A 57,671-nucleotide genomic window follows, 5' to 3' on the forward strand; every position below is an offset into this window, starting at 1 on the left:
ACAAACAAAAGCAAATAATACGCGACAGCCGTATTGTTATCACACAACAAATTAGTGCTGCTATTCAAGTATGTAGTACTCCCCCACATACGTTTATATCAGGCAGTGCTGTGGGCTTTTATGGTCGACAAAAGTGTACCCTTATCGATGAAAATTTTGACAATCCACACCCAGAATTCAGTCATCAACTTTGTAAAGATTGGGAAGAAGCCGCACTGCTGGCACAATCAGAACTCACGAGGGTCTGTTTATTACGCACTGGTATCGTACTAGCTAAAGATGGCGGTGCATTAAGCAAAATGTTACCCGCTTTTAAGCTGTGTTTGGGTGGTCCAATTGGAAGCGGCGATCAAGGTATGTCTTGGATACATATTGACGATATGACTCAGCTGATACTTTTTATTATCAGCCATCCTGAACTATCAGGTCCGATAAACGCCACTGCTCCTAATCCAGTCAGTAATTCTGAATTTAGTAAAAGCTTAGGTGATGCGTTATCGCGACCCGCGTTCATCCCTATGCCAAGCATTGCGTTGAAGTTACTAATGGGTGAAATGTCAGATTTGCTAACAACAGGACAATTTGTTGTCCCTCATAAGACACTCGCGAATGACTATCGTTTTCACTATCCCGATATCAAATCAGCTTTAGAGAGTTTGGTTTAGCTGGCATAAAACACTTAAAAACTGATGATATGGGTGAATAATTATTTTGCCCATATGAGCGTTTAACCCGTGAATTTAATTCGGTAAACCTTAAATCTTTGTCGGGAGTGCCAAAGTAAATTTAGATCCTCCGTACTCACTATCCGTCACGGACACTTGTGCATTGTGTAAAATCATAATTTCGTTAACAATAGCCAATCCTAGGCCAAAACCTAAGCTCTTGTCTTTATTAGTAAGCTGATGAAAAGGCTGAAAAATACTAGAACGATATTCAATATCAATACCTTCACCATTATCTTCAACACAAAATAAAAGTGTATTTTTAGCTACACTCGCCGAGAGATAAATTTTAGTTCCCCCATACTTGTCTGCATTTTTCACAAGATTTGTGATGCAGCGTTCAATCAAAGTATTATCTATCAATGCATTAAATGTTGGAGCAGTGTTATGAGTCAACTTCAAGTGATGTTTACATTCAATTAAAAGTTTCTCATGCAGTCCCTGCAAATACGCTCCAATCGGAGTTTCTTCTAATTGTAATTTAAGCTCCGCACGCTCCATTTTCGCGTAACTTAATAGCTCATCAACTAAATCCTCTAAAGCAAATATTTCATCTTCTAATGCCTTTATATGTACCGTATTATTTTCGCTTTTAGCGGTTAACAGCATCTCTAAAATCATTTGCATACGAAAAAGTGGTGAACGGAACTCGTGTGCTATAACATGAGTTAACTGCTTATGGCTGCCTAGAATTTTTTGCATTTGATCTGCCATTTCATTTAAACAAGTATTAACACGCCCAACCTGAAAGCGCTTTTTGGTTGGCGCCCTTGCTGACAAATCGCCCTGACTAATATTAACTAATGTAGACTCTATTTTTTTTAATTTTTGGTGTAAACCAAACAGCCAAGTAAAACAGCTAAAGGCTATTAAACTGACTAAGGTCAATAAAGTAATATCACTAACCTTTTCATCAATTTGCAATAACGTGTGATTAATGTTTTCTTTTACTTGAAAATAGCGCACAGGTGTAAACGCCTTAAAGTAATCAAACTCTTCATCATCAAACCAAGCTTGCTGACTTTGAAGCGCCAATTGAATATGTTCTGGGATAGTATCTAACTCAACGGCAGTGATAATACTTTGATTATATTCTGCAATCTTATCTAATAAGATTTGACGCCTTTGCGGTGTTATATGTGCATCTAACTCTTCAAGTAGCGCAACTTCCGAGATGAAATTTTCGGCTCTGATAATGTTTTCAACATCAACATAAAGATACGTATTAATTAAATGCGCGATAATAAAAAATACAAAAATTGCGCTTAAAAGACCTAAATATAAAGAAACAAATAATCGTGTCATGTAATCTAATTTCCTGAAATATAAATGAGAGCGTAACCTAAATCAGAAATGTGTAATGTACGCGATTTTATAGATACAACTTACCAAAAATCAGGAACAAACATATAACCCTTACCCCGCACGGTAATTAAACCTTGTGGTCGGTTAGCATCGTCTTTTAGCTTTTTTCGTATTTGAGCTATTTTATTATCTATGGATCTATCTAAACCATCGTATTCAACACTTCTAAGCGATTTCAACAACTCTTCTCTGCTTAAGACTTGCTCTGCATGCTGCGCAAGTTGCCAAAGCAGCGAAAACTCAGAAGGCGTTAAAGGCACCAGCTCATCCGCTAACTTACAACGTTGCAACGAATTATTTAGCCATAACGCACCAAAAACTTTCTCTTTGCTTGTGCTTTGAGTAGTTTCAATCTGTTTAGGGTTCTCAATGCTTTGACTCCTTCGTAACAGATTCTTAATTCTAGCGAGTAACACTCTAGGTTGAATCGGTTTTTGAACAAAGTCATCTGCTCCTATTTCCAATGCTGCCACTTGGTCCATATCATCACCGCTGGCAGTTAACATTAAAATCTGTCCTGAATATTGACTTCTTACCTCACGACACACAGCTAAACCGTCAATACCCGGTAACATTAAATCAAGAATAACCAAGGTTGGTGATGTGTGTAATATTTTTTCAACAGCACTTAATCCCGAATTAACGACGTAAACATCAAAATTAAAATTTGAAAGGTAATCTTGTAATAAAGATGCGAGCTTTTCGTCATCTTCGACCAACAGAATACTCTGATTATTTAACATTTTATAAAGATAGGTTATTCAAGTAAAACATAAGCATCAATATAACAGACAAATGAAAAAGAGACATTATTAGGGGGATTACCAGGGCATGTTTATCTTTGTGGATTGAAATTTGTAGCCGTATCGTTCTTTCCTATACATAGTCGATACCATACAAAAAGCTAAACATACGCTGCTAAGTAAGTTTTAGGGGCGCTTAGTCTAATTAGATAAAGCCGCCCCGAGACAATACTGAAAAATTAATACATTCAGATGCCTCTTTGCTTACTTAGATTTATGGTTGTAGCAAGTATTTATCTAACTCCGCTTTTGTCATTTCGTGTGCGCCATCAAACGGTGCTGCTTCAATAGTAAAAAAGTAAAATTCAGGTCCTAACTCAGCGCCTAACATTTCACGAAAATACGTTAATTGCGCTCCGTGACCAGCATGATCTCGACCTAACTTATCGGCCGTTACGCCATTAACACAACACCACGAATGAACGCCTACTTTAGCACCTTCGGTGTATACGCGTTTTGCACCTGATGCGAATAAATCAACTCCACCTGAATATATTGCAGAGTCACTTTCTACCATAGTGGTTAATTGCGCATTACGGACTAATCGGCCTGTATGCATATTAATTTCGTCATTAACCGAACCGCTGATCTGCTGTAATATTAATGTATCAACCGCTGGGTTGTTATTAATCAAATCACTCATTTGTATATAGGTGTTAGTTCCTAAATCACCATTCACGGTGGCCTTTGTTCCTGTAACTTCAATAGTGCTGCTACCGCCATTAACAAGGGATTCATTGAACACTAAGCGAACATTAAATATTCCTTTGGTTTGACGATCAGTCACTGTACCACTGTAAATGATATTATCGCTGTCCTCTTGAATATCAATAGAGGTACTATCTAATGCACGAGCAGGGTTTGCGACTGCTTGCTCAAAAGGTAGATCACTTTCCAGTACGGTTAGTGAGCTGACTGGCTCTTCTTTATCAAAGTTAAACCCTATCATCAAATAGCCATTTTTATACTTAGCCGCAATTATGTTGTCCCCGGTATAAATTTCTACAAGACTAATGTCAAACTTAACACCTTCAATTTGTAATTCTAACTCTGCTTGATTTTGCTTAAATGTTTCGACATATTTAGACACATCTTCTGGTTGGATCAAGTGTACAGCCGCAGGCGAAGTCGGATTGGTAGGAGTCGTTGTTTTTACTGGTGCCACAGGGGTTATGACTTTTTTTGAGTTACTTCCGCACCCTTGCAATACAAGTGTTGTCGCGACGGTTAATGCCATAATAGTTAATTTATTCATAATACTGCCCGTTTATCTTTAAGTGGGGCCAGTATAAATATAAGGTTACACATACAATAGTGAGAGTTTGTCGTGCGAATGTATGTAAAATCATTACAAACAGAGTTATAGCGATTAGTTTAAGGGTTGTTGACCTTTTTGGATTAAAACTTGTTCAATCTAAGGGGCGATTTAATCGCGACGTGAAGTTTGTAACTTAGTGGGCTCGGTAACTGCTCCTGCGTTACTTTAATGACTTACATCCTTGTAAGAATAAATCAAAACCGAACAAAGCTTCCATGTTTTGCTCGGTTTTACTTATGTAAATCAGGCTATTTTACAATCCATGGTGTTACTTTTAAAACCTGCGATATATCACCAAGCACTGCGTTATCATCTTCCCAGCTATTTTCAACTGCAAAGTAACACACTGACTTTTCGCACGTAATGTTCTTATCATCAAATTGTACTGGGCTTTTAAATGTAACAGCAACGCCCTTTTGCTCCGGTAGTAAAAACCACATTAACTTACTGACAAAAAAGCCGGACAAATCAGTTAACAGCTCATCAAGTTCTTCGTTAATGATATACAGCGATTGCTTTGAAAACGCTAAACCCTCTAGTTCGTTTGCTTCTATTTGTAGCTTTAATTGGCAATCATGAGAAGGGTTCTGTGGCTCCACTACAATCACGGCTTTATCGCTATCAAGCTGCTTATCAAACGGTAATAATAGCTGGGCTTTATCGGTAAAGTTAAGCGGATACTCGTTTTTTTCGGTTAAAATAGTGCCGCTTTTTATTGCACACGACTCGTTTGTGCCAATGTCACTAATATAAAAATTTACGCGCGCATATTGAAAATCGCCTTTATTAACGACCTTTAATCTGTCGTAAAAACCGTCGTACGACATTACAAACTCTCTCGCATTGGCGTTAAATACAGTCGCACTGAGCAACAACAACGAGAAAAAATTCGCGCAAGTTAGAATACGTTTATTCATCAAAGTAAGCTCTATTTTGGTTGATCATGGTGTTCAATTCTTCAATGTACGCTTCACCACGTTCTGAATACGACATTAAACCCTGCGTTAGTTTTGTAGCCTTGATCTGCTTTTTTTCAAGGCGTAGGTTCTCGCGAATAACGCGTAAATCTTTATATGCCGAATGCGTGTTTATATTTTTAAAATAAGAATTTATAGCCGCTCTTACCGATTTAAACGCAGCCACTTCATGCGCTGCACCGCTATTACGGCGTCTTGGCACCATTCCACAGCCTTTTGAATAGCACCACTGGCCAAAAAAGTTAAGCCCTATGCGTGCAAAACGCGATGTGCCCCATGCAGATTCGTTAGCCGCTTGCATCAACGCTAATTCTTTAGGAATAACATCAACACGACGTAAAGCATGCGCTAGCGTTAATGTATCAAGTGTTGTTGGCAGACCGTACGTTTTTAAAATTTTAACAATATCTTTGCTTTGCTTTTGTTCTAATGACAAATCATTTTGCAGCATCATTCTAGCTATTTCGAGCTTAGCTCGCTGCTGCAGTATTTTTTTATTTTCGGCTTCTACATGTGGGCGAATAAAATCAAAGAAGGCTCGTTTTTTTTCTTTTACATCACTAAACTCAGAAAACTTTGGTAATTTTACATTGTGCAGTGGTTTTTCTTTTTTCTTAATTTTTTTAGGTTGTTCAGTCGTTTTTTGATCCGATACAACACCGTCACTTTGTATAAATGGATACGCAAGCGCCCATATAAAAAAGACGGTTAACAAAAACTGAAAAATAATTTTTAGCATGTACTCTCTCTTTCAAACAACTAATTATGCATGGTTAATACACAAGCATACGAAACACTATTATACCTAAGCCACTTTATAAACGCGAATAACTAATGTTGTGTGTTAATTCGCAATTTATAAGTGCATGGGTATACTGCTAGCGTTACTAATTATTTTTGAGCGAGCAGTATGGATAAACAATGGCAAAGCCGAATAATAGATCAATACAAACACCGTCCTAACGATAATCGCTCACCGTGGCAGGTTGACCGTTCTCGTATTATTCACGCAGCAGCATTTCGGCGTCTACAAGCCAAGACCCAGATTATGGGCATTGGTTTAAACGACTTTTACCGTACTCGCCTTACCCACTCTTTAGAAGTATCACAAATTGGTACCGGCATACTGCGTCATTTAAAAGCGCAACATAGCGACTTTACGCACTTTCCATCAAGCGGACTACTAGAAACACTCTGTTTAGCGCACGATATTGGCCATCCACCTTTTGGTCATGGTGGAGAAATAGCCTTAAATTATATGATGCGTAACCACGGTGGCTTTGAAGGCAATGCACAAACATTACGAATTGTCGCCAAACTTGAGCCCTACAGTAATGGGCACGGTATGAACCTAACTCGCCGCACGTTATTGGGCTTTATAAAATACCCTGCCTTTATTGATACGCTTTGGCACACAATTCCTGATTCAACAATGCCTCGAGCGTTTATAAAAGCCGATGACTGGCGACCAGCAAAAGGAGTGTACAACGACGACAGTGCCATATTCAATTGGATAGTAGAGCCGCTAAGTGAAAACGATAAAGCACTGCTCGGTAACCACGCTACAAGTGATAAGTATCGCGCTAAAACAACGTATAAATCACTCGACAGCGCTATCATGGAACATGCCGACGACATCGCTTATGCCGTGCACGACCTTGAAGATGCAATTGCAACTCATGTACTCACTTTAGATGACTGGCAAACGCATGCATTGCCTCAATTAAAGACACTTAACTTTGAGTGGTTAAATAATATGCTGGATTCGCTCACTAAGCGTTTATTTTCAAAACATGACTATGAGCGTAAAGATGCTATTGGTGAGCTAGTTAATACCTTTATTATTCATATACATTTGGATATTCAAAACGATGACTTTGAATGCCCTATTTTAAAGTACACCGCTAAATTGGATGTGCAATACGACAGTGTATTACAAATACTTAAGCATTTTGTATTTCAACGTTTAATACGTGATCCTGAAATGCAGCAAATCGAGTTTAAAGGACAAAACTTACTGATAGAGTTATTTACTGCGTTTGCCAGCGATCCGCTGCGTTTATTGCCTGAAACAACACAAGCGCAATACATAGAGGCTGAAAAACAAAATCAAGGCATGCGCATAATTTGTGATTACTTAAGTGGAATGAGCGACGAATACGCCTATAAAACATATCAACGATTGTTTTCACCTATCCAATAGCTAACACTAAAAAGGCTGAGTAAATTAAACTTACTCAGCCTTTTTCATTTTTTAAAGTGTTTTTATAATGGCTTTACACCCATGTTGTATAACGTAAAGCCATACATATCAGCGTATAAATCAATTATTTTACTCGTCGGTGTACCTGCACCATGCCATGCATTCGTTTCTATACGAATAAGCGTAGGATTACTGCCCGTTTGTTTTGCTTGAAGCTCAGCTGCGAACTTAAACGAATGAGAAGGAACTACACGGTCATCGTGATCGCCGGTGGTGATCATGGTTGCAGGGTACTCAACGCCTGCTTTTACATTGTGAAGCGGTGAGTAACCTTTAATGTATTCAAACATTTCTTTGCTTTGATCACTGGTACCATAGTCGAACGCCCAACCGGCGCCAGCAGTAAATGTATGGTAGCGCAGCATATCAAGTACACCTACTGCAGGTAATGCAACTTGAAATAAACCAGGACGCTGCGTCATAACTGCACCAACGAGTAATCCACCATTAGAGCCACCACGAAGCGCTAAGCGATTTTTCGACGTGTACTTTTTATCTTGTAAATACTCAGCTGCCGCAATAAAGTCGTCAAACACATTTTGCTTTTGCAACTTAGTCCCTGCGTTATGCCAGTCTTTACCGTATTCACTACCGCCGCGAATATTAGCTACAGCATATATTCCACCTTGCTCAAGCCATACTGCGGTAGTTGAACTAAAACTTGGCGTTAAACTAATATTAAACCCACCATAACCATATAAAATGGTTGGATTTGAGCCATCAAGCTTAATACCTGTTTTATAGGTAATAATCATTGGCACTTTCGTACCATCTTTTGATGTGTAAAAACTTGTTCTGAGGTGTAATCATCGCTATTAAAGTCTATTGCTGATTTGCGATATAGCCCCGACTCACCAGTAGTTACATCAAACGTGTAGGTAGTCCCTGGAGTTTTATAATTCGTGAATGAATAATATAGCGTTGTTTGAGCTCTTTTACCGCCAAAACCACGTGCAGTCCCCACGCCTGGTAAGGTAATATCGCGAATTAACTCGCCTTTTATTGTTGTACTGTTTTACCTGCGAAATAGCATCAACCATTGTAGTTGGCAAAAAAGGTATCGCCACCTTTTGTAAGGTTTAGCACGTTTTTCGTCTCTGGGAAAATAACTGAATTTACTTGCTTCATTAGTGCTTGTACTTCTTTTTTGGCTGCTCAGCACTTTTGTCTATTTAGATGCGGTCAATGCCATTTATCGTTGTAAACAAATGTAAATTTAGGCTTTAATAGCCCATGATCCTCATTAAAATAATAAACGAGCTATATATGGAAAATCCACACCCTAAGTTCAAAAACTTTAACGCTTTTTATCCTTATTATTTAAAAGAACACCGTAATGTTATTTGCCGCCGTTTGCACTTTATTGGCAGTACATTGGTAATTGTCGTAATAGCAATCGCCTTAATAAAATCACAATATACTTTATTATGGTTATTACCTTTAATCGGCTATGGATTTGCTTGGGTAGGACACTTCTTTTTTGAAAAAAATCGCCCTGCTACTTTTAAACACCCTTTTTACAGTTTGTGGGGAGATTGGGTTATGTTTAAAGACATACTGATTGGTAGAATTAAATTTTAGCCATATTGTTATACTGATTTACTTATAAGAAATGCACTGTTTCACTGTTTAAAATACAAACTAAAAGTATTCAATTATTTGTAGCATCACCATTAAATATTAATTAACTTAACACTTAATGGTTTTAGATCTTTGAGTTCATTTATAATTTTTTTTACAATTACCTACCGACTCAAAACAAGCAGCTTCTATTGTTTCCTTAGTAGTTTCCCCTCCATTATTTGTTAACTAAAGATTGCTTAAATATAGTTATAAAAGCACCTAGATTAATTGAATGCGATTGACACACTTTGTTAATCAAGTATATGTTCAAAGTAACAAAGAGGTTTACTCGCTTTCTTGTAAACAATTAGAATAATTTAATGGATTTTCAAATAAGGGAAATAAAACATGAATAAAAAGCCATTATTTAACTTGCAACAATCTGCGCCACGGATACTACTTGCAATGAGCGCATCTGCAGCACTACTAGGCTCGCTTAATGTAAGCGCCGCTGAGCAAAATATTAAAGCAGAGGAAAACATTGAGCAAATAAGTGTGATAGGTTCAAGGCGATTAGGTCGTACAGTCGAAGATAGCGCCGTGCCTATTGATATCATAGGAGCTGATGCACTTAATCGTTCAGGTCAAACAGAAACAAATGCCCTGCTAAGCAGCTTATTACCAAGCTTTAACTTTCCGCAAGCATCCCTTACTGATGGTAGCGACCATGTACGTCCAGCGCAACTACGTGGTTTAGCCCCCGATCATACATTAGTGCTTGTGAATGGCAAACGTAGACACAGCAACGCGTTGCTGAACTTAAATGGTTCAACAGGCCGTGGGTCATCATCCGTTGATTTAAATGCGATACCGGCAAATGCAATTGCCCGAATTGAAGTCTTACGTGATGGCGCAGCAGCACAATACGGCTCTGATGCAATAGCTGGTGTTATTAATATTGTGCTTAAAAGTGCCAGCAGCGGTGGCTCGTTTTCAGCAAACTACGGCGCTAACGTTACTGAAATGGATGGTGTACCACAGCTAAAATCAGTATCTGAAGGCAGTGATGGTGATTTAGCCTTTACCGAGGGTAGCGATCGCTCGTTAACCGACGGTCAAACATTAACCCTACAAGGTAATATGGGTTTTGAACTAGGCGAAAACGGCTTTTTAAATATCTCAACAGAATACCGAGACCGCCATTCAACTAATCGCTCAGACTACGACCAACGTGAAAACTACGCACGATTAGATGATGGTTCAGACAATGGTGTGCTCGACCGACGCGAATTTACCGTCAATCGCTACAACCATAATTTTGGTAATGGTGATGTTGAAGATTTTTCTGTTTTTTATAACGCAGGTTACCAGTTAACAAACGATGCCGATTTATATTCATTTGGCTCTTACAGTAAACGAGAAGGCGAAGGCAGTGGTTTTTATCGCCGTGCAATTGATAGCCGTAACGTAAAAGAAATTTACCCCGATGGTTTTTTACCGGTTATTACCTCCGATATAAATGACTTTTCATTAGCTCTGGGTGTTAAAGGCTTCGTAAGCGAATGGAATTACGATGTATCGGCCGTATATGGTCAAGATGCATTTGAATTTGGTGTTACCAACAGCTTAAATACTTCATACGGCCCTACTAGCCAAACCACATTTGACGCAGGTACACTTACGTACGATCAACTCACTTTCAACGTTGATTTTAGTCGTGAAGTAAACATAAGCTTTTTAGAAAACTCTGTAAACGTAGCCATAGGTGCTGAGTATCGCCGAGAAGGTTACCAAATAGATGCCGGCGAAGAAGCCTCATATGCACAAGGCCCATTTGGGGCTGCGGGTTCACAAGTATTTCCTGGTTTTACACCAGAATCAGAAGGGGACAACAGCCGTCACAATGTGAGCTTATATGTGGATCTCGAAACTTACCTTACTGATGATTGGAACATAACCGTTGCCGCTCGTTTTGAGGATTACTCAGACTTTGGCGATACTATTAATGGTAAAATTGCTACTCGTTATTCGTTAACTGAGGATTTTGCACTGCGGGCTTCTGTTTCTACTGGCTTTAGAGCGCCTTCTTTGCAGCAGCAATACTTTACCTCAGTAGCCACTGTATTTGTTGATGGCGAACCAACCGAAACTGGCACGTTTGCACCAAGCAGTAATGTAGCAAAAGCACTTGGCTCCCCAGGTCTTGATGCTGAAGAAGCAACCAACTATGGCGCTGGTTTTACGTGGTCTACCGACTTTAACTTCAGCTTATCGGTTGATTACTACCAAATATTAATTGATGATCGAATCGTGCTATCAAACAACTTATCAGGTACTGCTATAGAGCAACTACTTGAAGGCACAGGCGCTAACCAAGGTCGTTTTTTCTTAAACGCAATTGACAGTAAAACACGCGGTGTTGATGTTGTAGCATCGTACAACCTAGCAACCGACGGTTATGGTGATGTTGCTTTTAACTTAGGTTACAACTACGGCAAAAATGAAGTAACAAACATTATCGACCCACCAGCAGAGCTACAAGGTGCAGGATTCGATCAAGACAACTTATTCTCTGGTAACGAACTACGTCGTTTTGAAGTAAGCACACCGCGTAATAAGTACAATTTAAGTGCTACATGGAATATGGAACAGTGGCGCACCACGCTTAGAACAACGCGTTATGGCGAAACACAAGACCCTTCAGATAACCCTGAACGTAATGAAGTACTCAAGCCTAAATGGATAACTGACTTAGATGTCGCCTATTCGCTTACTGAGAACGTATCGCTTAGCTTAGGTGCTAATAACATTCTTGATGTTTACCCAGATGCAACCCGTGAAAATGTTGACGATTTAACAACCTTCTCACGATTATTTGCATACTCTAGCTTCTCAGCGTATGGATTTAACGGACGCTACGTGTACGGAAAAATAGAAATGAAGTTCTAAGCGCCAAACACGGAGCTTAAAGTAGTTAAAAATACAAAAGCCACCGATTAGGTGGCTTTTTAATGCAAGTTGCTATTAAATCTATAATTAGATTTTAGTTAACCAGCCGTGCTTGTCTTCACTTTTACCCCATTGAATATCGTTCAATGCTTGGCGAAGACGCGCAGTCGTTGGGCCTGGCTCGCCAGTGCCTACTTTGTATTCTTTATCGTTATGAATAAACGTCCCCACAGCAGTTAGTACAGCTGCAGTGCCCGAAAGCGCCGCTTCAGTACCCGGTTTGGCAGCACGCTCTAGTAGCTCAGTTACGCTAAAGTTACGCTCACTTACCGTCATACCTAAATCTTTAGCAATCGTTAAAATACTATTACGCGTAACACCATGTAAAAACGTGCTATCCAGCGCTTTAGTAATAATTTCGTTGCCATCAATTAAAATAAAGTTAGCCGCGCCGGTTTCCTGCACGTCGCCACCTGGACAAAACAAAATTTGGTCAGCTTGATACTTAGTACGCGCAGCGCTAATGGGTGCTAGTGCACTGGCGTAGTTACCACCACTTTTTACCATGCCCATGTGCGGGGCACAGCGCATACCATCTTCTTCAAGCAGTACGCGAAGTGCAGTTGCACCACCTGAAAAGTAATCTCCTACTGGCGAAAGCAATGTATATAAAAGTGAGCTCATCGATGGCGCTGCCGCTTTACCAATGGCAGCTTCAGTACCAATGTGTGTTGGGCGAATATACATAGAGCCCGGTGGTAATGGCGTTTCATCAGCGTATTGACGAACAATATCAATAATCATGGTTTTTAGCATATCGCTATCAAAACTCGGTAAGCTTAAAAGCGCTGAGCTTTGTTGCATACGCGCAATGTTTGCATCCATTCTAAAAAGATAAACAGAACCATCTTCATGGCGAAAAGCTTTTAATCCCTCAAAACATGTACTTGAATAATGAAGAACGTGCGCACCAGCATGAAGTTCAAGTTTATCGCAAGGGACAATTGAGCTTTCGCTCCATTTATTATCAGAAAAACGAGCTTGAATCATCTGCGGCATAAACACAGTACCAAATGCGGCCATTTTAATCTCTCTTGTGTGGTCTATTTTTCTCCATTGTATGACATTCATGCATCATTTAACCATAGCTAAAGTAAGGCTTTTTTAATTAACCAGAAAAATTTTTTGCATACGCTGTTCACAAATCAACCATATTCGGCACTATAAACAAAAATCCAATGCACAATTGCGCATTGGATTATTTTATTTGCTAAATTTATTTAAACGAGTATTTAATAATACGTTTTAATACCGAGGTATACTGCCTAAAAAAACCACCCGTATGGTAATCAATACCGTGTTTTTGCAAAACAGCTTGTACTTGCGGTGCAACTTCTTGATAGCGCGAAGACGGCATATCTGGAAATAAGTGATGCTCTATTTGGCAGCTCAAATGCCCTGTTAAAACATGAAACCAATGCGACCCTTTAATATTAGACGAGCCCAGTACTTGGCGGTAATACCACTGCCCTTGGGTTTCGTTTACGCAGTCTTCTTGTTTAAAAGTTTGCGTTTCTTCAGTAAAGTGACCACAAAATATTATGGTCGACGTCCATAAATTACGGATTAAGTTTGCCACTAAATTCCCCGCCAATACCCATAAAAATAAAGGCCCTGCAAGTAACGGAAATATCACATAATCTTTAATTAACTGGCGAGCGCCTTTACTAAAAAAGCGTTGTTTTAATGTAGAGTGTGAAACAAGCCCTTCGCGGTTTTCTTTCTTTTTACCAATAAAAACACGCTCTGCAGCTAACTCGTGATACGACACGCCCCACTGAAATAACACACTTAAATTAATATACGTAAAAAACTGCCATACATTTTTAAAACGCCATTTAAAATCATCGCTCAGGCGTAATAATCCATAACCAAAGTCTCTGTCTTTACCAATAATATTAGTATACGTGTGGTGCTCAAAGTTATGAACGCGGTGCCAACTTTGTCCATCGCACGCAATGTCCCACTCATAATGTTGTGAATTAAGTTGCTTGTCGTTCATCCAATCGTATTGACCATGCATTACATTGTGGCCAATTTCCATATTGTCTAAAATTTTAGCCAGCGCTAGTAATAACACGCCTGCAACCCACAATAATGGCTGAATAAAACCAAGCATTAGCAAAATTCGCCCGCTCCATTCACACACTCGCTGTTTGCGCACAACAGAGCGAATATAGTCAGCATCTTGTTGGCCTACTTTGCCAAGGGTGTCAATTTTAATGGCATCTAGCTCGCTTGCGAGCATGTCATAGTTAATGTTTTTCATAATTGTAACTCCAAATCACTAACAGGTTGGCTTACGCAAAGTTGGATTAACTGCTCGCCGTTGTCACTCAATTCACCTGTTTTTAAATTACGTACCACGCCTGATTTTTTAATACATTGGCATTGATGGCAAATACCAATACCGCAACCGCGTTTAACGGGTAGCTTTTTTTCTTCAAACTGAGGTAGTAAAACATCATTGCCCGATACAACATGGGCACTTGCGTTAATTTTTACATTAAATTGGCTGTCGCCGTTTAAGCTAGGCAGCGCCAAACCAAAGGCTTCTTGGTAGTAATTTAGCTTATGCGTTTTAGCAAAATCGCTCACCGTTTGCATAAATGCAGCAGGGCCACAGCAGTAAATGTCTGGGTTTTTCCACGGCTTAATATTGCTGGTTATATCGCTTGATTGCTCACGCGTTAATAATAAAAACGAAAAATGCTCAAAACGCGCTGCCAACTCACTTAGCTCATCAACACATTGATGCTCAGTGGCTTTTGCGTAATACACCAACGACACTTTTTGCGTTGTTTGGTTTAAGTAATCATCAAGCATGGCCAGCATAGGTGTTATACCCGACCCACCGGCAACAAAAGTAGCCGGTGTATGTGTATTTTTAAATACAAAGTCGCCGCTTGGCGCAGAAATATTGCACCATAAATCCGCTTTTAATGCGCTACTGAGTAAACCTGTAAAGCGCCCTTGCGCATTTATTTTGATTAGTAAGCGCACCAAACCTGTATTTTTAAATTGCTGAGCGCTTGAAGCCACGGTAAAAACGCGTGTTAATAATCGCCCATTAATTTCAAGCGTTAAACTTATATGCTGCCCTGACGTATGTGCCTGCCATTGTTTGCTTGGCTTAAGCTGCACACTTAAAAAACCGCCATCAAGCACAACTGTATTAACTACTTGCGCTCTAAACTGCCCTGCACGCCACGCAGGTTTAAACACCTGCATTATTGGCTCTATATAGCCTGCAAAACTTTGATGGTGTAAAAACCATTTTGAAAATTGGTTTAATACTTTAATTATCATCACTATTAATCTCTTGGATCGTAAAATACTTAACGTTTTAACTTACACGTGTACGCTCAAACTTCAGCGCACAAGTGTACGCTGAAATTTTTAGTTTTCAACCCCAATAGAGTAATTATTCAATTTTTTATTAGCGCTAATTACTAAAACAATTTTCTGTTTAAAGGTCATCGTATAAAAATATAAGTGTGTGTTTTTCATTCAACTCAACGCTTAACAAATTTATTTATGCCATGTTAAGGTTATGTAAGATTGGATTAATTTTGGAAGCCATAATGATAAATTTAATGTCACATAACACACTCCCTAAAATAATAAGTGCAGGCTTAACCGTTGCTATGTTTGCTATTAATGCACCCGCGCATGCAAAAAGCGATTACGTAAAAAACTATAAACAGCTCGATACTTTATCGCTTAACGTTAACGCAGTAACAGCGGCAGATGGTGTGGTTATACCTTGGGCTATTGAGCCTTTAGCTAATGGTGATTTACTAATATCTGAGCGCAGTGGAACGTTATTTTTATTACCTAAAAATACAACTAAATTAACTAAGGTCTCTGGGCTGCCCAACATTGACGCTAATGGCCAAGGTGGGTTGCTTGATTTATCACTACACACCGATAGTAAGCAAAACCAATGGCTGTACTTTAGTTACTCAAGTAGTGAGGGAAAAGGAAGCGGAAGTAACACCGCCTTAATGCGCGCTAAGCTAAATAGCGATTATACGCAGTTGTCTGATCAGCAATTGCTATACAAAGGGGAGCATAATAGTACCAAAGGCCAGCACTACGGCAGCCGTACTGTGTTTGATGATGAAGGTTATGTTTATTTTTCAATTGGCGATCGCGGCGCACGCACTATAAACCCGCAAGATCTCACCCGTGATGGCGGTAAAATTTATCGCTTACACGAAGATGGCCGTATCCCAAGCGACAATCCGTTTGTTAAACTAAAAGATGCAAAACATGCGGTATGGTCTTATGGGCACCGTAATCCACAAGGCATGTGGTTTGATAATCAAAACAATATTTTATGGTCTCACGAGCACGGACCACGCGGCGGCGATGAACTTAATATTATAAAAAAAGGCGCTAACTACGGATGGCCTTTAGTAAGTTATGGCGTTAACTACAGCGGTACCAAGTTTACAGACCTTAAAGAAAAAGACGGCATGCAATCGCCCGTATTACATTGGACCCCTTCAATTGCCCCTTCCGATATGTTGTATGTAACGAGTGATAAATACCCAAAGCTTAAAGGTAAGCTATTATTAGCATCAATGAAATTTGCATTTATTAGCGCACTGGAACTCTCAAAGGGTAAGGTTGTTAAGCAATATAAAATACTCGATGGAATAGGCAGAGTACGCAGCCTAGCCCAAGGCAGTGATGGTTTTATTTATTTAGGTATTGATGGTCAAGGTATTAAACGCCTAGAGCCAGAAACGTAAGCACTAGCACTAGCACACAGTACGTTAATAATTACACCGTGTTTACTGTGCGCTTTAAAAGCGCAAAGTAAACATTTTCACCAAACAAAGAACTATTAAGCCCATTAATGCGTACACTAACTAAATATAATTTAATAAATTAAGAGAATAATAATGTTTTCATTTTTAAAGCCTGACCCAATAAAAAAACTGCGTAAAGAATACGACGTAAAACTAGAGCAAGGCATGCAGGCACAAAGAAAAGGCGACATTAAAAGCTTCGCTATGTTAAGTGCAGAAGCCGAAAAAATCTGGAGTGAAATAGAAACTCTAGAAGCTAAAAAAGCCAAATAATACCAATCGTGTTAAGTTATTAGACATTTATAGCGACGGATAAATAGAGTGATAACAAGGCATAAATTTCGACATATAGTTGTTCTACATGAGAAATTTATAACGCCGTTAACGCTTTATTTAGCACGCTAGAAAGGCTAAATATTTAAGTCGATTGGTATAAGTACATCGTGTCTGCCCTGTTTTAAAATAGGTAGATGCGTTTAGTAAATAATTCATAACCTCGTTTTTTACAGCTTCCACCATCCGTAAACCACCTTTTATAATATGCTTACACAAACAAGTGTGCTTAAAGCGGTTACTTACGTTATCGCTGCTACTTTTTAAATGACCGTTAAATGATTTACAAGGTTGGCATTTTACGATTTATTGGTCTATCAGCGTCGGAAACAGCAATTCTTACAACAGAGCGAACGAGTTAGCGGGCGACCCTGCTGAATATAATCAATGAGTTAACCTGCTTAATTGCTCAGGCTAGTAGCGACTGTGCGTGGTGAAAATATCGTTGCTTAACAGTTAAATATTAGGTTTAATAGGGACATAATAAACGCTGAGTAACGCAGGGATAGCTTAGATACGATATACACGTCAATGAAATTGGCTAGATATCGGTTAGGCCATAAAAAGCAAATTCCCATAGCATAAACAATACCAACGCGAACACACCGAGCAGGTAGCGCCTCAGTCCAACAAGCGATTATGCAACACAAACTGCGTGTTGCATAAATACTAAAGTGTTAAGTGCCAATATAGGCTGGTTGCTATGGATACATATCTGACTAAATTCTTAGTGGAACCTAGAAAGTCCTCTTCTATATATATTACAGCAGAAAAAATTACTGCAATAGGCTGGTTAAAGTCAATTGAATCCAAGGAAATATTGCCTATTGCACAATTTGAAATTGAAAAAGATGGCTGGAAAGTGCTCGAATTACTTATGCCACCAACAAAGGTGACTGAAGAGAACTTTGTTGACAAGGATATAGGGGCTGAACAATTTCAAAAAGCACAAAAATTTGGAAGAGCATTTATATATATAGCGGTTGATGACAGGGTATCTGAAGTTACAGTGGAAGAGCTAACAGATAGAGATGAAGTTGATATAGGTTCATTTCATTCTTCTCGCAATAGTTTAGCTAAAAGAGGAAAATGTTTCCACTTTAATTCTGGTTCAGAATGTGACTCTGTGATAAATGCGCACTCTGTTCAAAAAGGGCAATCATTGACAGTTATTGCCCAAGATAACCATGTATACGCTCTAGCTGATAAAGTGGAAAAAGATGGTAGGATTTTAATTAAGAAAAAGAGTATACATAAATTTTCAACTTTTAAAGGTTTTTGTAAATATCATGATAATTTGGTTTTTGAACCAATTGATAATTACCCGTTAGAACCTAACCCAAAACAAGCAACACTTTATGCCTATAGATCAATATGCAGGGAAGTATACGTAAAAGAAAACTCTCTTAGACTTTTATCTAAACAACTTTCTATGTTTACGGAAGAAAACAGAACGAAAGAATTTATTTCAGACCTAAAGAAAGGTACTGAAAATGGCTTGATTCCTTTGCTGAAGAAAAAAAAGGCGTTTGATTCTGTATTGAGAAATGAAGAATACCAAAAGATTAGATATGTTGTTTTAGAGTGTGAAAACCACCCTAACATTTCCTTTTCTGGACTTCTTTATCCAGAATTTGATTTTCAAGGAAGAGTATTACAAGACATATCTAAAATAGGCACAAATTTTTCGCTTATCACTTTTTGTTCAGCCCCAACAAAATCAGGTTGGGCTGTCATTTTTTCATGGCACGAAAGCGACGATTACATTTGTTCCAGATTTATCGATTCCATAAAAGAAGTATTACGCTCAGGAAAAAATGTAGGGGACGCAATCTTTAGGCTAGTTATTGCAACGTGCGAGAATGTAGCGTATTCACCTGTGTGGTGGGATTCATTATGCCAACATAAAAAAGATGAACTCTCAAAGTATATTAGATTTAATGCTGACCCATGGATCCCGATTAATTCTGACTATTTGGTGAGCGGTTTATCTAGTATAGTTTCATGGGATTTCACAAACGTTTACTCATCGTATTAGTAGGCACTTAATCGGGTAGCCGGAGGTCTCTAACCTCCAGCCCCCACACCACCTATCATGCGGGTCCGCAATGGGCGGTTCACCTCCCATAATGAATATTGATCCAAATATCTCTCAATGACACTAAACCTTGTGACGCTAAATAGTCATTGCCTAGCGCAATGTTAATTCCTTTTATTTTCGAGCTTCTGCAAAGGCCTTTACTGGTGATACCACAGGCTATGGCGAGTCGTTCGCTAACACCCAATTTCATTAAACTGCGCACTTTGGTGCGAGGTTTACGCCATTGCCGCCAGTAGCACATTCTTATCCTATGGCGGATCCAATGATCTAAATCCACCGTTAACTGATAAGCGTTGGCTATTAGGTAATAGTGTCCCCAGCCCCGTAAATACTGCCTGAGTTTATGAATCTGTAATTAGAATCTAGGTGGATTGACTTTATTTATTTGGAGTAGCTGTCTAGTTTAAGCTTGTTAAACAAAAAGATGCAAAACATGCGGTATGGTCTTATGGGCATCGTAACCCTCAATGGAGAATTATAGTGACACCCATCCTAAATTTCTTCTTTCGTAATACGCAACTAAAAAATTGAACTTTTTAGTCACAATAGTAAATTTACTATCACAGCTTTGTTTATTTAATTTAAGTAGACGACTAATTGAGTTTGTAATATATGAGGCATTTACATAATAAAACATTAACTATAAACTAAATTATCAAGGAATTAGATGCGACTATAATTTGTTAGATCCAAAAAATAGCCCAAAAGATTGGGAAAACTACTTCAAAGACATTGTCAGGCTTCATTATTTACCCGCTAATTACAGAGATGTGCCGGATAAGCATATAGGTGATTTCGGTATCGAATGTTTTAGTTTATCTGGACATGTTTTTCAATGTTACTTGCCAGAACAAACCTCAGATGTAAAAAAATTAGTTGAAGCTCAGCGAAAAAAAATTAATGCAGACATTAAAAAATTTACACATACCAATGTTGATGAGCTTAAAAAATTATTTGGTCAAAGAGTTATGGATCGTTGGATTTTAGCAACTTCAGCTAATGACTCTGCGGCTCTAGCACAGTTTTGTGCTCAAAAATCTATAGAAGTTAGAGAGTTAGGGCTTTCTTATGTCAGTGATGATTTTGAAATATTAGTGCATACGGAATATGACTACCCTAATGAAGTTAGCCATTTAAGAAAAGAGGCTTACCAAATAGCTTTTGATTTTAATAGCGCTAGTGTTGGTGATGCGGCTTCCTGGATTAGCGACAATATTGATTTTTTAGCTAAGCTTGATTTAAAGCTGCCAAAAATAGAAGAAAACCAAGATAGAATGCTCCATATTAAAGGATATATAATACAAAAGTATTTAGACTATCAGAACTTAATGGATCAACTTAAATTAGAATGGAGTGATATTTATGGATCCGTTTCTAATTGTATTCAAGATAGAGAAGATAGCTTAATAGAGCGTTTTATTATTGAAACTGATGATATTTTACCTGGGCAAGTAATTAAAGATGAAATGCTAAAGCTTCATAACAATATAATTGAAGAAGTAAAATCTTTTAAAGGTGCCGATTTAGAGAAAATTAAATGGGGGGTTATTGCTGATTGGTTAATTAGATGCCCTTTGGATTTTTAAATGGATATTAATCAAATACTAGATAAACCCTTTACATTTACCCGTCGTCAAAAGCTAATTCCTAGCGACTTAAGGCCTATTTGGAAAGCCTCATTAGTTCTTTTAATCTTCGGTATTTTGAATAAAAAAAACAAATGCAGCTTAAAAAAGGTACATATCGCTAATTGGATAAGTAAGAGTGAAAGTCACTTGGATGATTTCCTTTATTGGATTAACGATACAAGTGGTATTAGACCTGATATTAGAATGGAACCTGCGCTAGATAGAGTATTGGAAATGTTGGTTGGTGACGCTTTACTGATTAAATCAAATGGTAGGCTTGAAATAACTGAAAGTGGATATAATGTCTTTAATAAATTGAATGAATCGGCAACATTTGAAGTTGAAAAAAAATATTTTATGGCTGTCAAAAAATATATGACGGAAGCCAATGTTGAACGTATTTTCAAGGTGGTTTAGTAATGGCATTATCAATATCTAGATTAAAAATTATAGCAAAAACAATCGATGGTGATTATGGCGTAGATATACCTTTTGAAAAAGGACTGTTTATTCTTAGGTTAGATAATTCACATGGAAAATCTACGTGTATTAACGCTATTGCTTATGCATTAGGTATGGAGAAATCTTTAGGTTTGGGGAGTGCTAAGTTACCTTTCCCTCCATCATTAACTAAAGCTATTGAAGATAAAAATGGTAGTGAGCATTTAATTATTAAATCCTCTGTACTATTAGAAATAGAAAATAAATCAGGTGATGTAAGTACTTTATCAAGACAAATAATTGGATCTGATGAAGAGAACATTATACATCAATACGACTCAAAAATTGATGAGATAAATCAACATTCACACCAAAAATTATTTTTGCATAGAGAAGGTGATACAACTAGACCATTAGGCTTTTTTAAATGGTTGGATACTTTTATTAGTTGGAATCTTCCGTTGGTGCCAAATTTTGACGGTAAGGAAATTCCACTTTATCCGTCTACATTTTTCCCTACGTGGTTTATCGAACAAAAAAAGGGCTGGTCATCAATTCAATCAACTACACCTACATTTTTAAAAATCAAAGAAGTAAAAAAAAGAGCCTTAGAATTCATTTTGAACCTTGATGTTAATGATAATGTTAAGAAAAGGGCAAAATTAAAAGTTGATATTGATTCCGCGTTAAATACATGGCGAATAACATATAAAAAGTCTGAGTTATTAGCAGCTAGAGTGTTAGGGCAAATTCGAGGTGTTACAGAGCTACCTGAAGCAAAGTTTGATCAATATAAAGTCGATATTGCTGTTAAAAACAACGATAAGTGGCTTTCTATTCAAGATGTCGCTGAAACTGTTGAAAATGAATTGTTCGAATTTAATAAAAAAATAGAAACTATCAGTTCAACATTAGATGATAATGTTCAAGACAAAATAGATAGAAAAGAACTTAAATTGAGAGAGTTTGATGGCAAATATACTGAATTAGATACTGAAATTTCCTTTTTAAATCAACAAATTTATTCAACGGAAATCCGTATATCGAGCCTTATTGAAGATCAACGGAAATATGAAGATTTAAAAAAAGTTGGTGAACTAAATGTTTTTGGTAATACGAAACTAAATGATGCAGACTGCCCAACGTGTGGTCAAGAGTATTCTCAAAACCTTATCGATTTAGATTCGTCGTCTTCTGTTATGAGTGTTGATGAAAGTCTTGAATTTATTAAGCAACAAATTAAAGCATTCAAAAATGTATCAGACAGTTATAAATTTCAAAAAAGAACGAAATCTGTTGAGCTAGGTTCAATTAAATCAAATTTAAATGAAATAAGAAAATCCTTGCGTAAACTTAGAGAGTCAGTAGTTCAGCCTGACATCTCTCTTTATGAAGAGAATTTAAGATATAAAATTAAATTAGAAAATGACGTTGAATTATATAAAGATACTATTAAGTCTTTAGTCGAACTTAGGCTTGAATTAGATGCAATACATCGGAAGCACTCATCTTTATGTAAGCAGCGACGAAACTTACCTGAAAGTGTTCTATCTCCAGAAGATACTAAAAAAATTAAAACATTAGAGACTTACTTAAGAAGTCTCTTAACCGATTATGGCTTTTCAAGTTTTAAGCCTGAGAAGCTTGATATATCGAGAGAAACTTATTTACCTACTCGTGAAGGGTTTGATATTGGTTTTGATACATCGGCAAGTGATGGGATCAGAATTATTTGGAGTTATTTACTAAGTTTATTTAAGTTAAGTAACGAATTTGATACTAATCATCCGAAACTAGTAGTTTTTGATGAACCTCGTCAACAAGAAGCTAATAAGTTTAGTTTTACTACTTTACTTAAGTCAGCATCGGATATTTGTAATAATGGAGGGCAAGTCATACTTGCAACATCTGAAGAATCTTCCGTTATTATAGAGTCATTACAAGGTGTTAATTTCAACATGTTCTCGTCTGAAAAAGAAGACGGTAAGATCATTCGAAAACTTAAGATAAAATAAAAATTTAATTTTTATTTTATCTATTAAACTATGTGTTAAAGCACATTGAGTTATCAATAGCCGATTGCATCACGCTTTTAGGAATGCCTTTGGCCCAATAGCTATTAGCAATAAAGTTATAAATAACATTAAAGTTAAGTTTGCTTTTGTCTGTGCTAATTGAGTAATCACTAATGTTTACTGTCATAAGTTAATAGTCTTTTTATCAATGTTTTTATAAGCGTTTCTATAAATAGTCTTTAACGTTCCTATAGCCTATAAATAATCTTTAACGTTTTTTAACTGTTTATCGTGTACTCTTGAAAGTACTAATAGCGAGCAAATAGCCCCAAATAACGCCAGTCCCATATCTGATTGGGTATCCCACACGTAACCTTGCGTACCTAAAAATGCCTCTGCGTTTTCGCCGCTTAACACTGCAACCCACCACTCTATTAATTCGTAAAACGCGCTAAATGCTAAACATACCGAAATAACAAAAGTGATTAACCAGCCTCGACCATTTACTACCTTTTTGCGCAGTAAAATTTCGCGTGCTAGTAGTGCAGGTACAAACCCTTGAAAAAAGTGCCCTACTTTGTCGTAGTTATTACGCTCGCTATGTAGTGGTCAACTAATTTTGGCCACAGTTTTAGAATCTTGATATCTAACCTCAGATTCATTTGGCGCTAAACCAGCATTATAATGATGTGGCCTAACATTATTGTAATATCCATTTATGTAATCGCTCACGCTATATTTAGAGTCTATAAAGTTTCCATATCCAACCTTTGGCATCCATTCTGTCTTAAAACTTCTAAAAAATCGCTCCATTGGCGCATTATCCCAACAATTTCCACGTCTACTCATACTTTGTGTGATTTTATAGCGCCATAAACGTTGGCGGTACTTCAAGCTTGTATAGTGGCTTCCTTGGTCTGAGTGAAACATCAATCCACTTGGCTTACCTCTGCTTTCATACGCGAGTTCAAGCGCTTTTAGCGTTAAATTAGTATCTGGCGACAACGACATTGCCCAGCCAACCACTTTACGTGCAAATAAATCAATAACGACGGCTAAATAAGCCCAGCGATTGCCTGTCCAAATATACGTCACATCACCGCACCACACGGTATCTGGTTCAACAACATCAAACTGTCTATCAAGCAGATTTGGGATTTCAAGGTGTTCATTACCACCGCGTTTATATGAATGTTGAGGTACTTGGCAGCTTTCAAGCTTTAATTTAACCATTAGCTTAGCTGCACGATAACGGCTCAATTCAAAATCATTGTTCGTTGCTATCGCTGCGATTGTCCGTGCACCTGCTGAACCACCACTCATCGCATGTATTGCTTTTACTTCAGCCTCTAACCTTACTTGCTCAGGTGTCGGCGTTGTATCGCGTATGGCCCAGTATTTATAGCTGCTGCGATGCACATTGAATACGCTGCATAGCACACTAATTGGATAACGCTCTCGTTGATTCAATTTCTCAATTAATGAGAATTGTTCAGGGAGTCGGACATCAAGAGAGCGGTAGCCTTTTTTAATATATCCTTTTCTAATTCAATGCGTTGGATTTGTTTTTTAAGTTCACGGATTTCAATTTGTTCGGGCGTCATTGGTGAAGCTAAAGGTGTCTGACCATTACGTTCTAGCTTTAATTGAGTAACCCACTTACTGACGGTTGATTTACCCACCCCCATCGCTTTTGCTGCGTCTTCTTGCGTATAACCTTGGTCTACTACAAGCTGAGCCGTTTCTAATTTAATTGCCGCTGAATATGTTGCGCGTTTTAATTTCGTCATTTTTTTACCCAAATTTGTATGCTTATTAGCATAACATTTCTTTCTTAATGGGTGGCCAAAATCACTGTACCACTACACTACCAAATAGGTTATCGAAAAAAGGGACTTCGGCGTAGGTGTAATGCCCGCCAATCATCAGCAAAATGCAATGCGCTAAAATAAATGTATATAAAATAGGGGTAAGTTTAAAGTGGCTATAGGTACTTGCTAGCAGCACTACACCAATAATTGCAGGGATAACTTCAAGCAGCCATGTAAATTGATCTTTTGGGTTAATACCAGAGTAAATTAATGCAATAAAAAACAGGCTCAGCCATAAATACTTCATTTAGAATCCTTTTCTAAATTGATCAAATTTACGGCATTTACGCCTTTGAAATAAACGACGCTACCTATAGTTTGTTTTTGCCGTTAAGCGGTTAAACAGAGTTGGAAAAAAGCGCTTAATTGTGGGCGCCCAACCACTTAAACCTTTGCCAATAATCACTTCGTCTTTTTTATTACTAATGGCACGAATCATTTTTGTAGCAGCCACGCTTACATCCATGCCATTTTCTATCGACTTTTCTGGTTTATTTTGCGCGATGCCTTGCTCGTTTAGTGAGTTATGTGCAATCGCTGTTTTAATAGAACCTGGGCAAATTGTTAAACAATGAATGTTATGTTGTGCTACTTCTGCACGTAGGCAATCCATAAAACCAACAACCGCATATTTAGAGCCCGAATAACCCGTTCTAAATTTTGAACCTACTTTACCCGCCACACTACTAATAGACACAATTGAGCCACTGCGCCTTGCCACCATAGCAGGCAATACAGCTTTAGTAAGTGCAATTAAACCAAAGTAATTAACCTCCATTAATTGGCGATACACGTTAAAGTCGTTTTCTAAAAATAAGCTACGCTGCGATACGCCGCCGTTATTAATTAAAATATCAATTGCAGGAAGCTCGCTCATTTTTACTGTTACTGTACTCAGTACATGCTCTGGCTGGGCTAAGTCCAGCGGTACAACCAAGTGCCCCCCGCCTTTAAGGGTTGCTTTTAAATCGTTTAGTTTATCTACATTGCGCGCCGATAAAATTACGCGCGCTCCAAGCTCGGCAAATTGTATAGCAAGCTCTTTACCAATACCTGATGATGCGCCGGTGATCCACACGGTTTTATTATTATATTGCATATGTTATTTGCCCTTTTATTGTTATTTATTAGCTTTTAATAAGGTCTGGTAAAATACTCTACGCCTTTGTAGGCCCTGCTATTGCGTTTACTTCATCTTCTAATTTTTTATAAAAACCCATTAAAAATAGTAGCTCAACAGTTACGTACAAAGGGCCAATAATTAAACCAATTAGGTCATCTACAAACGCCGGTTTTTTACCTTCGTAATAATGTCCAATAAACTGCAGTACCCAGCCAAATACAAACACACCGACACCAATACCCAACCAAGGCCAAAACGCCATTGCCGCGATAGGCTGAGCACCAATAAGGAGTAAAGTGAGTATCACGGCCATAATAAAGCCAAGCGAAAAGCTCAGCATAAAATAATAAACAACTGACGCTAATACAAAAAGTTGTGCACCATCAATGACAAAATTATCAATTAGAAAACTTCCCACAGGTATTTGGATACGTGCAAGTAGGCACAGTGCAGCAAATACAATGAGCGGAATACCAAAAAAGTGGGTCAATACATTGCGTTTAGAACGATGGTATAAACCATATTTACCAAGTTGTTGTTGAAGTGTTTTCATTGTTGAACCCTGCTTTATTTTTATATAAAGTTAACTTTAGCAAATATCAGTACAACAACAATGTCAGGTACCCGACATTAAGTAACCTGAACTCTGGATAATAAATCTATCTCCAGCAGCTATTATCAGCGCTAACTGCGTTGAACTTACTTGCAATAGGCTAGGTTAAATAAATTAAACCAATGCAGAAATTATCTTACCCCGTTCATGCTGCGGTTGCATATCCATTCGGTCCCTACCCTGCTTATATTCTTGCTCAAGCATTTTTTCAAGTTCGTTGATTTTATCGTTAATTATGTCAAGATCAGCGCCTTGCCCTTGTAATTCTTTAGAAAGATCTTCTATTGCTTCTTTTAATTTATCTATTTTTTCTTTATTTATACCCAAACGCTGGTAAACAATTGCTTCTTGCGCACGTTCTAAAAACGTTTGCTCTTTAGGTGTAGCGTTCATTCCGTTAACATCACTTGCTTTTTTACTAGTAGGGCCATTAATTGCCGCTACTTCGCTTGGGCTTGCCGTTTTAGTTATACTAGCGTAGCTATTGTTACTGTACTGATTTGCAAAGGTTATAGATGTCATTAGCCAAATCCATTGTTGCGTTTCAGCTTGTGTAGCAATTTTGGTTCCAACTAATAAAAATACTAAACCTATTTAAGCTTGCCAGTGCGCACGTGTAATTTTTGCTTATCTAAAATGGTAATGCGTTGATACCCTAAACTAATGGCTTGTAGATCAACGAGTCGTTGCAGTATTTGATTAATAGTTTGGCGAGTTAGATAGGTCATATCAGCAAGTTGCTGCTGGGATAATACAAGCGGCGTTAAATGCTCTGTATGCTCACTCAGCATTAAAAGTCGATTGCATACCTTTTGCTCAGCGCTTAATAATGCGTGATCTTCCATAGAGGTAAACATAAGGCGTAACTTTTGCGCCAGCAATAAACCAAACTCTTGCCAATATTGTGGCTGTTCATTTAACAATTGTTCAAGCGCACGCTGGGGTACATAAAAAAGTACCACATCGGTTTGCGCATATACGTCGTGCGTACGTAGGCCGCCATCAAACAACGTGACTTCGCCAAACCACAGCGGTGTTTCAATAAAGCTGAGTACAGCTTCCTTTCCTTCATTGCTTACACCACTAATACGAACCACGCCGCTCAGTACGGCATAAATACCGTTATGCTTATCGCCTCGCAAAAATAGTGACTGTTGGGCTTTAAGTGAACGCGTTTTGCCTTGAGTTAATAAAAAGTTTTTTAAATACTGGCTGCGGCTTTTAAACCAATGCCCTTGTTCAATAACGCTTTGCTGTTGTGGAGTCATAATTTTAAATCTCTTAACCAGAGTGCCAGTTACTCTACTTTAAATTTAACTTATGTAATTCATTACGTACCCATTGCGTATCTAAATATTGTTCTACGTGCTGCTGCGCAAACTTTAAAAAATTACGTGCCGCATGCGATATGTGCCTGTCGGTGCGCATTACAAAATACCAATGACTCGCTAAATGGGTGTCGGTTACGTTTAAAATTTTAAAGCTTGTATCATCTTTTGCAAGTACATGGCGTGATAAAACTGCAATACCCATGCCTGACGCTACCGCTACCCGTATTGCTTCATTACTGGCCATTTGTACGGAGTCATTTAGCACTAATCCTCGGCTTTGTAACTCGCTTTCAAATAACATCCGTGTTGCTGAACCATTTTCTCGTAGTAAAAAGCGATACTGCATTAGCTCAGCTAATTTAACAGCTTTTACGTGAGCTAATGGATGACTTAAGGGCACTATAAATTCCAGCGGATTATGCAAAAAACGAGCAGCTTGTGCGTGTTCAAGCGACGGCGGATGACTAAATACATAAATATCATCCTCCCCTCGCTCAAATCTATCAAGTACCTCTGCCCTGTTGCCTATTTCAAGAGGGAGTTCAACATGCGGATGTAAATTACTATAAGGACCTAGCAATTTTGGTAAAATATATTGCGCTGTATTAACCATGGCAATTTTACAACGGCCGCGCGATCCACCATTAAGCTCGGTTAAGAAGTCTTGATAGTCTTCAAAATGCCCAAACACCTGCTGGCAGGTTTTAAATAACGCAAACCCAGCATCAGTAACATGTAACTTTTGTTGCTGCATAAGCACTAGTGGCTCACCCACGGCCTCTTGTAATCGTTTTATTTGCAGCGATACGGTTGGCTGCGTTAAATGTAAACGCCTTGCGCTTTCGCTAATTGAGCCAGTTTTTACTACGCTCATAAATACTTCAAGTAACCTAAATGAGATATGCCGTAAATCCAAAATCACCTCCATAGATATTTATCTATACATGTGCATTGTTTATTTTATTATTTACTATACAAAGTTTTATCTACAATAGCGCCTCTTAATTTATGATTTAGTAAGGAACACCTGTGCCAGATATTGTTGTTATGTTTTTTATTTTAGGATTAGTAGCGGGTATTTTACGTTCTGATCTTGCTATTCCAAAAGCAACCTACGAAACCTTAAGCCTATTGCTCATGTTAACAATCGGTCTTAAAGGCGGTATGGTACTGCACGGTAATCTAAGCTGGCAACTGCTACCCGAAATGGGCTCGGTAATGTTACTTGGTGCACTTATTCCTCTTATGCTTTATCCAATTTTAAAATACGTAATTAAACTCTCTGTTGCTAATAGCGCAAGTATTGCCGCACATTACGGCTCAGTAAGTGCAGGTACCTTTGCGGTAGCGCTTGCGTATGCCGAGACAGCTCAATTAGTAGTCGGTGCAGAAGTAACTCTGTATTTAGTGATGCTAGAACTCCCTGCAATCATCGTTGGTTTACTGCTTTACAGAAGGCTTGATAAAGAAAACAGCCAAAAGAGTGAACTGTCGTTAAAAGCGCTTTGGCATGAAACACTTACTAACAAAAGTGTCATTTTGCTCGTAGGCGGTGTCGTTATCGGCATGATGTACGGCACGGTGCAAGGCAGCCAAGTAACCAGCCTCTTAACCAGCAGCTTTAAGGTCGTACTTGCGTTATTTTTACTGGAGATGGGTTTAGTCGCAGCACAAACTCTACGCCCTATTCCCTGGAAACAGTGGAAACTAGCAGTATTTGCTATTATCACGCCATTATTTTTAGGCACGATTGGCGTAATGGTAGGCACACTTTTAAATTTAGAGTTAGGGTCGGTAGTTATATTGGGAAGTTTGGTAGCAAGCGCTTCTTATATAGCAGCTCCCGCTGCTATAAAGGCAGCCATTCCTAAAGCCGATATTGGCCTTGCTATGCTCAGTTCTCTAGGCGTTACTTTTCCGTTTAATGTTATTGTTGGTATTGGTTTATACCACCAGCTCGCAGTAGCAATGCAGTAAACGAACAAATCAGTATTAACAATTAAAATTTATTACTTTAAAGCTGTTAAGCCCATTTTATACGGAATTAACAGCGAAATTTAAAAGGTCATTTATAGTCAATACAATGGTTACTTAATCGTTAATTTTTTATGCGGGCTTAAAAAAAACATCTTTTTCCAGCCTTGATTTTGCGTTGTAAAAAGCCACGGCATGGGCACTAATGATAAAATAGAATAATGCACATGGGGCTGTTTCCCCGCAGCATTTCCAGTATCGCCAAGTAAACCAATTTGACTGTTTATGCTCACTGTATCGCCAGCACTTACACTGTACTCATTTAAATGTGCAAAATAATGCACGCGCCATTTAGGCCCAAGTACAGCAACCGCTTTACCTCCTCGGCTTAACTCACCTGCAAATATAACAACACCGCTTGTAGAGGCAACTACGGGTGTATTTTTTGTACCAAAAATATCAATCCCTTTATGCACACCCGATTTACCCCAAGGCTCATACCAAAACGTATTATGGTTCCAATCTTTAGCGGTTGCCCCTTGTACCGGTATCATTATTTTTTCAGGAATTAGTAAGCCTATAATTAGTAAAGCTACAGCTCCAATTAAAATCCACTTAAGTACTTTCAATGTTCTCTCCCTGATATTTAAATCGCTAATACATTTAGTATACAGTGGCAAATTATTAACCATCATAGCTGAACGCATTCTGAGTACAATTTAACCTGAACTCTGGTTAGAGAAAAAAATTAAAATATCACCATGGTTCAATAGTTTAGAAAATAAATTAACCAAAGTTTAGGTTAATTTAAAGTATGTTATATGAGTTAGATGTGCAAAATAAAAACGCTGGCTAATGTTTATCAGCCAGCGTTTTATTGTTTATATAATATTTAAAGGCTAAGCCTCAATATTGTTTATATATTTAGTAATTATTTATTTTTTATCTTTTTCTAAACGTTTTTTAAGACTCAGCGCAGCATCAGCGGCTAATAAACGCATAAATTCAGAACCATTACTTTGCTCGCCTTGGCCTGCACCTATTACAATTTCAGGCACTAAACGGCTATTGCCTAAACTTGTAAATAAAGCAGTTTGAATTTTAACTTCTGCTTTTAGCGTTTCATCAAATACATACTTAGGATCAAGTGCCGCAGACTTAGCTCTTAAACGAGCTTCAGCTAAAACGTCCATACCTAATGCTTCTAAGCGTTGTTGTTTTAAAATTTCTTCTTGCTCTTTTGCCAACTCGGCTTTAACAGCAACACGTTGTTGCGCAGAAATAATGGCATTTGCCTTAATTCGTTCAGCATCAATTTGCTCTTTAATTTTTAGCTTTTCAGATTCAGCACGTTGCTTAGCGATGGCTTGCTCACCTAAAGCAACTTCGGTACGTGCTTGTTGCTCTGCTTTTTTAAGGTTTTGACGCGCTAGCGCTTCATCAGCAGCAGCTTGCTTTTGCGCCTCAAGGCGAGCATTTACTTTGCTCTCATAATCAATATCAATAATGCTGGCATCAACAACGGTAATACCGTAAGCGCCCAAAATAGGGGCATTGCGAAGTGTGTTACCTTCATCGTCCATTTTAATATTAATAGTGACACGTTGTTGCTTACTTAAATTACCCAAATCATCAGATTTATCACGCTCACCCGTGCTAATAATTTGTTCGGTAACAAAAATACCGTTAGTTAATTGATCAGCAAAATCTTGGCTTAATTGACCATTACCACCAGAGTAGTGTTGCTCTACCGACATCATACGCGCCGATGCTTTTACGTTTTCTGTAGTTGCACGCATTAATAAATTAGAGATTAACGTTTCTTGTGAACCAAATTCTTCATGAATTTTAAGTAAACCACGCAAAGCACCTGATTCAGCTGCAGGCACATTACCTGGTAATCTAAAACGCGATACACCGCGTGCGCCACCTGTTGTGGTATCTAAAAACCGAATAGGAATGAGCGGGACAATTGCACTTGCTGTTGCATTTGCGTCACCGGTAAAGTTAATCGAAATCACTTTTTTATAGGCCGATGTAGTACCAAACGCTTTTAAATAAGGGCCAGCCTGATTTATTACTGTTAAATTGCCAGTAAAAGCCGACTGATGAACTAAGCGTTCATCGGCTTCATTCCATGAAATAACTTGCGATGTGAGTGTTGCGATTACCGCTAACACAATAACAATTGATGAAACTAAAATTACATTTCGACGACCAAATCGACTCATAAATGAATCACTTTTTACTGCTGGAACCGCTTTTTTCTCGCTATCCATTTTTATTACTCTCCATGTTTAATTTCTTTTTAACAAAGTAAATGATTTCCTGCTCACTCAAGTGCGCGCAAAAACTGCCTGAACGATGTAGTTCAACAAATGTTGCGAGGATTTCTTCTTTACTTTTAATGGTTTTATCTTGGTTTTCTTGCGTTTGATTTTTTTCTGTTAGCTGAGTGATTAGCTCATCCACTATCGTATCTTTATCAAACAGTACATTGTATTCTTTTGATTTTCTTACTCGGCTTTTACATGTATTACTGTAGATTACATAAAGCGCCACGCACAAAATAATAACAAGTGTACTCAAGCTAATAATATAAAAAATCATAAGATCTACTTAAATTGGTTGAAATATTTAGCTATCCATAACATGTGTAAACATACACAAGTGTTAAGCTAATAATTTTACAGTAAAGTTAAGTAAAAAGCAGATTAAAGAGCGTTTAATATATAAAGTGGAGTTTAGGGCGTAATTTAAAGCCGAAATAAACGAATGTTCTTGGTTATATTAAACGACTTACCTTTCTTGATGCGCACCTCAAATTTAATAGCACTATTTTCATAAATGTATGGCTTGTGCTTTGATTAAATGTCTACTGAGCATATTTTTAATAAGTGATAATCTTTGTCTAACTATTTAAACAAAAAATAAAAACATTTGTTTAAAACGCTATTTTAATAAGCCACTTTCAGTAATCCGTGCGCAATAGCACTTGGAAGCCAAAACATCAAACGCGCCAATAAGTCGCCTTTGTCTAAGCCACTTACTCTTGAAGTAATATCAATACAGTTTGATAAAAGCGGCTCTTGCTGACACACCTTTAAAAACTCAAACTGCCAAGATTCGAGCGCTAATGAACTTAACGTGTAATTAATCCGTGAAAAAGCAATAAAACTTAGCTCAGCCATAGGCATAGCGTATTCATCGTTTGATTCTAGTTTTTGCATCAGTGGTAAAAGTGGGTACGCTAACTTAACTAACCGTAAACATGATGGTGTGCGTACAGTAAGCGATTGCTGTAATAGTGAAAAAAAATCTAATGTTACGTTTTCTTCTTGCTCCACTTCAAATCCCTTGGCTAAAGAGACTTCTGCTTTCGCTCTTTCAATACGAGCAATTTCTGCAGGTAAAGAATAAAACGCTTCCTCCTCAATACTGCAAAATCCGCCTGGCCGTGTTTTTTCAAGGAACAGAGCAAAACCACCGCCTAAATCATACAGACTCGAATTTTTAGAAGGGAGCGTAACAATGTAAGCTTTTGCAAAATCTGCAAAAACAGTTTCTCCCATGAACTTCTCAAGGAATGGGTATTCGGCTTTAAGGCATTCTACTAAACGCATAACGTAACCAGCTGCGTATATATTTAATCGCCGGTAAAAAGTCGATTTTTCGTTATTTTGATTCAACAAATTCAATGGTAAATTAGCTTGTTGTGAAGCCTTTATAACTTTCTGTTTAAGGTTTCCACGAACAACTAACATCGTCATCATCCATTGTTGTGTTTGTTTTAATGTTACTTCATTCATATTAATGGCTTAACTCTGTATCGTTAACGAACAATAGGTGTTGAAAGCACCATAGCGTTGTCTGTTGCACTATAAAGCTCTCCGTTACTCGGTATAACACCCGCCAATACCGAACGAGCTTTGTTCAGCTCCGTTATCAATGTTGGAAAATCAGGTATATTTGCATCCCATTCGAGTAATGTAGCTACATTATTACCAGCAAGAGACTGGGCAAGCTGATATAGATGCCATACTTTTTCAGGAACGGGGCTGTCGTGTGTATCAATAAGGCAATCCCCCATTAATGTAGGCCCAGCAAGGTGCATTTGCACTATATGCTTGTGAGGAAGGTTTTTAATAAATGTTTCGGGATCATAACCATGATTATAAGATGACACGTACACATTATTCACATCCAACAATAAACCACAGCCAGTTTGACTTACGATCGCTGATAAAAAATCCCACTCAGTGAAAGTGTTTTGTTCAAATTCTAAGTAACTAGAAGGATTTTCGAGTATTAACGGGCGTTGCAAAAAATCTTGCACGTAATGTATTCTCGACACAACATGTTGCAAACTTTCTGCGGTTAACGGCATTGGCAAAAGGTCATGGCTATTAACACCCATTGCGCCTGTCCAGCAAAGATGATCGGAAACCCATTCGGGCTCTATTTCATGAGCAAGTATTTTTAGTTTTTCAAGGTATGACAAATTTAAAGGATCTGTACTGCCAATATTCATTGACACGCCATGCATGACTATCGGCTTTTTAGCGCGTATTTTTTCTAATACATGGCGAGCATAGCCATAGTTATCTATAAAGTTTTCACTAATGACTTCAAACCAATCAAGTGCCCAGTCATCTTCATTCATAAGATAAGGAAAGTGCTGTGTCCTTAATCCAACTCCAAACCCCAACGGCTCTAAATTAAGCATGTTTTTCGTCAAAATATTCGATCCTTATAAAAGTAGTAATACCTATATGCTTAAATATAAGGTCTATTTAACAATAAGAAAGTTGCACTATAACAAGACAAAATTTTATACCTATTTGTTCTAAATAAGAATTTTAACAGCCTTATGGAGTGATTTAATTCGTTAAATTGTTCAAATACTTATGTAAATTGGTATTAGGCCCCATAAAGGAGCCTACGGTTTATAACTGTATAATAGTGTACTTAAGCGATTGCACTAATTTTGTTATTGCAAAAATGGCTTAAGTTGAAGGCGGTAATACCAAACGAATATCAGATGGTGTCGGCGGTGAAGGGATATGAATAGATTTATTATGGCCACTGCCCTGCGCTTTCACTAAACCTTTTGCTGCACAGTAGCTACGCCACGCAACGTCGTAAACGGCTTCACCAGGTTGATAAGGCATAGAGTTTTTTTCAACAACTGCAGGAGGTAACATATCTCTGGCAACTAATTCCGGCCATTTGATTTTTTCTGCATGAAAGTTTGGTGCATCACCAAATTTATACAGTTGCATTTCGTAATTTTCATCACTTTGCGTAGGGTAAAGTTGTGATGCTGAAATTGGCACTGCACAGCCCCCGAAACTACCGCATAAATTATCGGCTGGTGCACTTTTAAGCCCCGCTGCTGCAGAACTACTGCAATTGCCACCACCCGTCGCGCTTTGTACAAAACCACAACCACCTTGTGTTTTACAGTCATTCGATCCTTTACAACTATGGTATGCCAATTCACTAGCACACGCATTCTTATCATCACCACTACTTTCATCTATCGCCATGCCTTGACACGCATGATATAACTGATGTTTTTGTTGATTTTCAATGCCTGTAACTAGATCAGGACAACGGCCCGTAACAGCCCAGCAAATCGAAACACGATCTCCTGAACCACCCATCGCAGGCGATGGGAATTGTGACTTAGGATCAGCCCAATATTTGTTCAGTGATGTTGTAATGCCTTTAATGGTACCCACAGCAGAAGAGCTAAAAATAGTAAACGTATTATCTATTTCTGACGCTGATCCTAGTCGATTTAAGGCCTCTGCAATATCAGTAGTTTTAGGTAAATTAGGCGCTTCGTCACTACCAAGCATGGAAGCTTTCCAAGGTTTGTTTAAGTTATTTTTATGCCATACATCCCAAGTAATATAATCATCTTTAGCAATCAAGCTTTTAACCTCGTCGAATAGTTCAAAATGGTCTTTACCACCATTGTCAAAGCGTGCTTGAGCCGAACCTGATGCAGCCATTGTAGGGTTTCCTTGATCATCATAGCCTGGATAATCTTTAATTAAGCCCTCTTTACTCGGCTGAAACTTAGATTGCACGGTACCAAGCATACCCGCTTTTTTTATTTGAGCTTTTTGAAACGAAACCGCCCAAGGCTCAGTTACCCAACGCTCTATAATCGTTTTAACCACATCATCACCTTCACCTTGGTCGGTAATCGCATTAATGTTATTAATGAGCTGTAGTTTTACGTTATTCAAATCTTTAGTTGCACTTTCTATCTCAGTTTGAATACCTGGATACTGCTTAGCTTCTCTAGGTGGGGCATTATTAAATTGATCTCGCTGTAAACTATTATCTTCTGGAGATGAAATTAAATGCGATAATAAATGACTCCCATCAGAATACGTTATTTCTAAATAATCCCAATAACACAAATACATATGACCAATAGAGCCAAATAATGGTAAATCAGTTTCTCCCATACTCGATGAAAACCAATTAAATGGCGCAGCTTCAAAATACTTAGTTCCCACATCACCGTTTTTTCGCTTTACTGAGGGATTAGATAACATCTCACGACCACGCTCTGCTTTTTCTTCAATCGCTAGAAAAAGATCGACCTGCGCCTCGTTCATTGCTCTGAGTTCTACAGTTAACTTACTTAAATCAGGGTCTTTGCCTTTCCAATCTGTAAAATCTAGAATATGCGGTATTTGTGTTGAACTGGGTTTATAACAATGCCAACCATAATCGTCGCTTTGCAGTGCTTTACTTGTAAAAATAGGCGTGACACCTATCGTGCTAGCCATATTAGAAGCTAACTGTAAATGCAACATCTCTTCAATAAAAACGCTATATACCTTATTAAATACATTTTCATTGGTTGTAAGTGGTTTTTTTTCAGTTGCTGGCGTTGCACCAGAGCCAGGCCACCAGCGCCCAGTGTAGAGTTTACTTCCGGCACTGTTAATTTGATGCATTCCCTGTATCGAATAAAGCGATACCATATAAAGCGGAATAGTGAATAGCTCAACATTTACAGTCGCCTGAGCAATTGCTTTTACGCAGGCTAAATCGGCTTCGAGGTAACTAATGTCACGGTTTTTAAGTTTGAGTGTAGCTTCTTGCTGCATTGTAGTTTTCTCCTAGGTATTAATACCTCAAACATTCTAAAACTTAAACTATGTGGTTATAAAATGTCATAGCAAGGCATATTAATTAAAGATAACGGTAAGATAGTTAAATACAAAAAACACATAAACACGGATCATCTAAGTATTTTTAAATATGTTCCTTCTAAAATACTTTAGCGTACGGGATAAAATCTTACTATTACACCAATATTACAAGTGTTTCAGCTGAGACTTAACGCACATATAGCCATGATTTATAAACACTTTTAGTTAAAAACAAAAAACCACGGTAGGTATTAACCTAACGTGGTTTTTAATGTTGAACATTTCGCTGTTTTATTCAAAGCGCTGAAAATAGCCGCTTTAGATAGACTTATTATCCAGAGTTCAGGTTAATTAGCATTCATACTTTAAGGAAAAAACTAATTACATGCAGTCCAATCAGCGCCATTATCACTACATTCATGCAACATTGTTCCATCTTCTCTGCGAGTATCTCTAACCCATTGCCCTTCAATTGTCTTTGAAATGCGTACGTTATCTGTAGTTTTGTATTTACGCCAAAAGCTAGCATCAATAGATGTTTCGTCATCAAACTTATAAGGCATAGCAGCGAGTACGGTAACTAAATCTTGAGTGTCTAAATCAGCAGCTTTGTCTTTAACATTTACCCAATTAGATAATGTTTGAAAATCGGCATTTTCCTCTCTAAAGGCAAAGTCAGTTTGGTAAAACGCTCCCGACTCAGTATAGCTAATGCTAAAACCTCGCTCGAACGGTGTATCTAAATTAGAACTAACGCATTCATCAGCTGTTGGAAAGTTAACGGATGGGCTTGTATTATCAACGCTATAAAGCACATTACTGTTCTCAAAACTAACTTTCTCTATGCTAGAGCATCGGTAAGTACGATCGGCGTTAATGTATACATCGTCTCTAATTCTTAATTTTCCATTTAACGACTCTTCACCCCAAGGCGTATCTATTGATTGAAGTTGAGTTAAAATAAAATCAATTTTATCGAGTGCGTCTGTATTTTGAAGCTTTACTTGCTCATAAAAAAACTCAGCGCCTGCAAAAATAACTTTATCGCGGTACCATGCATTTTCAAACCCATACTCATCATCTTTTGCTGTGTCTTGGTAAATCACTGCTCTTACTTCTTCTGCGTCAGGAAACTGAGCATCTAGTTCCTGCTTATATTTATAGGCCGCTTTTAATCCCTTAACAATTGCTTGTGCTCTGTCGTAAGCCTCGCTATCGTTATTGGCGATAAAATCTGAGTAAATTTGCTCTGTCGACAAATTATAATGCGCAACCAAATTTTGCATAACATTTGTTATTTCGCTTTGAAGATTTGCAAGTAGCTCAATATTCTCTTTAAGTGCATCACAACTTAAATTATTGTTGCCACTTTTTTGTAATTGAAGGCTCAACTGCTCCCAAATAACGGTTGTTAAAGGTGATATATTGCGAATATCTTCACCAGTTAAAACCTCAATTGAGGGCGGAAATGACATTTGATACGCTTCGGTAACTTCACCTAAATCCTCATCCATAGCACCCACAGGCACATCAACATACATCGTTGAATATGGCACACACAACGCCTGCTCTTGTGTAAAGTTAAAACTGTAATCGCCTGATTCAGTAGATACAACTGATGGCTCACTCTCCTCATTAAGGCTACCATCTCCATTAATATCTAGCCAAACGGTTGCACCCGACACATATCCATCAATCACCTTACCAGTGAGTGCAATGGTCGTTTTTTTAACTGGATCAGGCTTTGCAGCAACCGGCTTAGGTTTTACTGCTGCCGTCTTTTCTACTGTTGCACTGCTTCCACCGCCGCCACAACCACCTAGTGCAAATGCCATAACCAATGAGATAGCAAGCTTACTTTTTTTAACCAACATATAAGTACTTCCATTTTTGTATTGTAGGATTTCCAATCTGTCTAATACCAATTCGCTTAATTAAGTGATCTATTTTGAGGTAGTAAAACCTTGCCGATAGCAAGGCAAAAATTTAGTTACTTAGTTGTTCTAAATGAGAAATTATTAACTAAGCTAGCGCCAGGTTTGGCCCCTTAAAATAATTAAGTATTATTGCGGATCGGTATAAATATCAAGCAATTAAGTTCAATGAAATAACCAATCGCTGAGCAGTTTTTTTATATCTAATTGTTGTAAAATTTTTATTAACGATTAATTACTTATGCAATAGCCACTTTTATTATTTTAGGGAATGACATACGACCACACAGTTAATACCTTTACGATGTTCATGATCATACTTACCGTCAGTGAATTCGTACCACATTATGATACAAAGTGTTAATTAAACAACCTAAATTGTTAATTTAATATTCATTTTTAGATTTTAGCTCTAAATCGTAAATAGTTTAAAAACGTTAAATACAAAAAAGCCGATGTTTGGGGTTAACCCAACATCGGCTTTTTTGTATTATTTTATAAAGTGCTTTAGTTAAGCGCCTTATAAAACGTCATGTAATAATTTTATAACGACAATTCTTCTTTAGCGCGAGTTAAATTGTGCGATACCATAGTGCTGCTAGACATTTTTGCAGCTTCATATAAATCAGCAAGGGCACCTGTGTCATTATTCGCTTTTAAACGTGCAACACCACGGTTGCTTAATGCGAATGACGTAAGCTGGCGTACTTTAAATTTAGGGCCATCAGCGTCTTTTAAAAGCGCAATTGCTTGTGTACAAATTGCTTCAGCTTCTGCATAATTTTTCGACTTAACATTCAGTGCGCAGCTGTTAAATGATTGCTCAAGTGGCTGTGGCGCAGTTGCAGTTTCAATAACCATTAATTTGTAATCACTTTGCTCAGCCATTGCAGCAGCTGAACATGTAAGTAGTGAGCTAAGAGCGATAGTTTTGATAAGTGTTTTCATGGTCGTAGTCCTGTTGGTGAAGTCGTGCTTGTTGCCGACAACTGAACTTTAGAGAATTAACACAAAAACGACAAACGATTAAAACAAACCTAATGAGTGAATAAATCTAACCTATAGACTTTAGTCTAATGCCAAACTACTCATTTACAGTAATTGGTATTTATACAATCAACAACCAAACCCACACCTCATTTAGTACGTTCAAGCAGTTTAACTACTTGGGCTACAACCATTTCTGGCTCATCATTTTGTGGGTAGTGATAACTTTTATTTGTTATTACTATTTCACCTTGAGGAAAGGCATTAGCCCACTTTGAGTGTAAGTCGCCCCACATTTCACGCGCTTTGTCGGTAAAAAATAATACCGATGGATTTTTATACTTTTTAACTGAGGCGATAACAGTTACGGGTATATCAACAATTAGTGGATAATCTGGCAGCGGGCGTTTTGCCCAAAAATCTAAATACTGATTCGACATTCCATTTTTCATATCGTCGAGCTTTATGGCTGCAATTTCTTTTTCAGCGCGTGGCAAATCAATCGCGCGCATAATATCTACATCGTGCTCCGATCCAGGCTCAATCAACATCAACGCTTTAACCTGATTAGGGTATGTTGCAGCAAATACACGTGCAATATAAGCACCATAAGAATGCGCAACATACACAACAGGCTCTTCTATTTTCAGTGTTTTGAGTAATAATAAAGCTTCTGCTGCATATTCTTCTGAGCTATAGTTTTTCTTTATTTGTGCAGAGCCGCCATTACCGATACGAGAATACCGTATAACTCTAGCGTGTTGAATCAGTGATTCAAAAACCGGATCCCAATCACTTAAACCAGCAGAACCGCCCGCTTCAAGTAAAATAGTATGTTTACCTTTACCAGCTAGCTCGTATTCAACGTCAAAGCCATTTACTTGAACTTTAGCCAGTTCAGCTAAAGCACTAGTAGATATAAAAAGTGAGTAGAGTAATGTTATTTTTAACTTTAATTTCATTGTATTAGGTAGATTTTTCTTTTATTAAATTAACTGATTTTTTAAGTTAGTACATGCCTTTAGTATCTGCCTTAAATATTCTTGGCTATTAACTCTGCTTTTAGCAAACCACCTTTAGTAAGTAACTTAGGAGCGAAACTTGGGTTACGTTTAGATTTGTAAGCATCAAGTATTAACTTAAGACCATGCGCTTCTAACAATGAGATATTTACTTCAGTATCCATTTCGGCGGACTCAATGAAATCATCTGAAAAGCTGGGCGCGATTATCAACACTTGTGCAACTCGTTTACCCTGGTTTTCTGCGCGAGTTACATAGGCTTTTACTTGCCGCGACGTTGTTGAATATTTGGCGAAATCTCCATTTTTACAGGTTTTTGCTTCACCTATAATTATGTCGTTATCACTTAGTGAAATTACGATATCTGCTTTATCTTTAGCAGTATTTAAATCTTTACGAAGGTCCTCGTCGATATTTAGCTCTAGTAGTTCAAAAATTGCTTTTGTGACTTCTTCAAACTTAACACCAATATCTGCTTCTGTTACATCTGCACCAACTTCCCTAAGAGTATTGATATCACGACGCGCTAATGCGTCGTAATTTTCAATTAGTTTATCGGTCGCATTAGCAAAGCTTTCTAAAATAGCAAAACGCGCATTACCACGTTTAGATAGCCCCATACTATCTCGAACTTCTCTTACTTCATCATTTGAAAGTAAATATAAAATATCATGAGGTGTGATACTCAAGGCACGTAATTTTTCAGTATCTATTATTTCATTAGCTTCAAGCTCAAATGCTTCTTTAAGCACTACTTGCATTGTTGGAAAATGTTCTTCTAATGTTTTTAGAAGCTGCTTAAATCCACTAGCGCTGAGGGAATCAAACTCCTTTTCTGTTGCACCTGATAGCGATGATAGTATTAAACTAATACGCTCATCTAAAGTAGTGCCAAGTTTTTCAGTGTCAATTTCTAAGTCTTGAATTAACTGTTTTAAGCGCTCTTTACGTTGATTTTGATTATCTTCAAGACTGTGAATATCATCTGATAGTAATCTAGCTGCGCTAAGCCCTGAATGAATAATTGTTTGAATCTTATCAGTTCGGCTTACGCCTCTTATTTTACGACCATGCGCTTTAAGTGCATTTGAAAGCTCAGCGTCAGTAAGAGTTCTGAGGATTCTTAATATATATTTATCGGCTAAATCTTTCCCTTGAATTTCATTAAGTAAAGTTACTATTTCATCTGGAATGAACACTTCTTGGCGTTTTTTACTTATAAACAATAACCCCATGTCCCTCAGACTATTTAAAGCATCCAGCACTCCATTTTTAGGAATAACATCGACTAAATGCTCTACAGCAGCGCATTCATCTGTTGTTAAATTCAACTCATCTGCAAGCACATTCAGAATGCTGCGCTCATCGTCAGTTACTTTAGCATCGCGATTATTCTTTTCATCATTAAAGTATGCTTCTTTCATGCATGCATGATAAATTTTCAAGGCCCGATTTCTTTCTAAAATGCTTTCAGTTGAATTTTGTTGAATATAATCTTTAAGCTCTTTTGAGAGCCTTGATAACTCAGCCCACTCTTTCTCATAAAGCGATTCAATCCAGCTAATTCGAGCAACTCCATTCCCGTCACGACTCAAAATATTAACTAGCAAGTTGAGTTGTGCTGTACTCATTAATATTTGATCTTTTACAGAGCATTTAAAAAAATCTCTGACCGTATGGAATAATTGGGTAATTTCGCTACCAGATGCGTTTTTAATTTGACCGTCAATGTTGTCTATTGTTTTAGCTAGTTTTTTATTATTCTTAGCAGCATCAGAACAAAGGCGGTCGAGACACGAAATGAATTTAGATTTTTCGACTTGGTTAACAATTGATAAAACTTGATTGAGTTTCATTTTTACAGAGTCCTTTCATATAATATGATTACAAATGTAACAGTTAATTTTATTCGCAGCAATAAAGCCCACTTTTGAATTACTTAATTAAGTATAGGTAAGCTCTAGCCCTCAAAATTCAAAAAGCCTAACTAACACCTCATTTCTCACCCAAACCTATAAACTCCCTCGCCCATATGCCATAATCTAAATAATTCATTATTTTAGTAACTTGGCGCGTATTTAGACGCTTTTAAGTTAACTACTCAGGGTTTTCAGCATGGCATATCAAGAGCAAAATCAAGCAACAATCTACTGGTACGACTTTGAGACTTGGGGGGCGACCCCCCAAAAAGATAAACCCAGCCAGTTTGCGGGTCTTCGTACCGATCTTGATTTAAATATTATTGGCGAGCCGCTTATTGAATATTGTAAGCCGCAAGCGGATTACTTGCCTCACCCTGAGGCGTGTTTAATTACGGGTATTACGCCACAAGTGGCGATGAAAAAAGGCTTGGTTGAGGCTGAGTTTATAGCAAAAATTCATGCCGAATTTAGCGTGCCAAACACCTGTGTTGCCGGTTATAACAGTATTCGGTTTGATGACGAAGTAAGCCGTTATAGCTTTTACCGTAATTTTTACGACCCATACGAGCGCGAATACAAAAATAACAATAGCCGCTGGGATATTATTGATTTGGTCCGTGCTTGTTACGCACTGCGCCCTGAAGGCATTGAATGGCCGTTAAAAGAAGACGGCAGCCCAAGCTTTAAGCTAGAGCATTTAACTGTCGCCAATGGTATTGAACACGCCGCTGCGCACGACGCGCTAAGCGATGTAACCGCCACTATTGCACTGGCTAAACTAATAAAAGAAAAGCAGCCAAAGCTGTATAACTTCTTTTTTGGGCTGCGTGGCAAAAAAGCCCTTGCTGAATTGGTTGATGTATTTAACATGACGCCGCTGGTGCATACCACGTCGCGCATACCTGCAACACAAGGCTGTACAAGCTGGGTTGCACCTATGAGCTTTCATCCGGTAAATAAAAACGCGGTTATTTGTTTTGATTTAACCCAAAATCCGCAAGTACTCATTGATTTAAACGTAGAAGAATTACGCAAACGCTTATACACCAAACGTGTAGATTTAGCCGAGGACGACTTACCTGTTGGCTTAAAACTAGTGCATTTAAACAAGTGCCCTATTTTAGCCCCAGCTAAAACATTATTGCCTGAAAACGCCGCCCGTTTGGGGATTGATCGCGAGCAGTGCTTAGCTAACTTAGCTATTTTAAAAGCCAATACCGACCTTCGCGATAAAGTAACCGAAGTGTTTAACGAGCAAGGTGATTACAGCGCAACCACTAACGTTGACTACTTACTTTACGATGGATTTACAAGCCATGCCGACAAGGCTAAGTTTGCAATTATTCGTGATGCAAAACCAGATGAGTTAGCCGGATTGAACTTAGACTTTGAAGATAAAAAGTTTAATACGTTGTTGTTTAGATACCGCGCCCGTAACTGGCCTGAAACGCTAAACCAGCAAGAGCTTGACCAATGGCGCCAGTATTGCCAAAACAAGTTAATGCACGGGGAAGATCAACCGTCGATTAATGCACAAGATTTTATGATCACCCTTGAAAACCTAGCGCATGAACATGACGACAGCGAAAAAAATCTTACAATTTTAAAGGCGCTATATAACTACGCACAAAGCATGTAATTCGGTGTAGACGTAGAGCTTGCTCACGTGAAAAGCGCAGCTTTTAATATCTTTATCATTTTAAAAACTACGTTTTTATACGCAAGCAAGCTTTGCGTCTACAAGTAAAAATCACAGCTACACTTTGGCGGTAGACGTCGAGCTTGCTCACGTAAAAAGTGCGGCTTTTAATATCTTTATCATTTTAAAAACTGCGTTTTTATACGCCAGCAAGCTTAGCGTCTACAAGTAAAAATCACAGCTACACTTTGGCGGTAGACGTCGAGCTTGCTCACGTGAAAAGCGCAGCTTTTAATATCTTTATCATTTTAAAAACTGCGTTTTTATACGCCAGCAAGCTTAGCGTCTACAAGTAAAAATCACAGCTACACTTTGGCGGTAGACGTCGAGCTTGCTCACGTGAAAAGCGCAGCTTTTAATATCTTTATCATTTTAAAAACTACGTTTTTATACGCAAGCAAGCTTCGCGTCTACAAGTAAAAATCATAACTACACTTTGGCAGTAGACGTCGAGCTTGCTCACGTGAAAAGCGCGGCTTTTAATATCTTGACCATTTTAAAAACTACGTTTTTATACGCAAGTAAGCTTGGCGTCTACAAGTAAAAATCACAGCTACACTTTGGCGGTAGACGTCGAGCTTGCTCACGTGAAAAGCGCAGCTTTTAATGTCTTTATCATTTTAAAAACTGTGTTTTTATACGCAAGCAAGATCGGCGTCTACAGCGTTACTTTTTATGTAATGCTTCAATACGTGCTAACAAGCTCGAGGTGTCGTATCTGCCGCCGCCAAGTGCTTGCACATCGGCGTAGTATTGATCGACCGTTGCGGTCATTGGCAGTGTTGCGCCGTTGTTTTTAGCTTCATCGAGCGCAATGCCTAAATCTTTACGCATCCAATCTACGGCAAAACCAAACTCATATTCCCCTGCCCACATTGTTTTGTAGCGGTTTTCCATTTGCCACGAACCGGCTGCGCCTTTAGATATTGTCTCTATTACTTTTTCACCATCAAGCCCTGCTTGTTTGGCAAAATGTAAGCCTTCGGCTAACCCTTGCACTGCGCCCGCAATACAAATTTGATTAACCATTTTGCATAATTGACCCGAGCCAACGCCGCCTAGTAATTGACTAAAACGGCTAAACGCCGCCATAAGTGGCTGCACTTTAGCAAATACGGCTTCACTACCACCCGCCATAACCGTTAATACGCCATTTTCGGCGCCAGCTTGCCCGCCCGAAACTGGTGCATCTATAAAGTCGATATTTTGTAGTTCAGCTTTTGCAGCCACTTCGCGTGCTACTTCGGCAGAGGTTGTAGTGTGATCAACCAAAACAGTGTGCGGCAGCATGCCTGCTAACACGCCGTCGTCGCCATACACTACTGAGCGTAAGTCGTCATCGTTACCAACACACATAAATACGATGTCGGCATTGCTGGCAGCTTCGCGCGGGGTGGGTGCAAAGCTTCCTGAATGTTCTGCAGTCCACGCTTGTGCTTTAGCTTGCGTGCGGTTATAAACGCATACGCTGTGCCCTGCTTTTGCTAAATGCCCCGCCATTGGGTAACCCATTACGCCTAAACCTATAAATGCGACTTTCATTGACATAAAAATGACCTATTTAACTGATAACTTAGAAACTAGGCCTCGATTATGTCAACCGGCTGATAAAAAAGCGAATGAAAGTCTTTATAAAATTTCCTTGATTGGAAAGGTAAGCAGGTAACCTATGGACAGTATTTATCAATTCAATGCACCACTTTACAACAGCGAAAATTTTTCTCTTAGCCAGCTACAGGGAAAAACCATCCTTATTGTGAATACAGCAAGTAAATGTAATTTTTCAGTGCAATTAAGTGCGCTTGAAAGGCTGTATCAACAATATAAAAACAGCGGATTTACCGTATTGGCATTTCCATGCAATCAATTTGGTCAAAATGAGCCCCTTGATAACTTAGCGATTAAAGACTTTTATCAAGCACAATTTGGTGTGTCGTTTGAAATATTTGGTAAGGTTATGGTAAACGGACCTGAAACCCATCCGTTGTTTAATTATTTGAAATCGCATACGCGCGGTATTTCACAAAACCGTGCTGTTAAATGGAACTTCACTAAGTTCTTAATTAACTCGCAAGGACAACTTGTAGCACGTTACGCACCCCGCACCAAGCCAGAAACGCTCAAGCAAGTCATCGAAAGCAATTTACATCAAGCAGGGAAATTAAGCGCAGCAAAAAATGAAAAAAAACCATCCGCTTCAATTCCTTTATTCACTTCGCTTAAGGCTTAATACCAACAGAGTTAATTAGGCACATTTTTGTAAAGTAGTTTAATGTTACTATGATCTTTCTTAAGCGCTGGAGCTATTACCATGAATATTGCTTTTTTTAGTACTCAAAAGTACGAACTGCCTTTTTTTGAACAAAGTACACGCGATTACAGCGCTATAAAAATAACGTATTTTGAGCAAGCACTGAGCGAGCAAACGGCTATTTTAGCAAAAGGCTTTGATGCCATATGCGTATTTGTTAACGACTGCGTAAACGCCGCTGTTATTGAGCAGTTGGCAAACTTGGGCATAAATACTATTTTGCTGCGCTGTGCTGGCTTTAATAATGTTGATTTACCAGTAGCAAAAGCACATAACTTAAATGTATTGCGCGTGCCAGCATACAGCCCCGAAGCTGTTGCCGAGCATTGTATCGCGCTCATGCTAACACTTAGCCGCAAAACGCATAAAGCGTATAACCGCGTACGCGAAGACAACTTTGATTTAAACGGATTGCTTGGTTTTAACTTGCACAATAAAACAGTGGGTATTGTTGGCTGCGGAAAAATTGGCCTTGCGTTGTGTAACATATTAAATGGCTTTGGTGCCAAAGTATTAGTGTGCGATCCCTGCGCGCAACCTGGCAATTACACCATTACCGATTTAGATTCGCTGCTAACTCAAAGCGACATTATCTCACTGCACTGCCCACTAACGGATCAAACTCACCATTTAATAAATGATGAAGCATTTAATAAAATGAAGCCCGGCGTTATGCTCATTAACACCTCTCGCGGCGCATTACTAAATAGCAAAGCGTGTATTAATGCGCTAAAAACTAAAAAACTAGGTTACTTAGGACTCGATGTTTACGAGCAAGAATCAGAGCTATTTTTTAAAAATCACAGCGACGAAATAAACCAAGACGATATATTCTCGCGCTTAGTGAGTTTTAAAAATGTTTTAATAACAGGTCATCAGGGCTTTTTTACGCAAGAAGCACTCACCGAAATAGCAAACATAACCCTACTTAACGCGCTTGAAGTAAGTGAGGGTAGGCCTCTAACTAATGAGGTTTTATAAAGTTCTTAGCTGTACCTAAATAACAAGCACAAAAAAAGCGAAGTGCGTTTAAACTCACTTCGCTTTATTAATCTATTTTTAGGGCTTAAATAAAACTAGCCAAACGCGACGTTTGCAAACACTAGAGTCATTAATATTGGGCAAACAAAACGTATATATTGAGCAAACCAATAATGTACACCAGTTGTTGCTTGGTGTAATTTATTGCCACGCTGCCACATCCACCCTACTGTAATAAAGTAAAACAAGCCCATAAGCGGCAATTGGTATTGAGTAAATAGCATAATTACCAAGCCAAATAACCAGTCAAAATTTAATATAATCGCACTTGCACACACAAGCACAACGGCGCTAACTGCCCATGTAGCTTTACTGCGGCTAACGCTGTGATTTTCGACTAAAAATGCTACCGGAATTTCAGTGGTTGAAATAGTTGACGTAACCGATGCTATCGACATTAATACAAAGAATAATAAGCCCACTAATAAGCCAACTTCGCCCATCGCACTGAATAGCTGCGGTAAAATAGCAAAAATAAGTTGCCCTTCGCCAATCAGTTTACCATCGTTAAATACTTCAACGCCGTTACTTTGCGCTACATAAATAGCCGGCACAATTAATAAACCCGCTAAAAACGCGACACTTGTATCAAGCAAAGCAACACTTGCGGTAAGCTTTGGTAAGTTGGCATCTGGCTGTAAATACGAGCCATAAATCATCATGCAACCCACACCTAGTGAGAGCGAAAAGAACGCTTGTCCCATTGCCGCAATAATTAAATCAGGGTCGAATATTTGGCTAAAATCAGGAATTAAATACGCAGCAAAGCCTTCGCTTGCGCCTTCAAGTGTTGCAATGTAAGCAATTAAACTTATAAGTAGCACTAATAAAAGCGGCATTAAACGGCGCGACCAGGTTTCGATTCCCGACTTAACACCTTTTAAAATAATGCTGGCGGTTAAAACAAGCATAAGCGGCGTAAATACAAAATTACGCAGCACTGAATCACTATGTAAAAATTCGCTTGCCCCTGTGAAACCTAAAAAGGTTGTTATGGGTTCAATAGCGTACGAGAGCATCCACCCTGCCACTATTGAGTAAAAACTGAGCATAACAACTGCGCCGGCAAGGCCAATATACCCTGCTGCTGCACCTACTTTGCGATTAGTGTTTTGCCATGCATCGCCCAACGCTCTTACAGGATTAGCTTGCGCGTTATGCCCTAAATACAGTTCGGTATACAGCGCCGGAAGCGCAAGTAAAAATATGACAATAAAGTAAACCAGTAAAAATGCGCCGCCACCATGATTGGCTGCTTGCGTAGGAAAACCCCAAATATTACCTAAACCGACTGCTGCGCCAGCAGCCGCTAAAACAAAACCAAGTCGGCTTTGAAACCCATCACGCACTTGTGCCATACATCTACAAATCTGTTATTATTTTGATTATTGTGAATTAAACCATATTTCATGCCAGCTGAGTAATAAAATTGCTCGTTGTATAAATAAGCACTGTTAACCGCTCATAATTACAGCGGCTCACTCACTTTAAGCATTTATGACCACACATTATTTTGAAAACACATTAAGCATTACCTCAACTCAATTGGCGAAGTTACCGTTAGCTAATCACAGTATTTTACTCTTTAATGCTAAAACACTTGAGCTTAGTGACTTTAATTTGCCTGATTGCTTAAGCTCATTTGAGCTATCAGTTATAAACCGTAGAAAAAGCCCGCAAGCTAAGCAAGAATATTTAGCTTCGCGGTTATTGTTAAAACACCTTATTAAAATAACGCAGCCGCAATATGTGCTCGTAGCGCTTAATAAAATGAGTACAGAATTTGACGAGACAAGCTCAAAACTGAAAATACACGTGGGTGATGATGTTATTAATACCTGTATTTCGCATTCGCATGGTTTAGTTGGGGTCGCGCTTAACCTTGATAAAAGTGAATTTGGTTTTGATGTTGAAAAAGTAAGCTTAAAGCGCCCATTTGAAAAACTCGCCAAGCATTTTTATCATAATGATGAAATTACACTTATCACCAAGCCCACTAATACCCAAGCCCAAGCAGATACATTTTTCAGAATTTGGACATTAAAAGAGTCACTTGCTAAGGCCACCAGCCGCCCCATTGCAAAGCTACTTAGCCCTAATGTGTTTGACGAGTTAAATAGTGCAAAGCTGAGTGCTAGCAGCAATCGCGTTGCGGTAACTAATAGTAGTGAGAGCAATGTTTGTTTTGATGTAAGTGTGGTGCATAAAAAAAGCATCGACTGGCGATGCTTTTTATTAAGTGACTTTGTTAATTAATTTTGTTAACTGATTTTACTAGGTAATTTTACTAGTTGATTTTCCTGAATAACCGTTACTTACGCAGCAAAATCATTTTCTAATAAACGGCTATGAATAGATTGCACTACGTTATCTGACTCAGTTTGCTCTACTAAAAAGCACAAGTTGTGTTTACTCGCACCGTGACAAATTAATCGAATATTAAAGTCTTTTAGTACACTCATTAAGTTCATTTCGTGTTGGCGTAATTGAATCTCAGAGCCAATAAGTGCCACCAATGTTAGGTTATTTTCTACCGACACATGGCAAAACTCTGCAAGCTTATCTAGGCATTCTTGATCAAGCTCTGGGCGCGAGGCGTTTTGCGCGTTATCAAGCGTTATGGCTACGCTGATTTCTGAGGTGGTTACCAAATCTACCGATATATTATATTCGCTTAATAGCGTAAATACGCGGGCTAAAAAGCCGCTTGCTAGTAGCATTTCTGGGCTTTTAAGAGTAAGCAAAATTTGGTTTTTACGTTGTGTTACTGCGCGTATACCTGGTTGTTGCGACTTTTCACGTTCAATCCATGTACCACCACGTTCTGGCTCGCGGCTCGAACCAACAAATACGTTAATGTGACTACGGCTTGCGGGTAAAATAGTTGCGGGGTGCAATACTTTTGCACCAAAGGTCGCCATTTCAGCGGCTTCGTCAAAGCTTAAGCGTGCAATTGGTGTCGCTTTTGCGCACAAACGCGGATCGGTGCTAAAAATACCCACAACGTCAGTCCAAATATGCACGCTTTTAGCATTAATTGCTTCAGCCAATAGTGCTGCACTGTAGTCTGAACCACCTCGTCCTAGCGTTGTGGTTTGGCCGTTCTCGTCACTGCCAATAAAGCCCTGAGTGACAATTACTTGAGCATCTAACAGCGGGATTAAATGTTCTCTAGCGGCTTGCGCTGTGGCTGCAACATTGGGCGTTGCTTTACCAAATTGGCTATCAGTTTTAAGCACCTTGCGCACATCAAAGCGATCTGCGTTTAAACCTTGTGAACGAAGCACCTGAGCAAACAAATACGACGACAAACGCTCACCAAAGCTAAGTAGCTCGTCGTGTTGTTGATCGGTTGTTAGTGACTCTTGAGCTAATGTTTGAAATGCCTTTAGGGTTTCGTTAAAGCCAACCGCTAAATCGGCATCTAGCGATAATTCATCTAAAATAGTGTGTTGAATAGCAAGCACGCCGTTTATGTGCTCTTGGCGCTCACTTGAGGTAATACTTGATTTACACAGTGCAACTAAGTGGTTAGTTACGCCGGCACTGGCGCTCACGGCAACAATACGTACGCTTTTATCTGCAACAATAATTTCGCTACAGCGACTCATCGCTTCAAAGTTTGCAACACTGGTTCCGCCAAATTTGGCAACGATGTAATCTGATTTTGCGCTTAACTCTGTTTGAGGCACTGTTTGTAGCGCTGGTTGGGTAGTCATTTAGTCTCCTTTCGCGATATCCAAATCGCAATAAAACAAGAAGAACTTGGCAAAGGAATGCTTGAAGATAAGTCCACTGCCAGAAGCTCTCCACCTATATTGGTGACAGTTTTGAGGATTCAGCCCCATAAACCGAAAAACAATGACGACGTATCATTATTTTTCTCGGCGAGTACTTCCCTCCTTAATGATCATCGGCTCTCGTCGCCTACCATTAAGTACCTAAGTATCGCACCTCTTCTGAATGTTTTATTAACCAGTGGCTAATAAAACAAAACCCCACTAAGTAGCGGGGCTTTGAAAGTTATCGTTTAGACGTCTAGCTGTCAAGCATTTAATAATTTATGAGTTAAATAAAACTGCCCATATAATACGAGCCCGCATATCCAACCGTGTAACAAATTAATAAATGCAGCGATAAACGCAAGTAGCTCATAAAGGTAAGCGCTTTAACTTTACTCATAGCAATAATGCCCGCAGCCGAGCCAATGATCAGCATTGAACCGCCCACGCCCGTTGCATACGTAAACGACAACCAGTGTTGTTGGCTCATTACTATATCTGCTTTTAATAAAGCAGCAGTAAGCGGTACGTTATCGACCCCTGCTGATAATATGCCCATTAAGTAGTTTGCGTACTCGGGTGCCATTACCGTGTATAGATCGGTAAATTTACTTAGCATACCAATTTCTTTTAGTGCGCCAACAAGCAGCAGTACACCAACAAAAAATAGCAATGTGTCGTATTCTATATCGCGAACAAAGTCGATTATGTCTTTGTTTATGTCTTTTTTCCGCATTAAAAATTGCGCGACTAAAAACATCACTGATAAGCCAAACAAAAAGGTAAGTAAAGGCGGTACGCTGTAAATTACACTCAGGGTAAGTGTGCTCACTACGGTAGATAAAAATATAACAGCAATGGTAATGTCGGTTTTTTCTATTCGGGTTTTACCCGCACCAGCAAACTCAACACGCCCTTTCATACCGATAGACAATAGCGCAGCTAGTAGCATAACACTTGCAAGTGCTGGCGCGATAAGTAGTAGTAAATGACCTATGGTTACTTTGCCATCTAAAAATATCATCAGTGTGGTTACGTCACCGGTTATTAGCGATACCCCACCTGAGTTAACCCCAAACACGATAAGCGTGGCATATTTAATGAGTTTTTTAGGTTCAAGTTTTAACGACATTACAACGGCTAAAGAGATAAGCGTAGCCGTTACATTATCTGAAATCGACGAAAACAAAAACGCAAAGCCACCTACCAAAAACATGAGCTTTTTTTCGCTAATGCTTTTTGGCATAACACGATGAACAATATTTTCTATAAACCCTTTTGAATTTAAATACGCGACAAAGGTCATTGCAGCCATTAAAAATAGCCATAATGAGGCAATTTCTAAAATATTTTCGTTAAGGAGGTGTTGAACTGAATCGGAGCTTTGTCCGTGAAGAGGGTAGATAAAAAGAAGAATCCAGCAAAGCGTACCAAAAAATAATGTAGTTTTAGCTTTGTTGACATGGATTATATCTTCTATAACGATGAGCAAAAATGCAATCGCTATCAGGGTTAGAATAGTCGAGGAAACCATGGTAGATAAACAACCTTTGATATAGTTTTAAAGAACACGCAAAACAGAACCTTTCGCATGTGTCTGTTTTCGGCGCGGATTTTAGCACTGCCGCCGTGCAAAAACTATTATTAAATGGTCTTAAAAACGAATACTATATACAGACAAGGTTAATTAAAAACACGTAATAATGAGTATAAACTCGATACTCAATAATAAAATACTAGGATGTAGTAACGCCTTATGATCCCAGCAAAAAAGCTACTTAATACCTTAACCGAACATTGGGGTGTATTAGAGCTGTTATTTAAACGTTTTAAAATGGCTGACTTTAGCCTAAAAGACGTACAAAACGCGATTAAGCAAAAGCAACCTACGTGGTCAAACGAACGCATTTATAAAGAAACAAATCGTTTATTAAACCAAGATATTTTAATTCCACTGGCTAAATCTTCTCAACTTGAAATAAATCGTGCCATTGCCGATTTTGCTACTTTTTTACTGCAAGAAGAGCACTTAGGCTTAGCGCAAGAAATTAGCGTATTAGTCGACGACCTAGCCCGTTTAGGTAACCGCCTAGATAGCGCTGGCGAAATAGAAGACTTTGACGATTTACGCCGCTACAGCCGTATTATGGATGATCGGGTGCGTAAAATAATGAAGCTATACGCACACAACGAAAATGCGATTTTAAACATTGTTGAACAAGCTAAATCTAACAATGCCGTGCAATCGCTGCAAAAGCGTTATAAAGCGGTAACAGAAGCGTTTGACGAATACATAGAGCCAATGCTTGAAATGGTTGATATTCGCGGTGATTTTCATGCGTGTTTTACCCTCATTGAAGAGCAAATAAGTAAGCAAATACTACACATTGAGCGTTCAGGTAAAGCCTACAACGACAAACGTATGCTTGAGCAACTGCGTACTCGTATACTCGAAATGCATTTAATGGGCAGAGAAAGTTTACGTAAAAGTGCCGACATGCTTATGCCACTGCGCGAAGAGCTACGCCGTAATAACTTAATTACTCGCCAAGCATCAAAAGTACTTGGGCTTGTGCGTAAAAATGGCGTAGACAACATGCTAAGCGCAGTACAGCCACACTTTGTGAGCGATGCACAGCGATACTCGCTTGGTCAGCAACGCCATATTGTGGCTTACATGGCAAGCTTGGTTGAATTTGAGCACGAAGAATACCAGTTACCCGATCAACAAGATGTGCCTGCATTTGTAACGCCTAATATTCCTGACTACAACGATGTTAAAACCAGCTTTGCTAAGCGCTTTAATAAAAAACGCAAAAAGCCGCAGCCCTTGCTGCAATTTTTAGACGAAAGCTATCCAGATCTCGATGCCGACGAAATGCTATTTTTGTATCAAAAATTAGTCAGCGACAGCGATATTAAAATAATTCAAAGCGATGAAAAAGCCCGCGTAAACATTGCCGGTCAGTACTTTTCTTTATATCCATTTAATTCAGAGCCTCAGTTAGATACAAAGGCAGATAAGTAACTCTTATGATAGAAACCACTACAACACACATAAACTTAAACGAGCTAACTCATCTACAAGCCATTAATAAAAAATTAGTAGCGGGTTATCACATTTGCGAGCAAGACAACGTAATGTGGCAAGAGCTTGACCAACACATAGAAGACTACACCGCCCTATTTACCGCCCTAGGTCACGATTTAAAACGCGATAGCCGTGGCTTTTATTATTTTGGTAGCGACGAAAGCACGCCAAATATGGGCAAAATATCTCGTGCTATCGCACTCACCATTTACATTTTAATTGAGCACTACGCCAATACGGGTAAAGACCCAATGCGCGCATTGTTTGACGACGTAAACGATTTAGAGCTTATGCAAACGCTGGTGCAAATTAACAAACATTTGTTTGATCAACTTGAGGTGTTTTCGGGCTCAGATCTGCGCAAAGACGTATACCTGCGCATGGTACGCTTAGGTTTAGCCCGCGAAGTAGAAGGCGGCTTTATGCTACAAGCGCCAATTCACCGTTATATTGATGCACTAATGGAAGTAAATGAAGAAACCTACCTAACAGAGGACGAGGAATGAAAAATCTATATGGACTAAGTAAACTCGCCCTACTTAACACCGCAGGCTATGCAAAATGTGTGATCCCGCTTGATAAAAGTAGCTCTATTTGCGCGCCAAATAACACAGGTAAAAGCTCGGTTATTAACGCCCTGCAGTTTCCGCTTATTAACGATTTACGCTTAACAGAATGGGACGGGCACGATTTAGATGAAACCCGAAAGTTTTATTTTTCATCCGATCAGTCGTACATTTTACTAGAAGCTAACCTGCCCCATGGCTCGGTAGTCATTGGCGTTGCAGGACTTGGTAAAATTGCCGGTTACGCGCATCAGTACTTTTGCTACCAAGGAAAACTTGATTTAGAGCAGTACACGCAAGGTAAAACCATTATTAAATTTACCAAGCTGTTCAACCATTTAAAATCGCTTAACTACAATCCTATTGAGCTTAAAGCACAAGAGCTAAACGCGCTATTGACTGGCGGTGCAACCCCGTTTGACAGCGACATTAACTTAAAAATGATCCCGCTAAATAATGTCCAAGATTCCGCTATTTATAAAGAAATATTTAGACGTATTCTTAACTTACACAAATTAGGCGCAAGCGATGTAAAACGCTTTATGCTACGCGTGTTTGAACGCCATATGTCAAACTCTAAGGTCGACTTTTATGAAGTATGGCGCCGCTCGTTTGATAAAGTAAATCGCTCAAAACGCGAACTAAAAGCCCTTGAGTCAATGCAAGAGCCAATAGCCGCGCTTGAATCAATGCTTGAAAACCAAACCGTGCTTAAAGGTAAATTAGCGGCGTACGCGCCTAAAATTGACCAAGCACTGATTGATTTTGATACCTATCAAGAGTCGCAACTTAACGAGCTCGGTATAGCCCTTGAAGATATAGAGCACGAAAAACACGAGTTTGAGCAAAAGCAAAGCCTATATGTACAGCAATCGCGCGATATAGAGCGCAGACAAACACAAATTGAGCAGTGGTTTTTAGATTACGATGCGCTTAAAAGCGAGTTTGAACTGGTAAATAAAGCCACGCTTAAAACCAGCCTGACTCAGTTAAAGCAAGATTACGAGTCGCTTTCGCACTCTATAACCAGCGCACAAGGGCAAAGCCTGCACACGCTTGACTACCGCATTAGCGAAACACAAAAACAAATTAAGAGCTTAAAGCTACAACTTAAAAACCTTGAGTTTAATTTGTTTACCCGTATGCGCGAAGACCTCTCTTTAAAAGAAGTAGAAGAAATATCGCGCATTTTAAACCCAGATATTCTCTCGTTTGCGACCACCACTAACGGCGATATAACCATTGATGACGAAGACGCGTTTGGGGAATTTTTATCGCTGTTAAGTGAAAACGTTAAAGGCGGCGTATTAACGCTACCAGGCGCGAGCATTAAACTTAAAAAGCTCTCGCCTGTACAAATGCAAAGCGGTGAAAACAAAGAGCAATTAACCGCTCAGCTCAGTGCACTTGAGCATTCACTTAAAGAGTTTAAGCAACAACGTGATGTTGCTGCAAACGTTGCCGACAAACAAAAAGAAAAAGACGCGTTATACGATGAGCTTATGAGCGCAGAAAGCGCGCTAAAACGCTTAGAGCAGTTTGATGTAATGCAGCAGTCAGTTGAAGCGCAAGCCATGCTAAAAGAGCAGTTATTAGCTGAGCGCGAACAAGTTGACGACTACCTACAAGATATTCAAAAAAATAGTGGTTCAATTGCCGATCGCCGCTCGCTAATTAAATCGAAACAAGAGCAAATTAATCGCCAAACTGAGCGCTTACGCCAAGTTAAAAGCGAGCGAATTGACCACACGCTTGACTTATACAGCGGCAAAGTAACCCCGTATATGATTGATATTACAGTCGACTTTGATAACTTAAGCGATCTTGTTCATCACTTTAATAAAGACTGCCAAGAGCTGCGT

47 protein-coding genes, 4 pseudogenes and 1 riboswitch (2 of these 52 running past the window's edge) are annotated in these 57,671 nt (G+C 38.7%); of the genes and pseudogenes, 18 read left to right on the forward strand and 33 right to left on the reverse strand.

The window, feature by feature from the left end; all coding sequences use genetic code 11:
- Positions 1-665 carry the 3' portion of a TIGR01777 family oxidoreductase gene (locus PALI_RS08155; protein ID WP_077538114.1) on the forward strand. Its footprint begins 226 nt before the window's first position, so 665 of the gene's 891 nt are visible here — the last part of the coding sequence; its start codon lies beyond the left edge, outside the window; it ends in the stop codon at positions 663-665.
- A gap of 90 nt (positions 666-755) precedes the next feature.
- On the opposite strand, the gene PALI_RS08160 is transcribed toward PALI_RS08155, so the two are convergent.
- From PALI_RS08160 to PALI_RS08180, 5 genes are all read right to left on the reverse strand, one after another.
- Entirely contained in the window at positions 756-2,030 is a 1,275-nt protein-coding gene (locus PALI_RS08160; protein ID WP_193155528.1) for an ATP-binding protein, read from the reverse strand.
- A gap of 80 nt (positions 2,031-2,110) precedes the next feature.
- A complete protein-coding gene (locus tag PALI_RS08165) occupies positions 2,111-2,833 on the reverse strand; it encodes a response regulator (protein WP_077538116.1) in 723 nt (240 codons plus the stop codon).
- Between the two features lie 274 nt (positions 2,834-3,107).
- A complete protein-coding gene (locus PALI_RS08170; RefSeq protein WP_193155529.1) occupies positions 3,108-4,148 on the reverse strand; it encodes a hypothetical protein in 1,041 nt (346 codons plus the stop codon).
- A gap of 311 nt (positions 4,149-4,459) precedes the next feature.
- Entirely contained in the window at positions 4,460-5,128 is a 669-nt protein-coding gene (locus PALI_RS08175) for a DUF2987 domain-containing protein (protein WP_193155530.1), read from the reverse strand.
- Positions 5,121-5,927: a glucosaminidase domain-containing protein gene (locus PALI_RS08180; RefSeq protein ID WP_193155531.1), complete on the reverse strand. Its 807-nt coding sequence runs from the start codon at positions 5,925-5,927 to the stop codon at positions 5,121-5,123. Before PALI_RS08180 ends, PALI_RS08175 begins: the two co-directional genes overlap by 8 nt.
- A 171-nt stretch (positions 5,928-6,098) precedes the next feature.
- Between PALI_RS08180 and PALI_RS08185 the strand changes: the two genes are divergently transcribed.
- A complete protein-coding gene (locus PALI_RS08185) occupies positions 6,099-7,391 on the forward strand; it encodes an anti-phage deoxyguanosine triphosphatase (RefSeq protein ID WP_193155532.1) in 1,293 nt (430 codons plus the stop codon).
- Positions 7,392-7,453: 62 nt separating this feature from the next.
- Here PALI_RS08185 and PALI_RS08190 read toward each other — a convergent pair.
- Positions 7,454-8,552, reverse strand: a pseudogene (locus PALI_RS08190) (prolyl oligopeptidase family serine peptidase); the annotation flags it as partial.
- A 165-nt stretch (positions 8,553-8,717) separates the two neighbouring features.
- Here PALI_RS08190 and PALI_RS08195 point away from each other — a divergent pair.
- Together PALI_RS08195 and PALI_RS08200 are read left to right on the forward strand one after the other, a co-directional pair.
- Complete coding sequence (locus tag PALI_RS08195) at positions 8,718-9,032, forward strand: DUF962 domain-containing protein (protein WP_077539040.1); 315 nt, start codon at positions 8,718-8,720, stop codon at positions 9,030-9,032.
- Positions 9,033-9,422: 390 nt separating this feature from the next.
- Entirely contained in the window at positions 9,423-11,963 is a 2,541-nt protein-coding gene (locus PALI_RS08200) for a TonB-dependent receptor plug domain-containing protein (protein WP_193155533.1), read from the forward strand.
- Between the two features lie 87 nt (positions 11,964-12,050).
- Here PALI_RS08200 and PALI_RS08205 read toward each other — a convergent pair whose 3' ends face one another.
- From PALI_RS08205 to PALI_RS08215, 3 genes are all read right to left on the reverse strand, one after another.
- Entirely contained in the window at positions 12,051-13,094 is a 1,044-nt protein-coding gene (locus PALI_RS08205; RefSeq protein WP_193155534.1) for a branched-chain amino acid aminotransferase, read from the reverse strand.
- A 145-nt stretch (positions 13,095-13,239) separates the two neighbouring features.
- Positions 13,240-14,292: a fatty acid desaturase family protein gene (locus PALI_RS08210; RefSeq protein ID WP_193155535.1), complete on the reverse strand. Its 1,053-nt coding sequence runs from the start codon at positions 14,290-14,292 to the stop codon at positions 13,240-13,242.
- Positions 14,289-15,332: a flavin reductase family protein gene (locus tag PALI_RS08215; RefSeq protein ID WP_193155900.1), complete on the reverse strand. Its 1,044-nt coding sequence runs from the start codon at positions 15,330-15,332 to the stop codon at positions 14,289-14,291. The genes PALI_RS08210 and PALI_RS08215 overlap by 4 nt, the downstream gene beginning before the upstream one ends.
- Positions 15,333-15,607: 275 nt before the next feature.
- Here PALI_RS08215 and PALI_RS08220 point away from each other — a divergent pair, with 275 nt between their 5' ends.
- The 3 genes from PALI_RS08220 (at position 15,608) to PALI_RS08230 (ending at position 19,214) form a co-directional block, all read left to right on the forward strand.
- On the forward strand, positions 15,608-16,783 hold the full coding sequence (locus tag PALI_RS08220) for a PQQ-dependent sugar dehydrogenase (protein WP_193155536.1): 1,176 nt from the start codon (positions 15,608-15,610) through the stop codon (positions 16,781-16,783).
- 153 nt (positions 16,784-16,936) lie between these two features.
- Positions 16,937-17,116 carry a DUF6435 family protein gene (locus tag PALI_RS08225; RefSeq protein ID WP_002959772.1) on the forward strand — a complete coding sequence of 60 codons (180 nt, stop codon included), beginning with the start codon at positions 16,937-16,939 and terminating at the stop codon, positions 17,114-17,116.
- Positions 17,117-17,879: 763 nt separating this feature from the next.
- The gene (locus PALI_RS08230; RefSeq protein ID WP_193155537.1) at positions 17,880-19,214 is read left to right on the forward strand and encodes a hypothetical protein; all 1,335 of its coding nucleotides are present in this window, start codon (positions 17,880-17,882) and stop codon (positions 19,212-19,214) included.
- A gap of 79 nt (positions 19,215-19,293) precedes the next feature.
- Here PALI_RS08230 and PALI_RS20285 read toward each other — a convergent pair.
- A pseudogene (locus PALI_RS20285) lies at positions 19,294-19,629 on the reverse strand (group II intron maturase-specific domain-containing protein); the annotation flags it as partial.
- 328 nt (positions 19,630-19,957) lie between these two features.
- On the opposite strand from PALI_RS20285, the gene PALI_RS08240 reads away from it, so the two are divergent.
- Genes PALI_RS08240 through PALI_RS08250 form a run of 3 tightly spaced genes read left to right on the forward strand, consistent with a single transcriptional unit; the run spans position 19,958 to position 23,361 of the window.
- Positions 19,958-20,863 carry a hypothetical protein gene (locus PALI_RS08240; protein WP_024608375.1) on the forward strand — a complete coding sequence of 302 codons (906 nt, stop codon included), beginning with the start codon at positions 19,958-19,960 and terminating at the stop codon, positions 20,861-20,863.
- Positions 20,864-21,322 carry a hypothetical protein gene (locus PALI_RS08245; protein WP_024608376.1) on the forward strand — a complete coding sequence of 153 codons (459 nt, stop codon included), beginning with the start codon at positions 20,864-20,866 and terminating at the stop codon, positions 21,320-21,322. It begins immediately after the preceding gene.
- 2 nt (positions 21,323-21,324) lie between these two features.
- Positions 21,325-23,361: a hypothetical protein gene (locus tag PALI_RS08250; protein ID WP_193155538.1), complete on the forward strand. Its 2,037-nt coding sequence runs from the start codon at positions 21,325-21,327 to the stop codon at positions 23,359-23,361.
- A gap of 28 nt (positions 23,362-23,389) precedes the next feature.
- On the opposite strand, the gene PALI_RS08255 is transcribed toward PALI_RS08250, so the two are convergent.
- The 9 genes and pseudogenes from PALI_RS08255 to PALI_RS08295 all read right to left on the reverse strand — a co-directional run bounded on the left by PALI_RS08255 (position 23,390) and on the right by PALI_RS08295 (position 29,215).
- Positions 23,390-23,548, reverse strand: coding sequence for a hypothetical protein (locus PALI_RS08255; protein ID WP_226894520.1), 159 nt, complete (start codon positions 23,546-23,548; stop codon positions 23,390-23,392).
- Positions 23,549-23,616: 68 nt separating this feature from the next.
- Positions 23,617-23,961 (reverse strand): annotated as a pseudogene (locus PALI_RS08260) (DUF2238 domain-containing protein); the annotation flags it as partial.
- A gap of 9 nt (positions 23,962-23,970) precedes the next feature.
- A protein-coding gene (locus PALI_RS08265; protein WP_193155539.1) for an IS3 family transposase occupies positions 23,971-25,151 on the reverse strand; the annotation gives its coding sequence in 2 pieces (ribosomal slippage) (positions 23,971-24,893 and positions 24,893-25,151; 1,182 coding nt in all).
- Between the two features lie 76 nt (positions 25,152-25,227).
- Positions 25,228-25,479 (reverse strand): annotated as a pseudogene (locus tag PALI_RS08270) (DUF2238 domain-containing protein); the annotation flags it as partial.
- A gap of 60 nt (positions 25,480-25,539) precedes the next feature.
- On the reverse strand, positions 25,540-26,331 hold the full coding sequence (locus PALI_RS08275; RefSeq protein WP_193155540.1) for an SDR family oxidoreductase: 792 nt from the start codon (positions 26,329-26,331) through the stop codon (positions 25,540-25,542).
- Between the two features lie 58 nt (positions 26,332-26,389).
- Entirely contained in the window at positions 26,390-26,908 is a 519-nt protein-coding gene (locus PALI_RS08280; RefSeq protein ID WP_182702574.1) for an Mpo1 family 2-hydroxy fatty acid dioxygenase, read from the reverse strand.
- A gap of 174 nt (positions 26,909-27,082) precedes the next feature.
- A complete protein-coding gene (locus PALI_RS08285) occupies positions 27,083-27,490 on the reverse strand; it encodes a hypothetical protein (protein WP_193155541.1) in 408 nt (135 codons plus the stop codon).
- A gap of 68 nt (positions 27,491-27,558) precedes the next feature.
- Positions 27,559-28,236, reverse strand: coding sequence for a Crp/Fnr family transcriptional regulator (locus PALI_RS08290; protein WP_193155542.1), 678 nt, complete (start codon positions 28,234-28,236; stop codon positions 27,559-27,561).
- Between the two features lie 34 nt (positions 28,237-28,270).
- Positions 28,271-29,215, reverse strand: a complete 945-nt coding sequence (locus tag PALI_RS08295) for a LysR family transcriptional regulator (protein WP_193155543.1) — start codon at positions 29,213-29,215, stop codon at positions 28,271-28,273.
- A gap of 113 nt (positions 29,216-29,328) precedes the next feature.
- On the opposite strand from PALI_RS08295, the gene PALI_RS08300 reads away from it, so the two are divergent.
- Positions 29,329-30,276 carry a sodium-dependent bicarbonate transport family permease gene (locus PALI_RS08300; protein WP_077538136.1) on the forward strand — a complete coding sequence of 316 codons (948 nt, stop codon included), beginning with the start codon at positions 29,329-29,331 and terminating at the stop codon, positions 30,274-30,276.
- Positions 30,277-30,386: 110 nt separating this feature from the next.
- Here the strand turns inward: PALI_RS08300 and PALI_RS08305 are convergent, their stop codons facing one another.
- The 10 genes from PALI_RS08305 to PALI_RS08350 all read right to left on the reverse strand — a co-directional run bounded on the left by PALI_RS08305 (position 30,387) and on the right by PALI_RS08350 (position 43,253).
- Complete coding sequence (locus PALI_RS08305) at positions 30,387-30,902, reverse strand: M23 family metallopeptidase (protein WP_193155544.1); 516 nt, start codon at positions 30,900-30,902, stop codon at positions 30,387-30,389.
- A gap of 306 nt (positions 30,903-31,208) precedes the next feature.
- A complete protein-coding gene (locus tag PALI_RS08310; protein WP_077538138.1) occupies positions 31,209-32,552 on the reverse strand; it encodes an SPFH domain-containing protein in 1,344 nt (447 codons plus the stop codon).
- Complete coding sequence (locus PALI_RS08315) at positions 32,545-32,883, reverse strand: methanolan biosynthesis protein EpsI (RefSeq protein WP_193155545.1); 339 nt, start codon at positions 32,881-32,883, stop codon at positions 32,545-32,547. The genes PALI_RS08310 and PALI_RS08315 overlap by 8 nt, the downstream gene beginning before the upstream one ends.
- A 347-nt stretch (positions 32,884-33,230) precedes the next feature.
- Positions 33,231-34,082, reverse strand: a complete 852-nt coding sequence (locus PALI_RS08320; RefSeq protein WP_193155546.1) for an HvfC/BufC N-terminal domain-containing protein — start codon at positions 34,080-34,082, stop codon at positions 33,231-33,233.
- Positions 34,083-34,105: 23 nt separating this feature from the next.
- The gene (gene bufB / locus PALI_RS08325) at positions 34,106-35,011 is read right to left on the reverse strand and encodes an MNIO family bufferin maturase (RefSeq protein WP_226894521.1); all 906 of its coding nucleotides are present in this window, start codon (positions 35,009-35,011) and stop codon (positions 34,106-34,108) included.
- Positions 35,012-35,279: 268 nt separating this feature from the next.
- Entirely contained in the window at positions 35,280-37,409 is a 2,130-nt protein-coding gene (locus tag PALI_RS08330; RefSeq protein ID WP_193155547.1) for a ferritin-like domain-containing protein, read from the reverse strand.
- 422 nt (positions 37,410-37,831) lie between these two features.
- Positions 37,832-39,328, reverse strand: a complete 1,497-nt coding sequence (locus tag PALI_RS08335; RefSeq protein WP_193155548.1) for a hypothetical protein — start codon at positions 39,326-39,328, stop codon at positions 37,832-37,834.
- A 603-nt stretch (positions 39,329-39,931) separates the two neighbouring features.
- Entirely contained in the window at positions 39,932-40,336 is a 405-nt protein-coding gene (locus PALI_RS08340; RefSeq protein WP_193155549.1) for a hypothetical protein, read from the reverse strand.
- Positions 40,337-40,524: 188 nt separating this feature from the next.
- Positions 40,525-41,337: an alpha/beta fold hydrolase gene (locus PALI_RS08345; RefSeq protein WP_193155550.1), complete on the reverse strand. Its 813-nt coding sequence runs from the start codon at positions 41,335-41,337 to the stop codon at positions 40,525-40,527.
- Positions 41,338-41,408: 71 nt separating this feature from the next.
- Positions 41,409-43,253, reverse strand: a complete 1,845-nt coding sequence (locus PALI_RS08350; RefSeq protein ID WP_182703446.1) for a hypothetical protein — start codon at positions 43,251-43,253, stop codon at positions 41,409-41,411.
- Positions 43,254-43,512: 259 nt separating this feature from the next.
- Between PALI_RS08350 and sbcB the strand changes: the two genes are divergently transcribed.
- A complete protein-coding gene (gene sbcB / locus PALI_RS08355; protein ID WP_193155551.1) occupies positions 43,513-44,958 on the forward strand; it encodes an exodeoxyribonuclease I in 1,446 nt (481 codons plus the stop codon).
- A gap of 726 nt (positions 44,959-45,684) precedes the next feature.
- Here sbcB and PALI_RS08360 read toward each other — a convergent pair.
- Complete coding sequence (locus tag PALI_RS08360) at positions 45,685-46,566, reverse strand: NAD(P)-dependent oxidoreductase (RefSeq protein WP_193155552.1); 882 nt, start codon at positions 46,564-46,566, stop codon at positions 45,685-45,687.
- A 121-nt stretch (positions 46,567-46,687) separates the two neighbouring features.
- Here PALI_RS08360 and PALI_RS08365 point away from each other — a divergent pair, with 121 nt between their 5' ends.
- Both PALI_RS08365 and PALI_RS08370 read left to right on the forward strand, forming a co-directional pair.
- The gene (locus PALI_RS08365) at positions 46,688-47,248 is read left to right on the forward strand and encodes a glutathione peroxidase (RefSeq protein WP_193155553.1); all 561 of its coding nucleotides are present in this window, start codon (positions 46,688-46,690) and stop codon (positions 47,246-47,248) included.
- Between the two features lie 81 nt (positions 47,249-47,329).
- A complete protein-coding gene (locus tag PALI_RS08370) occupies positions 47,330-48,310 on the forward strand; it encodes a 2-hydroxyacid dehydrogenase (protein WP_193155554.1) in 981 nt (326 codons plus the stop codon).
- Between the two features lie 95 nt (positions 48,311-48,405).
- On the opposite strand, the gene PALI_RS08375 is transcribed toward PALI_RS08370, so the two are convergent.
- A complete protein-coding gene (locus tag PALI_RS08375; protein WP_193155555.1) occupies positions 48,406-49,728 on the reverse strand; it encodes a sodium-dependent transporter in 1,323 nt (440 codons plus the stop codon).
- Positions 49,729-49,867: 139 nt separating this feature from the next.
- On the opposite strand from PALI_RS08375, the gene PALI_RS08380 reads away from it, so the two are divergent.
- The gene (locus tag PALI_RS08380; protein WP_193155556.1) at positions 49,868-50,626 is read left to right on the forward strand and encodes a 4'-phosphopantetheinyl transferase family protein; all 759 of its coding nucleotides are present in this window, start codon (positions 49,868-49,870) and stop codon (positions 50,624-50,626) included.
- A gap of 59 nt (positions 50,627-50,685) precedes the next feature.
- Here PALI_RS08380 and lysC read toward each other — a convergent pair whose 3' ends face one another.
- Both lysC and nhaD read right to left on the reverse strand, forming a co-directional pair.
- Positions 50,686-52,089 (reverse strand): lysine-sensitive aspartokinase 3, encoded by a 1,404-nt coding sequence (gene lysC, locus PALI_RS08385; RefSeq protein ID WP_193155557.1) that lies wholly within the window; start codon positions 52,087-52,089, stop codon positions 50,686-50,688.
- Positions 52,090-52,164: 75 nt separating this feature from the next.
- A riboswitch (Lysine riboswitch) is annotated at positions 52,165-52,337 on the reverse strand.
- 101 nt (positions 52,338-52,438) lie between these two features.
- Positions 52,439-53,686, reverse strand: a complete 1,248-nt coding sequence (nhaD, locus tag PALI_RS08390; protein ID WP_077538154.1) for a sodium:proton antiporter NhaD — start codon at positions 53,684-53,686, stop codon at positions 52,439-52,441.
- 222 nt (positions 53,687-53,908) lie between these two features.
- Between nhaD and PALI_RS08395 the strand changes: the two genes are divergently transcribed.
- The 3 genes in view from PALI_RS08395 to PALI_RS08405 are tightly spaced (at most 5 nt apart) and all read left to right on the forward strand, a layout consistent with a single transcriptional unit that may run on beyond the window.
- A complete protein-coding gene (locus PALI_RS08395) occupies positions 53,909-55,180 on the forward strand; it encodes a hypothetical protein (RefSeq protein ID WP_193155558.1) in 1,272 nt (423 codons plus the stop codon).
- 5 nt (positions 55,181-55,185) lie between these two features.
- Positions 55,186-55,749: a condensin complex protein MksE gene (locus PALI_RS08400; RefSeq protein WP_077538156.1), complete on the forward strand. Its 564-nt coding sequence runs from the start codon at positions 55,186-55,188 to the stop codon at positions 55,747-55,749.
- Positions 55,746-57,671, forward strand: the 5' portion of a protein-coding gene (locus PALI_RS08405; protein WP_193155559.1) for a coiled-coil domain-containing protein. The gene runs 849 nt beyond the window's last position; 1,926 of the gene's 2,775 nt are visible here — the first part of the coding sequence; the start codon lies at positions 55,746-55,748; its stop codon lies off the right edge, out of view. Before PALI_RS08400 ends, PALI_RS08405 begins: the two co-directional genes overlap by 4 nt.

This window comes from Pseudoalteromonas aliena SW19, assembly GCF_014905615.1.
In the GTDB taxonomy this organism is placed as follows: Bacteria; Pseudomonadota; Gammaproteobacteria; order Enterobacterales; family Alteromonadaceae; genus Pseudoalteromonas; species Pseudoalteromonas aliena.

Excerpts from the sequence above, each read along its gene's own strand:
- PALI_RS08250 (WP_193155538.1), top strand. The coding sequence starts at position 21,325 with ATGGCATTATCAATATCTAGATTAAAAATTATAGCAAAAACAATCGAT.
- PALI_RS08205 (WP_193155534.1), bottom strand. The coding sequence starts at position 13,094 with ATGAATGTCATACAATGGAGAAAAATAGACCACACAAGAGAGATTAAA.
- PALI_RS08310 (WP_077538138.1), bottom strand. The coding sequence starts at position 32,552 with ATGGATAGCGAGAAAAAAGCGGTTCCAGCAGTAAAAAGTGATTCATTT.
- PALI_RS08330 (WP_193155547.1), bottom strand. The coding sequence starts at position 37,409 with ATGCAGCAAGAAGCTACACTCAAACTTAAAAACCGTGACATTAGTTAC.
- PALI_RS08370 (WP_193155554.1), top strand. The coding sequence starts at position 47,330 with ATGAATATTGCTTTTTTTAGTACTCAAAAGTACGAACTGCCTTTTTTT.
- PALI_RS08375 (WP_193155555.1), bottom strand. The coding sequence starts at position 49,728 with ATGGCACAAGTGCGTGATGGGTTTCAAAGCCGACTTGGTTTTGTTTTA.
- PALI_RS08400 (WP_077538156.1), top strand. The coding sequence starts at position 55,186 with ATGATAGAAACCACTACAACACACATAAACTTAAACGAGCTAACTCAT.
- sbcB (WP_193155551.1), top strand. The coding sequence starts at position 43,513 with ATGGCATATCAAGAGCAAAATCAAGCAACAATCTACTGGTACGACTTT.
- PALI_RS08380 (WP_193155556.1), top strand. The coding sequence starts at position 49,868 with ATGACCACACATTATTTTGAAAACACATTAAGCATTACCTCAACTCAA.
- PALI_RS08345 (WP_193155550.1), bottom strand. The coding sequence starts at position 41,337 with ATGAAATTAAAGTTAAAAATAACATTACTCTACTCACTTTTTATATCT.
- PALI_RS08285 (WP_193155541.1), bottom strand. The coding sequence starts at position 27,490 with ATGACATCTATAACCTTTGCAAATCAGTACAGTAACAATAGCTACGCT.
- lysC (WP_193155557.1), bottom strand. The coding sequence starts at position 52,089 with ATGACTACCCAACCAGCGCTACAAACAGTGCCTCAAACAGAGTTAAGC.
- PALI_RS08220 (WP_193155536.1), top strand. The coding sequence starts at position 15,608 with ATGATAAATTTAATGTCACATAACACACTCCCTAAAATAATAAGTGCA.
- PALI_RS08335 (WP_193155548.1), bottom strand. The coding sequence starts at position 39,328 with ATGTTGGTTAAAAAAAGTAAGCTTGCTATCTCATTGGTTATGGCATTT.
- PALI_RS08245 (WP_024608376.1), top strand. The coding sequence starts at position 20,864 with ATGGATATTAATCAAATACTAGATAAACCCTTTACATTTACCCGTCGT.
- PALI_RS08195 (WP_077539040.1), top strand. The coding sequence starts at position 8,718 with ATGGAAAATCCACACCCTAAGTTCAAAAACTTTAACGCTTTTTATCCT.
- PALI_RS08225 (WP_002959772.1), top strand. The coding sequence starts at position 16,937 with ATGTTTTCATTTTTAAAGCCTGACCCAATAAAAAAACTGCGTAAAGAA.
- nhaD (WP_077538154.1), bottom strand. The coding sequence starts at position 53,686 with ATGGTTTCCTCGACTATTCTAACCCTGATAGCGATTGCATTTTTGCTC.
- PALI_RS08160 (WP_193155528.1), bottom strand. The coding sequence starts at position 2,030 with ATGACACGATTATTTGTTTCTTTATATTTAGGTCTTTTAAGCGCAATT.
- PALI_RS08180 (WP_193155531.1), bottom strand. The coding sequence starts at position 5,927 with ATGCTAAAAATTATTTTTCAGTTTTTGTTAACCGTCTTTTTTATATGG.
- PALI_RS08365 (WP_193155553.1), top strand. The coding sequence starts at position 46,688 with ATGGACAGTATTTATCAATTCAATGCACCACTTTACAACAGCGAAAAT.
- PALI_RS08175 (WP_193155530.1), bottom strand. The coding sequence starts at position 5,128 with ATGAATAAACGTATTCTAACTTGCGCGAATTTTTTCTCGTTGTTGTTG.
- PALI_RS08170 (WP_193155529.1), bottom strand. The coding sequence starts at position 4,148 with ATGAATAAATTAACTATTATGGCATTAACCGTCGCGACAACACTTGTA.
- PALI_RS08230 (WP_193155537.1), top strand. The coding sequence starts at position 17,880 with ATGGATACATATCTGACTAAATTCTTAGTGGAACCTAGAAAGTCCTCT.
- PALI_RS08275 (WP_193155540.1), bottom strand. The coding sequence starts at position 26,331 with ATGCAATATAATAATAAAACCGTGTGGATCACCGGCGCATCATCAGGT.
- PALI_RS08215 (WP_193155900.1), bottom strand. The coding sequence starts at position 15,332 with ATGATAATTAAAGTATTAAACCAATTTTCAAAATGGTTTTTACACCAT.
- PALI_RS08315 (WP_193155545.1), bottom strand. The coding sequence starts at position 32,883 with ATGATTTTTTATATTATTAGCTTGAGTACACTTGTTATTATTTTGTGC.
- PALI_RS08280 (WP_182702574.1), bottom strand. The coding sequence starts at position 26,908 with ATGAAAACACTTCAACAACAACTTGGTAAATATGGTTTATACCATCGT.
- PALI_RS08185 (WP_193155532.1), top strand. The coding sequence starts at position 6,099 with ATGGATAAACAATGGCAAAGCCGAATAATAGATCAATACAAACACCGT.
- PALI_RS08255 (WP_226894520.1), bottom strand. The coding sequence starts at position 23,548 with ATGACAGTAAACATTAGTGATTACTCAATTAGCACAGACAAAAGCAAA.
- PALI_RS08200 (WP_193155533.1), top strand. The coding sequence starts at position 9,423 with ATGAATAAAAAGCCATTATTTAACTTGCAACAATCTGCGCCACGGATA.
- PALI_RS08165 (WP_077538116.1), bottom strand. The coding sequence starts at position 2,833 with ATGTTAAATAATCAGAGTATTCTGTTGGTCGAAGATGACGAAAAGCTC.
- PALI_RS08290 (WP_193155542.1), bottom strand. The coding sequence starts at position 28,236 with ATGACTCCACAACAGCAAAGCGTTATTGAACAAGGGCATTGGTTTAAA.
- PALI_RS08320 (WP_193155546.1), bottom strand. The coding sequence starts at position 34,082 with ATGAATGAAGTAACATTAAAACAAACACAACAATGGATGATGACGATG.
- PALI_RS08210 (WP_193155535.1), bottom strand. The coding sequence starts at position 14,292 with ATGAAAAACATTAACTATGACATGCTCGCAAGCGAGCTAGATGCCATT.
- PALI_RS08350 (WP_182703446.1), bottom strand. The coding sequence starts at position 43,253 with ATGAAACTCAATCAAGTTTTATCAATTGTTAACCAAGTCGAAAAATCT.
- PALI_RS08395 (WP_193155558.1), top strand. The coding sequence starts at position 53,909 with ATGATCCCAGCAAAAAAGCTACTTAATACCTTAACCGAACATTGGGGT.
- PALI_RS08360 (WP_193155552.1), bottom strand. The coding sequence starts at position 46,566 with ATGTCAATGAAAGTCGCATTTATAGGTTTAGGCGTAATGGGTTACCCA.
- PALI_RS08340 (WP_193155549.1), bottom strand. The coding sequence starts at position 40,336 with ATGAAAACACTTATCAAAACTATCGCTCTTAGCTCACTACTTACATGT.